Origin of the sequence: Catellatospora bangladeshensis (assembly GCF_016862575.1) — a bacterium.
Classification (GTDB): Bacteria; Actinomycetota; Actinomycetes; order Mycobacteriales; family Micromonosporaceae; genus Catellatospora; species Catellatospora bangladeshensis.
On sequence record NZ_BONF01000023.1, the window covers coordinates 1 to 56,718 of the forward strand.

At 72.5% G+C, this 56,718-nt stretch carries 46 protein-coding genes; 13 read left to right on the forward strand and 33 right to left on the reverse strand.

Annotated elements, in window-relative coordinates:
- Nucleotides 1-22: 22 nt before the first annotated feature.
- From Cba03nite_RS19910 to Cba03nite_RS19930, 5 genes are all read right to left on the reverse strand, one after another.
- On the reverse strand, nucleotides 23-1,486 hold the full coding sequence (locus tag Cba03nite_RS19910) for an alpha-N-arabinofuranosidase (protein WP_203748269.1): 1,464 nt from the start codon (nucleotides 1,484-1,486) through the stop codon (nucleotides 23-25).
- 250 nt (nucleotides 1,487-1,736) lie between these two features.
- A complete protein-coding gene (locus tag Cba03nite_RS19915; protein WP_203748272.1) occupies nucleotides 1,737-2,315 on the reverse strand; it encodes a hypothetical protein in 579 nt (192 codons plus the stop codon).
- Nucleotides 2,312-3,172 carry a carbohydrate ABC transporter permease gene (locus tag Cba03nite_RS19920; protein ID WP_203748275.1) on the reverse strand — a complete coding sequence of 287 codons (861 nt, stop codon included), beginning with the start codon at nucleotides 3,170-3,172 and terminating at the stop codon, nucleotides 2,312-2,314. Before Cba03nite_RS19920 ends, Cba03nite_RS19915 begins: the two co-directional genes overlap by 4 nt.
- A complete protein-coding gene (locus tag Cba03nite_RS19925) occupies nucleotides 3,169-4,119 on the reverse strand; it encodes a carbohydrate ABC transporter permease (RefSeq protein WP_239125892.1) in 951 nt (316 codons plus the stop codon). The genes Cba03nite_RS19920 and Cba03nite_RS19925 overlap by 4 nt, the downstream gene beginning before the upstream one ends.
- Before the next feature lie 39 nt (nucleotides 4,120-4,158).
- Nucleotides 4,159-5,448, reverse strand: coding sequence for an ABC transporter substrate-binding protein (locus tag Cba03nite_RS19930; protein WP_203748277.1), 1,290 nt, complete (start codon nucleotides 5,446-5,448; stop codon nucleotides 4,159-4,161).
- Between the two features lie 363 nt (nucleotides 5,449-5,811).
- Here Cba03nite_RS19930 and Cba03nite_RS19935 point away from each other — a divergent pair, with 363 nt between their 5' ends.
- On the forward strand, nucleotides 5,812-9,045 hold the full coding sequence (locus Cba03nite_RS19935; protein WP_203748279.1) for a CHAP domain-containing protein: 3,234 nt from the start codon (nucleotides 5,812-5,814) through the stop codon (nucleotides 9,043-9,045).
- Nucleotides 9,046-9,109: 64 nt separating this feature from the next.
- Here the strand turns inward: Cba03nite_RS19935 and Cba03nite_RS19940 are convergent, their stop codons facing one another.
- The gene (locus Cba03nite_RS19940) at nucleotides 9,110-9,694 is read right to left on the reverse strand and encodes a hypothetical protein (protein WP_203748281.1); all 585 of its coding nucleotides are present in this window, start codon (nucleotides 9,692-9,694) and stop codon (nucleotides 9,110-9,112) included.
- 118 nt (nucleotides 9,695-9,812) lie between these two features.
- Between Cba03nite_RS19940 and Cba03nite_RS19945 the strand changes: the two genes are divergently transcribed.
- From Cba03nite_RS19945 to Cba03nite_RS19960, 4 genes are all read left to right on the forward strand, one after another.
- A complete protein-coding gene (locus tag Cba03nite_RS19945; protein ID WP_239125893.1) occupies nucleotides 9,813-13,244 on the forward strand; it encodes a ThuA domain-containing protein in 3,432 nt (1,143 codons plus the stop codon).
- Between the two features lie 169 nt (nucleotides 13,245-13,413).
- Nucleotides 13,414-14,658, forward strand: a complete 1,245-nt coding sequence (locus Cba03nite_RS19950; protein WP_203748283.1) for a low temperature requirement protein A — start codon at nucleotides 13,414-13,416, stop codon at nucleotides 14,656-14,658.
- A 29-nt stretch (nucleotides 14,659-14,687) separates the two neighbouring features.
- Nucleotides 14,688-15,593, forward strand: coding sequence for a phosphotransferase family protein (locus Cba03nite_RS19955; RefSeq protein WP_203748285.1), 906 nt, complete (start codon nucleotides 14,688-14,690; stop codon nucleotides 15,591-15,593).
- Nucleotides 15,594-15,707: 114 nt separating this feature from the next.
- Nucleotides 15,708-17,105, forward strand: a complete 1,398-nt coding sequence (locus Cba03nite_RS19960) for an alkaline phosphatase PhoX (RefSeq protein WP_239125894.1) — start codon at nucleotides 15,708-15,710, stop codon at nucleotides 17,103-17,105.
- A gap of 112 nt (nucleotides 17,106-17,217) precedes the next feature.
- Here Cba03nite_RS19960 and Cba03nite_RS19965 read toward each other — a convergent pair whose 3' ends face one another.
- The 3 genes from Cba03nite_RS19965 to Cba03nite_RS19975 form a co-directional block, all read right to left on the reverse strand.
- Entirely contained in the window at nucleotides 17,218-17,967 is a 750-nt protein-coding gene (locus tag Cba03nite_RS19965) for a winged helix-turn-helix transcriptional regulator (protein ID WP_239125895.1), read from the reverse strand.
- A gap of 255 nt (nucleotides 17,968-18,222) precedes the next feature.
- Complete coding sequence (locus tag Cba03nite_RS19970) at nucleotides 18,223-19,101, reverse strand: hypothetical protein (protein WP_203748287.1); 879 nt, start codon at nucleotides 19,099-19,101, stop codon at nucleotides 18,223-18,225.
- A 51-nt stretch (nucleotides 19,102-19,152) separates the two neighbouring features.
- Nucleotides 19,153-20,904, reverse strand: a complete 1,752-nt coding sequence (locus Cba03nite_RS19975; RefSeq protein WP_239125897.1) for an ABC transporter ATP-binding protein — start codon at nucleotides 20,902-20,904, stop codon at nucleotides 19,153-19,155.
- Nucleotides 20,905-21,029: 125 nt separating this feature from the next.
- On the opposite strand from Cba03nite_RS19975, the gene Cba03nite_RS19980 reads away from it, so the two are divergent.
- Complete coding sequence (locus Cba03nite_RS19980) at nucleotides 21,030-21,446, forward strand: MarR family winged helix-turn-helix transcriptional regulator (protein ID WP_203748292.1); 417 nt, start codon at nucleotides 21,030-21,032, stop codon at nucleotides 21,444-21,446.
- Nucleotides 21,447-21,536: 90 nt separating this feature from the next.
- Here Cba03nite_RS19980 and Cba03nite_RS19985 read toward each other — a convergent pair whose 3' ends face one another.
- From Cba03nite_RS19985 to Cba03nite_RS20000, 4 genes are all read right to left on the reverse strand, one after another.
- Nucleotides 21,537-24,167: an MGH1-like glycoside hydrolase domain-containing protein gene (locus Cba03nite_RS19985; protein WP_203748295.1), complete on the reverse strand. Its 2,631-nt coding sequence runs from the start codon at nucleotides 24,165-24,167 to the stop codon at nucleotides 21,537-21,539.
- A 204-nt stretch (nucleotides 24,168-24,371) separates the two neighbouring features.
- Nucleotides 24,372-24,968 carry a hypothetical protein gene (locus Cba03nite_RS19990; protein WP_203748298.1) on the reverse strand — a complete coding sequence of 199 codons (597 nt, stop codon included), beginning with the start codon at nucleotides 24,966-24,968 and terminating at the stop codon, nucleotides 24,372-24,374.
- 101 nt (nucleotides 24,969-25,069) lie between these two features.
- On the reverse strand, nucleotides 25,070-25,825 hold the full coding sequence (locus Cba03nite_RS19995) for a hypothetical protein (protein ID WP_203748301.1): 756 nt from the start codon (nucleotides 25,823-25,825) through the stop codon (nucleotides 25,070-25,072).
- Nucleotides 25,822-26,436: an RNA polymerase sigma factor gene (locus Cba03nite_RS20000; protein WP_203748304.1), complete on the reverse strand. Its 615-nt coding sequence runs from the start codon at nucleotides 26,434-26,436 to the stop codon at nucleotides 25,822-25,824. Before Cba03nite_RS20000 ends, Cba03nite_RS19995 begins: the two co-directional genes overlap by 4 nt.
- A gap of 192 nt (nucleotides 26,437-26,628) precedes the next feature.
- Between Cba03nite_RS20000 and Cba03nite_RS20005 the strand changes: the two genes are divergently transcribed.
- A complete protein-coding gene (locus Cba03nite_RS20005) occupies nucleotides 26,629-30,753 on the forward strand; it encodes a SpoIIE family protein phosphatase (protein WP_203748307.1) in 4,125 nt (1,374 codons plus the stop codon).
- A gap of 13 nt (nucleotides 30,754-30,766) precedes the next feature.
- On the opposite strand, the gene Cba03nite_RS20010 is transcribed toward Cba03nite_RS20005, so the two are convergent.
- The gene (locus tag Cba03nite_RS20010) at nucleotides 30,767-31,972 is read right to left on the reverse strand and encodes an RNA-guided endonuclease InsQ/TnpB family protein (protein ID WP_203748310.1); all 1,206 of its coding nucleotides are present in this window, start codon (nucleotides 31,970-31,972) and stop codon (nucleotides 30,767-30,769) included.
- Nucleotides 31,973-32,127: 155 nt separating this feature from the next.
- On the opposite strand from Cba03nite_RS20010, the gene Cba03nite_RS20015 reads away from it, so the two are divergent.
- Both Cba03nite_RS20015 and Cba03nite_RS20020 read left to right on the forward strand, forming a co-directional pair.
- Nucleotides 32,128-32,436, forward strand: coding sequence for an STAS domain-containing protein (locus Cba03nite_RS20015; protein WP_203748315.1), 309 nt, complete (start codon nucleotides 32,128-32,130; stop codon nucleotides 32,434-32,436).
- A gap of 91 nt (nucleotides 32,437-32,527) precedes the next feature.
- Nucleotides 32,528-32,938 (forward strand): hypothetical protein, encoded by a 411-nt coding sequence (locus tag Cba03nite_RS20020; protein WP_203748318.1) that lies wholly within the window; start codon nucleotides 32,528-32,530, stop codon nucleotides 32,936-32,938.
- 151 nt (nucleotides 32,939-33,089) lie between these two features.
- Here Cba03nite_RS20020 and Cba03nite_RS20025 read toward each other — a convergent pair whose 3' ends face one another.
- The 14 genes from Cba03nite_RS20025 to Cba03nite_RS20090 all read right to left on the reverse strand — a co-directional run bounded on the left by Cba03nite_RS20025 (nucleotide 33,090) and on the right by Cba03nite_RS20090 (nucleotide 47,612).
- Nucleotides 33,090-33,854, reverse strand: a complete 765-nt coding sequence (locus Cba03nite_RS20025) for a hypothetical protein (RefSeq protein WP_203748319.1) — start codon at nucleotides 33,852-33,854, stop codon at nucleotides 33,090-33,092.
- Entirely contained in the window at nucleotides 33,847-34,299 is a 453-nt protein-coding gene (locus tag Cba03nite_RS20030) for a hypothetical protein (RefSeq protein WP_203748321.1), read from the reverse strand. Before Cba03nite_RS20030 ends, Cba03nite_RS20025 begins: the two co-directional genes overlap by 8 nt.
- Nucleotide 34,300: 1 nt before the next feature.
- A complete protein-coding gene (locus Cba03nite_RS20035; RefSeq protein WP_203748323.1) occupies nucleotides 34,301-35,416 on the reverse strand; it encodes a PASTA domain-containing protein in 1,116 nt (371 codons plus the stop codon).
- Entirely contained in the window at nucleotides 35,413-35,874 is a 462-nt protein-coding gene (locus Cba03nite_RS20040; RefSeq protein ID WP_203748325.1) for a phage tail protein, read from the reverse strand. Before Cba03nite_RS20040 ends, Cba03nite_RS20035 begins: the two co-directional genes overlap by 4 nt.
- Nucleotides 35,864-38,398, reverse strand: a complete 2,535-nt coding sequence (locus tag Cba03nite_RS20045) for a putative baseplate assembly protein (RefSeq protein ID WP_203748327.1) — start codon at nucleotides 38,396-38,398, stop codon at nucleotides 35,864-35,866. Before Cba03nite_RS20045 ends, Cba03nite_RS20040 begins: the two co-directional genes overlap by 11 nt.
- Nucleotides 38,395-38,790: a GPW/gp25 family protein gene (locus tag Cba03nite_RS20050; RefSeq protein ID WP_203748329.1), complete on the reverse strand. Its 396-nt coding sequence runs from the start codon at nucleotides 38,788-38,790 to the stop codon at nucleotides 38,395-38,397. Before Cba03nite_RS20050 ends, Cba03nite_RS20045 begins: the two co-directional genes overlap by 4 nt.
- On the reverse strand, nucleotides 38,787-39,125 hold the full coding sequence (locus Cba03nite_RS20055; protein ID WP_203748333.1) for a hypothetical protein: 339 nt from the start codon (nucleotides 39,123-39,125) through the stop codon (nucleotides 38,787-38,789). Before Cba03nite_RS20055 ends, Cba03nite_RS20050 begins: the two co-directional genes overlap by 4 nt.
- The gene (locus Cba03nite_RS20060) at nucleotides 39,122-40,606 is read right to left on the reverse strand and encodes a phage baseplate assembly protein V (protein WP_203748336.1); all 1,485 of its coding nucleotides are present in this window, start codon (nucleotides 40,604-40,606) and stop codon (nucleotides 39,122-39,124) included. Before Cba03nite_RS20060 ends, Cba03nite_RS20055 begins: the two co-directional genes overlap by 4 nt.
- Entirely contained in the window at nucleotides 40,603-41,241 is a 639-nt protein-coding gene (locus Cba03nite_RS20065) for a CIS tube protein (protein WP_203748339.1), read from the reverse strand. Before Cba03nite_RS20065 ends, Cba03nite_RS20060 begins: the two co-directional genes overlap by 4 nt.
- The gene (locus tag Cba03nite_RS20070; RefSeq protein ID WP_203748342.1) at nucleotides 41,229-41,666 is read right to left on the reverse strand and encodes a hypothetical protein; all 438 of its coding nucleotides are present in this window, start codon (nucleotides 41,664-41,666) and stop codon (nucleotides 41,229-41,231) included. Before Cba03nite_RS20070 ends, Cba03nite_RS20065 begins: the two co-directional genes overlap by 13 nt.
- Nucleotides 41,667-42,549: 883 nt before the next feature.
- Entirely contained in the window at nucleotides 42,550-43,038 is a 489-nt protein-coding gene (locus tag Cba03nite_RS20075; protein ID WP_203748345.1) for a phage tail protein, read from the reverse strand.
- A gap of 1 nt (nucleotide 43,039) precedes the next feature.
- Nucleotides 43,040-44,251: a phage tail sheath family protein gene (locus Cba03nite_RS20080; protein WP_203748348.1), complete on the reverse strand. Its 1,212-nt coding sequence runs from the start codon at nucleotides 44,249-44,251 to the stop codon at nucleotides 43,040-43,042.
- A complete protein-coding gene (locus Cba03nite_RS20085) occupies nucleotides 44,251-44,946 on the reverse strand; it encodes a hypothetical protein (protein WP_203748351.1) in 696 nt (231 codons plus the stop codon). The genes Cba03nite_RS20080 and Cba03nite_RS20085 overlap by 1 nt, the downstream gene beginning before the upstream one ends.
- Nucleotides 44,947-45,065: 119 nt before the next feature.
- Nucleotides 45,066-47,612, reverse strand: coding sequence for a CHAT domain-containing protein (locus Cba03nite_RS20090; protein ID WP_203748354.1), 2,547 nt, complete (start codon nucleotides 47,610-47,612; stop codon nucleotides 45,066-45,068).
- Between the two features lie 155 nt (nucleotides 47,613-47,767).
- Here Cba03nite_RS20090 and Cba03nite_RS20095 point away from each other — a divergent pair, with 155 nt between their 5' ends.
- From Cba03nite_RS20095 to Cba03nite_RS20105, 3 genes are read left to right on the forward strand one after another with little or no spacing between them, the layout of a single operon-like run.
- Complete coding sequence (locus Cba03nite_RS20095) at nucleotides 47,768-48,946, forward strand: S8 family peptidase (RefSeq protein WP_203748357.1); 1,179 nt, start codon at nucleotides 47,768-47,770, stop codon at nucleotides 48,944-48,946.
- Entirely contained in the window at nucleotides 48,943-49,512 is a 570-nt protein-coding gene (locus tag Cba03nite_RS20100) for an RNA polymerase sigma factor (protein ID WP_239125896.1), read from the forward strand. Before Cba03nite_RS20095 ends, Cba03nite_RS20100 begins: the two co-directional genes overlap by 4 nt.
- Entirely contained in the window at nucleotides 49,512-49,955 is a 444-nt protein-coding gene (locus Cba03nite_RS20105) for a hypothetical protein (protein WP_203748359.1), read from the forward strand. The genes Cba03nite_RS20100 and Cba03nite_RS20105 overlap by 1 nt, the downstream gene beginning before the upstream one ends.
- Nucleotides 49,956-50,004: 49 nt before the next feature.
- Here Cba03nite_RS20105 and Cba03nite_RS20110 read toward each other — a convergent pair whose 3' ends face one another.
- The 5 genes from Cba03nite_RS20110 to Cba03nite_RS20130 all read right to left on the reverse strand — a co-directional run bounded on the left by Cba03nite_RS20110 (nucleotide 50,005) and on the right by Cba03nite_RS20130 (nucleotide 55,672).
- Nucleotides 50,005-50,916, reverse strand: coding sequence for a hypothetical protein (locus tag Cba03nite_RS20110; protein WP_203748362.1), 912 nt, complete (start codon nucleotides 50,914-50,916; stop codon nucleotides 50,005-50,007).
- A 208-nt stretch (nucleotides 50,917-51,124) separates the two neighbouring features.
- Nucleotides 51,125-52,579 carry an alpha,alpha-trehalose-phosphate synthase (UDP-forming) gene (locus Cba03nite_RS20115; protein WP_203748365.1) on the reverse strand — a complete coding sequence of 485 codons (1,455 nt, stop codon included), beginning with the start codon at nucleotides 52,577-52,579 and terminating at the stop codon, nucleotides 51,125-51,127.
- 118 nt (nucleotides 52,580-52,697) lie between these two features.
- A complete protein-coding gene (locus tag Cba03nite_RS20120; protein ID WP_203748368.1) occupies nucleotides 52,698-52,976 on the reverse strand; it encodes a hypothetical protein in 279 nt (92 codons plus the stop codon).
- A gap of 129 nt (nucleotides 52,977-53,105) precedes the next feature.
- Nucleotides 53,106-54,917 carry a molecular chaperone HtpG gene (gene htpG / locus Cba03nite_RS20125; protein ID WP_239125898.1) on the reverse strand — a complete coding sequence of 604 codons (1,812 nt, stop codon included), beginning with the start codon at nucleotides 54,915-54,917 and terminating at the stop codon, nucleotides 53,106-53,108.
- Nucleotides 54,918-55,033: 116 nt separating this feature from the next.
- Nucleotides 55,034-55,672, reverse strand: a complete 639-nt coding sequence (locus Cba03nite_RS20130) for a DUF998 domain-containing protein (RefSeq protein WP_203748372.1) — start codon at nucleotides 55,670-55,672, stop codon at nucleotides 55,034-55,036.
- A gap of 189 nt (nucleotides 55,673-55,861) precedes the next feature.
- Here Cba03nite_RS20130 and Cba03nite_RS20135 point away from each other — a divergent pair.
- On the forward strand, nucleotides 55,862-56,718 hold an 857-nt coding region (locus tag Cba03nite_RS20135), incomplete at its 3' end, for an ArdC-like ssDNA-binding domain-containing protein (protein WP_203748374.1).

Sequence of the window (56,718 nt, forward strand, 5' to 3'; positions counted from 1 at the left end):
CGGGGTGGGGGCCTGTGCGCCGCTAGCCGACGCGCACGGTGACGATGCTGCGGGCCGGCACGGTGAATCGCAGCCGCGATCCCTCGATCTGGTACCCGTCCAAGTCCACGGGGCGCACCGTGTCCGGCGCGTCGAAGGTGTTGTGGCTGGTGGCGCTGTCCGCAGACAGGATCCGGGCGCGGTGCACGGTGGTGACACGCTGCGGCAGCTCGACGTCGGCTTTGACATCACCGTCCAGACCGGCGTTGGTCACCGAGATGGTGTACGCGTCGTCGCGCCACGACACCGTGTACTCGCCGTGCGTCCCGATCCTGCCGGGCGCGTCGCCAGGAGCAGGGCGGGCGTCGACGAACCAGGCGTCGTGGTGGTCGGTGTAGAGGTCGAACGCCCAGTAGGTCGGGGTCCTGACCAGGCGCGGGCCGTCGGTGAGCAGCATCGCCTGCAGGACGTTGACCATCTGTGCGATGTTCGTCATCCGCACCCGGCCGGCGTGCCGGTGGAACATGTTGAAGTTCAGCGCGGCGACCACCGCGTCGCGGATCGTGTTCTGCTGCTCCAGAAACCCGGGGTTGGTCCCCGGGGTCGGGTCGTACCAGGTCCCCCACTCGTCGACGATCAACCCCACCCGCTTGTCCGGGTCGTGCTTGTCCATGATGGCCGAGTGGCGTTCGAGCAGGGTCGCCATCTTCCTGGTACGCGCGATCGTGGCGTGCCACTCGTCGTCGCCGAAGTCGGTCGCCGAGCCCTTGGCGTCCCAGTTGCCGCTCGGGAGCGTGTAGTAGTGCAGGCTCAGCCCGTCCATGAACCGGGCGGCCGTGGACATCAGCACCTCGGTCCACTCGTAGTCGTCGTCGTTCGGGCCGCACGCGATCTTGTAGATCGGCAGCTCGCCGTACCGGCGGACGTAGGTCTGATACTGCCGGTAGTGGTTGGCGTAGTGCAGCGGGGTCATGTGCCCGCCACAGCCCCAGCTCTCGTTGCCGACGCCGAAGAAAGGCAGCCGCCACGGCTGCTCGCGCCCGTGCCGCTTGCGCAGGTCGGCCATCGGCGAGGTGCCGTCGAGCGTGATGTACTCGACCCAGTCCCGCATCTCCGCAACGGTGCCGCTGCCCACGTTGCCCGAGATGTACGCCTCCGCGTCGAGCTGGTGCAGCAACTCGAAGTACTCGTGGGTGCCGAAGGCGTTGGTCTCCACGACCCCGCCCCAGTGCGTGTTGATCGAGGTGGACCGCTCGGCCTCCGGCCCGATGCCGCGCTGCCAGTGGTACTCGTCGGCGAAGCAGCCGCCCGGCCACCGGACCAGCGGCACTTTGATCGCGCGCAGCGCCGCCACCACGTCGGATCGGATGCCGTGGCGGTTGGCGATGGGTGAGTCCTCGCCGACCCAGAGTCCCTCGTAGACGCACCGGCCCAGGTGCTCGGCGAACTGGCCGTAGATCCGCCGGTCGATGCGGTGCGTCCGGGCGCCCTCCGCAATGGTGATCATGGTGACTCCTCTGGCGGGGACGGCCGGACGAAGGCGAAGCCGTCGGGCTGCAAGACGATCTCGCCGACGGCGGTGTGGGCGAGCAGGTCGGTGCCTCGGATGGTGATCGTAACGGGATCGGCGCCGTGGTTGACGAGCGTGACCAGCTCACCCCGCCGGGCCGCCTCGACGCACGGCGGCAACGTCGGCCGGCCACTGCTCCGGGCTGTAGCCGTAGAGCACGCCGCGCAGCGCCGGTCACGCGGCGCGCTCACGACATCCGGCCACGGGCGCGGCGCCGCACGGCGACGGCGGCGAACGCCAGCACACCCAGGGAAGGCACCAGCAGCAGCGGGGACTGCCAGGTCAGCACGGCCGTGAGCACCACCGCGACGAGCAGGTGCAGCGCCGCGCCCAGGTCGGCGTCGAGCTGGTCGCGCAGCCCGCGGACCGCGGCGAGCCAGCCGCCGTCGCGGGTCCACTCCCCCGCCGCCATCACCACCGCGGTCGCGACGATGCCCAGGACGAGCCAGCCTGCGGCCGCCATCACGGTGCCGGCCGGGGTCGGGTCGGCGCTCGCCAGCCCGATCGCGAACACCGCCGCGGCGGCACCGGCCAGTGCCGCCAGCGCGACCGCCGCCCCGCCCGCCGCGGCGGCCCGCGCGTCGCGCCAGAGCACGGAAAGTGGCGATGCCTGGTCGTCGACGTACCGGCGCAGGTGGCCGATCCCCGCGGCCAGCGCTGCCGGCGCCGTCAGCACCGGCAGGGCGAGCAGCGCGACGGCGACGCCGGTCAGCAGCACCTCGCCGAGCAGCGCGAATCCCCCGGCGTACGCCGTCCGCGCCCTCATCCCTTCAGCCCCTGCGTCGCGACGCCCCGGATCAGCAGCCGCTGGAAGATGAGGAAGAACAGCAGCACCGGGATCAGGGACAGCAGTGAGGCGGCGACCGTGGCGCCGTAGTCGGAGGTGCTCGTCGCGTCGTTGTACAGGCGCAGCGCGACCGGCAGGGTGTAGTTCTCCGGCGAGGTGAGGTAGATCAGCGGTCCGAGGAAGTCGTTCCAGGTCCAGATGAAGCTGAAGATCCCGCCGGTGACCAGTGCAGGGCGCAGCAGCGGCAGGATGATCGACCGGAAGATGCGCGGGTGCCCGGCGCCGTCGATGCGGGCCGCCTCGTCCAGCTCCCGCGGGATGCCCCGGATGAACTGCACCATGAGGAACACGAAGAACGCCTCCGTGCCGAGGTACTTGCCGATCAGCAGCGGAACGTACGTGTCCAGCAGGTCGAGCTGGTTGAAGATGATGTACTGCGGGATGATGATCACGTGGAACGGCAGCAGCAGCGTGCCGATCATCGCCGCGAAGAACAGCCCTGAGCCCTTGAACGGGACCCGCGCGAAGGCGTACGCGGCCAGCGCGCTGGAGCCCAGCGTGCCGACGACCGCGAGCGACGCCACGATCAGCGAGTTGAGGGCGTAGCGCCACAGCGGGATGCCGGCGATGCCGTCCCACACCCGGACGTAGTTGTCCAGGGTCGGCTCCCACGGCAGCAGGCCGCTGTTGCGGCCGAACTCGCTCGACGGCTTGAAGGTGGCCGACAGCAGCCAGACGAGCGGGTAGAGCACGACGGCGGCGAGCAGGAGCAGCGCCAGATACCACACGATGGTGCTCGCCAGGCCGCGCCGCCGGGTGTGCTCGATCGCGGTCATCGCTGGTCTCCCGCGTAGTACACCCACGACCGGGCGCTCCGGAACATGATCGCCGCGATGATCGCGACGGCGACGAGCACGATCCAGGCGATCGCCGCCGCGTAGCCCATCTGCATGTCGGCGAAGCCGCGCTTGTACATGTAGAGCGTGATGAAGTTGAGCTGGCCGCCCGGGGCGCCCGAGCCGTTGGAGATGATGAACGCCGACCCGAACACCTGGAAGGCGTGGATGGTCTCCAGCAGCAGGTTGAAGAAGATGACCGGCGACAGCATCGGCACGGTCACCTTCCAGAACCTGTGGACCGGCCCGGCGCCGTCCACCTCCGCCGCCTCGTAGAGCTCGGTGGGGACCTGCTTGAGTCCCGCCAGGAAGATGACCATCGGGGCGCCGAACTGCCATACCACCAGAATGATCATCATGGGTATGGCCAGGTCGACGTCACCGACCCAGCCGCCCAGGTCGAGACCCAGGGACTTCAGCGAGGTGTCCACCGGGCCGTCACCGGCGAACATCGCCCGCCACACGATCGCGACGGAGACGCTGGCTCCGATGAGGCTCGGCGTGTAGAACGCCGACCGGAAGAACCCCGAGCCGCGCGTGATCGAGTTGAGCAGCAGCGCGACCGCCAGCGCCGCGGCGAGCTTGACCGGCGTGCCGATGAGCACGTACTCCAGGGTCACCTTCGCCGAGCGCAGGAAGATCGGATCGTCGGTGAACATCCGGGTGAAGTTGGCGAACCCGGCCCACTCCGGCGGGGTGAAGATGTCGTAGCGGGTGAACGCCAGATACAGCGAGACGGCCATCGGCCCGACGGTCAGGCCGAAGAACCCCACCAGCCACGGGGCCAGGAAGCCGTACCCGGCCATCGTCTCCCGCCGCCCGGCCGCACGGCGGTCTGCCGTGCGGCCGGGGCCGCGCGCCACCGGCGTCCCCACAGGAGTTGCCACTTGATCTCCACTCGGTCGGGTCCGGCGGGGTGCGCGTGCCTACTTCTTGAGGATCGTGTCCATCTCGCTGAAGAACTGGTCCACCGCCTGCTCGACGGTCACCGTGCCCAGGCCCAGCTCCTCGCCCAGCTGCCGGAACTTCTCCTCGATCGAGCCGTAGCCCACGACGGGGACGGGCGGCGCCTGGCCGAGCCGGTCGTTGATCGACTTCTCGTAGTCGAGGATCTTCTGCGACAGCGGGTCGAGCTTCACCCCGGCCAGGTGCGTCGCCGACGCCGGCAGGCCCCGGTTGGTGCCGAACACGGCACCCGCCTCCTGGCTGTTGACCAGGAAGTCCACCAGCAGCGCCGACGCCTCCGGGTGGTCGGTGTTGGCCGCGATGGCGTGCAGCATCGACGGCTTCAGGTACAGGTCCTTCGCGCCGGCCTTGGTCACCGGCGGGGCGGTCAGCGCCAAGCCGCTCGCGTCGACGCCCAGGTCACCGGCATAGCCGGCGCCGAAGTTGTCCCAGGTCAGCTCGCTGGCCGTCAGGCCCGCACCGAAGCCGGACTTCGGCGCGACCTCCAGCAGGCGCTTGGTCGGGATCGTCGCGCCGGTGGCCCGCAGCTGCGCGCCCCGGTTCCAGAACGCGGCCAGGTCCTCCTTGGTGAACTGCGGCGCGCCCGCGTCGTCGAACAGGCCCTTGCCGTCGGCCCGCAGGGTGATCTCGAAGTTCTGGATGCGGCCGGTCGGGTCGGTGCCGCCCCAGACCTTGCCGCCGCCGCCCTTCGCGACCGAGCCCATCCAAGCCGTGTACTCGTCCCACGACGTGCCGCCCGCGTACGCGGCCTCGCCCGACTTGCCGACCAGGGCGGTGTTGGTGAACATCGCCCACGCGTTGGTGCCGATCGGCAGCGCCGTCGTCACGCCGTTCACGACGCCGATGCCCAGCGTGGACTCGGTGAACCCGTCGGTCTTGAGCTGCTTGCCGAAGTACGGCTTCAGGTCGAGCAGCAGCTTGTTCTGCGAGTATTGGCGCAGGTAGGCGTAGTCGAACTGCATCACGTCCGGCAGGTCACGGCCCGCCGCCTCGATCTGGCGCTTCTCCCAGAACTCCGGGAAGGGCAGGAACGTCGAGTTGACGGTGATGTTCGGGTACTTCTCGTTGAACTTCGCGATCGCGTTCTTGTAGAAGCCCGCGCGCGTGTCGTTGCCCCAGAACGCCAGGTCGAGGGTGACCGGTGCGTTCGGATCGAAGTCGGCGCTGGGCCCCTCCGGGTCACCGCCGCATCCGGCGAGCAGGAGCGCCGCGCTCGCGACGGCAGCCATCGCGACCTTGAATCGTTTCATTAAGAGTGTCCCTTCTGGACGCGCGGCCGCCTAGGCAGCCGCCGAGCCGAACCACTGGCACTCCGCCCGGAAAGCGCTTGCTGGCCCACACTAATGAACACCTATGTGTTACGCAAGAGACTCCGGAAGGGACATAAATCGTTTCAATCAACGACGTCCGACGCGATGACCTGCATCACCGCTCGGCAGCCCGGCCGGCGGCGACCGGACGGCCCGGGTTGCGGCATCGAAGCTCCATCCGCACCGTCCGTCAGCACCGATGTGTCGGCGTGGGCGTCCGGTCCTTCGCCGATCACCGTCGGCTGAAGGAGACGCGATGAGGAAGATGCCCATTTATCGAACATGTCGGCGCAGGACCATCCGATGAGGACCAAGCGGACTACGGCGGCGGCCGCCCGCATCCTGACCTCACTGCTCGGCCTGCTGCTGGCCGCCGGCATCGTGGCCGTCGGGCAGCCGGCCACCGCGGCAGCGCCGACGCCGTCCTGGTGGAGCGGCGACTGCAACGTGAACAACCATCCCGGCTCCTACGCGCTGGGCGCGTCGTACAACGGCGTCAAGGCGTGCGGCACGACCATGAACAACAACGAGCGCCTGGTGCGCTTCTTCCCGGGCGCCTGGGGCGAGTACGAGTGGCAGTGCGTCGAACTCGTGATGCGCTACCTGTACCTCGTCCACGGCATCGCCCCGTACGGCGCCAACGGCAAGGACGTCGTCAACAACTATCCGGGCACCCTGCTCGCCAAGGTGAACAACTCGGGGTCCTCGACTCCGTCGCCCGGCGACATCGTCAGCATGTCCGCCACCGCCACCAACGCCTACGGGCACACCGCGGTGGTCACCGGCACCAGCCTCAACGGGTCCGGCACGGGCACGATCACGGTCATGGAGCAGAACAGCTCGGCGTCGGGTTCGCGCAGCATCACGGTGACCAACCGCGTCGTCGGCGGCAACGTCACCGGCTGGCTGCACGCGAACTCCGGCGGCGGCGGACAGCAGCCCCCGGGTCAGATCTCCTCCGGCATCGACACGCTCATCCATGGCAGCCGTGTCAACCTGCGCTGGGGCTCGGCAGCGGGCGCGACGGAGTACCGCGTCTACCGCGACGGTGTCCAGGTCGCGTCGACCGGCGGCACCACTTTCCTGGACATCGGGGTGTCGGCGGGGCAGGCGTACACGTACACCGTCGTAGCGCGCAACGACTCCGGCCCGTCGTCGCCGGTCACCCGCTACGTGCAGACCACGGCCGAGGCGGCCGACCGGGCGTTCCTGTCGACGAAGGACGGGCCTGCCATGTGCGGACGGGCCGGTGACGAGACCACGAAGCTGCTCGTCTGCAACGTGCGCAAGGCCACCGGCTGGACCGCGTCGTACTCGCCGGCCACGGACTGGGGTTACGCGACCGACCGGTCCTGGCTGGTCAACGCCGACGGCACGGTCTCCTACTGCCGCCGGGTCAACAACGGCAACCAGGCGACATGCGACCGTTTCGACGGCACTGCCTGGACCTCCTCCACTTCCCCGCAGACCGATCTCGGCTACCACGAGAACCGGGCGTACCTGAGCACCAAGGACGGACCTGCGATCTGCGCCCGGGCGGGTGACCAGACTGCCCAGACGCTCGTCTGCACGGTGTGGAAGACGTCCGGATGGTCGACGGTCGCCTCCGCCGCCGGTGACTGGGGCTACGACACCGACCGGTCCTGGCTGACCAACACCGACGGCACCGTGTCCTACTGCCGCCGCGTCAACAACGGCGACCAGGCCAGGTGCGACCGCTTCGACGGCACCGACTGGACCTCGTCCACGTCGCCGCAGACCGACCTCGCCTACCACGACAACCGGGCGTACCTGCCGACCAAGGACGGCCCGGCGGTCTGCGGCCGGGCAGGCGACCAGAACGCGCAGGCCCTGGTCTGCACCGTGTGGAAGCCCTCCGGCTGGGTGACGGCCACCTCTGCGATCGGGGACTGGGGGTACGCGGCGGACCGGGCGTGGCTGACCAACGCCGACGGCACCGTCTCCTACTGCCGCCGCGTCAACAACGGCAACCAGGCCAGGTGCGACCGCTTCGACGGCACCGACTGGAGCTCGTCCACGTCGCCGCAGACGGACCTCGGCTACCCGGACAACCGCGCCTACCTGAGCACCAAGGACGGCCCGGCGGTGTGCGGCAGGGCCGGGGACCAGACGGCACAGTTCCTGACGTGCACGGTCTGGAAGGCCACCGGATGGGTGACGGTGTCCTCGCCGCCCGACGACTGGGGGTACGCGGCAGACCGGGCTTGGCTGACCAACGCCGACGGCACGGTGTCCTACTGCCGCCGCGTCGGTCAGGGCCACCAGGGCCTGTGCGACAGGTTCGACGGCACGCGCTGGGACTCGCCGCTGTCGGGCAACATCGACCTGGGCTACCCCGAGAACCGTGCGTACCTGAGCACCAAGGACGGACCCGCGATCTGCGGCCGGGCAGGGGACCAGAACTGGCAGAGCCTCGTCTGCAACGTGCGGACGACCGGCGGATGGGTGTCGTCGTCCTCGCCCCGCGTCGACTGGGGCTACAGCACCGACCGTGTCTGGCTCACCAACGCCGACGGCACCGTCTCCTACTGCCGCCGGGTCAACAGCGGCAACCAGGCAACGTGCGACCGCTTCGACGGCGCCGCCTGGACCTCGTCCACCTCGCCGCAGACCGACCTCGGCTACCCCGAGAACCGGGCGTATCTGAGCACCAAGGACGGCCCGGCCGTCTGCGCCCGCGCCGGTGACCAAAACTGGCAGACCCTTGTCTGCACCGTACGCACCGCCGGCGGCTGGATCTCGTCATCCTCGCCGCGCACGGACTGGGGATACAGCACCGACCGAGTCTGGCTCACCAACGCCGACGGCACCGTGTCCTACTGCCGCCGCGTCGGCCTCGGCGACCAGGTCCTCTGCGACCGCTTCGACGGCACGCAGTGGACGTCATCCACCTCACCGCGCACCGACCTCGGCTACGCCGAGAACCGTGCCTACCTCAGCACCAAGGACGGACCCGCGATCTGCGGACGGGCAGGCGACCAGGCGTCGCAGTTCCTCGTCTGCAACGTGAAGAAGGCCACCGGCTGGACGATGGCGACCTCGGCGCCCAACGACTGGGGGTACAGCACCGACCGGACCTGGCTCACCAACGCCGACGGCACCGTGTCCTACTGCCGCCGGGTGGGCGCCGGTGACCAGGTCCTCTGCGACAGGTTCGACGGCACGCAGTGGACCTCGACGATGTCGCCGCGGTTCGATCTCGGATACGCCGAGAACCGCGCCTACCTGCCCACCAAGGACGGCACGGCGGTCTGCGGCCGGGCCGGTGACCAGGTGTCCCAGTTCCTGGTGTGCAACGTCGGCAGATCCGGCGGATGGGTGTCGGTGAACTCCCCACCCGACGACTGGGGCATCAGCACCGACCGGGCCTGGCTGGTCAACGCGGACGGCACGACCTCCTACTGCCGCCGGGTGGGCCAGGGCAACCAGGCGCTCTGCGACCGGTTCGACGGCGTGAAGTGGGACTCGCCCGTCTCCGCCAGCCGTGACTACGGGTATCCCGACACGTTCTGGTGACCGGCGCCCGGGTCTCGGCAGCCGACCGCCATACGGCCGGTTCCCGAGACCCGGGCGTTCGCGATCAGCTCGGCCGCAGGGCGGCGAAGACCTCGGGCCAGTTCGCCGGCAGGTTGCCGAAGACGAAGCGCTGGTAGGACGTCATGAGGTGCTTGGCCGCCCGGCTCACCTCGGCGTCGGGCGAGCGCGTGGCGGCGACGCACCGGTCGAGGCAGTCCCACTCGTCGCGCTCCGGCTCGGGCACGCCGATCGTGACCAGCGCGGCCTGCACCGTGTCGTCGGCGAAGAACGAGTCGTCCCAGGCCGTCGCCGCGCCCATCAGATAGATGAGCTGCGTGCCGGGCGTCAGCCGCTCCGCCGCGAGCGTCTCGCTGTCATAGGTCCGGTCCTCGTCCTCACCCACGATGCCGGACAGCTCGAAGGACGAGTCGACCAGGTCGCGCCAGTACGCGACGTCGTGCGCGCCGTCCATCTGCAGCATGTGCTCGCTCGCGAACCGCGCCATCCGCGCCGGGTCGTCGATCAGCGGTGAGACCGCCGTGTCCATGCTGTAGTCGAACCCGAAGAACCACCTGCGCCCGTCGACCACCATGGACTCGATGCCTCCGACGCGGCCCTCACGGTCCTCGATCGGTATGTCGTCTGCCATGAGACGTGAGTCTAGGGCCCTCGTTGACGCATCGGTCATTGCCGATTTACGATGTGGCCCTTCGGCGAACCAGCACGCGTTTTCCCTGCCCGCATGTCCCCCGCCCGGGAGCGCCCGCATGAGCCGCCGCCGAAGCATCCTGCCCGCCATCGTCACCCTCGCCGCCCTGGTGCTGTCCGCATCCGTGGCCGCGCCCGCGTCCGCCGCGCCCCGATTCCGGGTGCTGGTCTTCTCCAAGGTCACGAACTTCTACCACGACTCGATCCCCGCCGGGGTCGCCGCCGTGCAGCAGCTCGGCGCCGCGCACAACTTCGAGGTCGAGGCGACCACCGACGCCGCCGCGTTCACCGACGCCAACCTGGCCCGCTTCGACGCGCTGGTCTTCAACAACACCAACTCCACGCCGGCCTCGGGCGCCCTGCTCAACGCCGCGCAGCGGCTCGCCCTGCAGAACTTCATCCGTAACGGCGGAGGCTGGGCGGGGCTGCACGCCGCGTCGGCCAGCGAGCGCGACTGGACCTGGTACGACGGCCTGGTCGGCACGATCTTCGACTACCACCCGGACTTCACCGCGACCGGCGGGGTGTTCCCCGGGCGGATCAAGGTGCTCGACCGTGCCCACCCGTCCACCCGCAACCTGCCTGAGCTGTGGGAACACAGCGAGGAGTGGTACAACTGGAAGACCAACCCGACCGGCCGGGTGCACACCCTCGCGCAGATCAAGGTCCGCGACGGCATCTCCGGCCTGGACGAGGGCGTCGACCACGCGTACTCGTGGTGCCAGAACTACGACGGCGGCCGGTCCTGGTTCACCGCGGGCGGGCACAGCAGCTCGGCGTTCAGCAACGCGCTGTTCCTGGACCACCTGCGCTGGGGCATCGAGTGGGCGGCGGGTGCGGTCGCCGGTGACTGCAGCGCCACCCAGAACGGGCAGTTCCAGCGCGTCCCGCTGGTCAGCGAGGACCTGGCCGACCCGTTCGAGCTGGCCGTGGCGCCCGACCGGCGCGTGTTCTACATCCAGCGCACCGGTGCCGTGAAGGTCATCGACCAGGCCACGCTGGCGGTCACCACGCTGATCGACTTCGCGTACACGCCCACCCAGACCAGCCAGTCCGACGGGCTGCTGGGGCTGACCCTGGACAACAACTTCGCCACCAACAACTGGCTCTACCTGCTGTGGTCGGACAAGACCCTGAACCAGCTGAACCTGTCCCGGTTCACCGTCAGCGGGAACACCATCGCGCTCAGCTCGGAGAAGCGGCTGCTGACCATCCCGACGCTGCGCGGCGAGGCCCGCGCCAACTCGCACATGGGCGGCTCCATCGCCATGGGCAGGGACGGCAACCTGTACGCCGCGATCGGCGACAACACCGACCCGTTCGAATCCGGCGGGTACACCCCGATCGACGAGCGGGCGGGGCGGCGCGCGTTCGACGCCCAGGGCACCTCCGGCAACACCAACGACCTGCGCGGCAAGATCCTGCGCATCCGCCCGCAGGCCGACGGCACCTACACCGTCCCGGCGGGCAACCTGTTCGCGCCGGGCACGGCCAAGACCAGGCCCGAGGTGTACGCGATGGGCTTCCGCAACCCGTTCCGGATCACCGTCGACCCGCTGTCCAACGCCGTGCTGGTCGCCGACTACGGCCCCGACGCGACAGCCGCCAACGCCAACCGCGGTCCCGAGGGCACGGTCGAGTTCAACCGGCTCACCAGCGCCGGCAACTACGGCTGGCCGTACTGCATCGGCAACAACATCCCCTTCAACGACTACAACTTCGCCACCAGCACCTCCGGGGCGAAGTTCAACTGCGCCGCGCCGGTCAACAACTCCCCCAACAACACCGGCCTGACGAACCTGCCGGCCGCCCGCAGCGCGCTGGTCTGGTACGCCTACTCCGCCTCGGCCCAGTTCCCCGAGGTCGGCACCGGTGGCGGTGGCCCGATGGGCGGCCCCGTCTACGACTACGACCCCGCCAACCCGCGCATCTCGAAGTTCCCGGAGTACTTCGAGGGCAAGTGGATCGTCTACGAGCTGACCCGCCAGTGGTGGAAGACGCTGTCCATCCACCAGACCGGGCAGACGTTCACCGACCCGCGCTTCGGCCCGACCACGCCCGGCGCGCTGCAGTCGATCAACGGCATCTTCGCGGGCATGAGCTGGATCCAGCCGTTCGAGGCCGAGTTCGGGCCCGACGGGTCGCTGTACGTCATCGACTTCGGGGCCGGGTCCGGCAGCGGGCGCGGCGGCTCCAACGAGGGCGCGGGCATCTACCGCATCGACTACGTGGCCAACGGCGTGCCGCCCACCGCGAAGATCACCGCAAGCCGGGACAACGGCCCGGCGCCGCTGGCCGTGACCTTCTCCAGCGCCGGATCGATCGGGGCGAGCAGCTACGCGTGGGACTTCGACGGCAACGGCACCGTCGACTCCACCGCCGCCAACCCGTCGTACACGTACACCGCCAAGGGCCGGTTCAGCGCCCGGCTGACCGTCACCGGCGCGGCCGGGCTGACCGCCGTGGCCAGCACCGAGATCACCGTCGGCAACACCCGCCCGACCGTCACCATCAACGTGCCGCAGGGCGGGTTCTTCGAGTTCGGCGACCGCATCCCGTACACGGTCACCGTCACCGACCCGGAGGACACCGCCATCGACTGCAACCGGGTCGTGGTGCAGACGCTGCTCGGGCACGACTCGCACGCCCACCCGCTGGACAACTACGTCGGCTGCTCCGGCACGCTGGTCACCGAGTCCGGCGGCGGCGACGGGCACGGCCCCGGCACCAACCTGTTCACCCTGATCAGCGCGCAGTACACCGACGGGGGCGCGGCCGGCGCACCGGCCCTGGTCGGCTCGCTGCAGGTCGAGTTGCAGACCCGCAGCATGGAGGCCGAGCACTTCGACGCCCAGTCCGGGGTGACCGTGTTCGACCGGGCGACGGCGCAGGCGGGCAGGCGGCTCGGCGACCTCGACAACGGGGACTGGATCAACATCGGGCCGGTCAACCTGCAGAACATCAGCGGGGTCGTGGTCGGCGCGAGCTCCGCGGGCACCGGCGGCACGATCGAGTTCCGCAACGGCTCCCCCACCGGCCCGCTGCTCGGCACGGCGACGATCCCGGTCACCGGCAGCTACGACTCCGTGGTGTCGCCGACCGTCGCGCTGACCAACCCGGGCGGCACCTTCACGCTGTACCTGAAGTTCGTGAAGTCAGGGCAGACCGGCGACCCCGACATCATGGCCCTGGACTGGCTGCGCTTCAACGGCCGCGGTGTGAAGGCCGAATCCGGCGCGACGCTGACGACCAGCGCCACGCCCACCACCGGCACCGGGCCGCTGACCGTCAACTTCACCAGCACGTCCACGGCCCCGCCAGGGCGCACCATCGTGGACCGCGAGTGGCGCTTCGGCGACAACACCGCCACGGTGCACGCCGCCACGGCCAGCCACGTGTACACCCGCAAGGGCGTCTACACCGCGTGGCTCACTCTGACCGACAGCGCGGGCGCCACCCAGTCCAGCAGCGTGATCATCACCGTGAACTAGACCGGACCGGGCCCGGACCAGACCGGGCCCGGACCAGCGCAACGGGGGTCTGGTAGACGAAGGAGGTGCCGCAGGCGCAGTGACCAAGCTCCGATGTGGTGGGTAACCACTTGTCCGGCGCACCGCGTACACATAGCGTCGGCGAGCAGCCGTCATCACGAGGAGTCACGTGACCCACCCGCCGCTCGCCCCAGCCGCCCCCACCGACACCCCGACCGCACCGGTCGCCCATGAGGAGCAGCGGGTCGCGTGGGCGGAGCTGTTCTTCGACCTGATCTGGGTCTTCGCGATCACCCAGATCACCACGACCCTGGCCGGGGCGCACAGCGCCGGCGAGGCCGCCCGCACGGTGCTGCTGTTCCTGCCGCTGTGGTGGGGCTGGGTCGGCACGACCCTGGTGGCGAACCTGGCCGGCAGCCGGGTCGACCGGGCATCCGGCCGGATGGTGCTGTTCGGCGCCGCCGGCTGCGGCCTGCTGGTGTCGGTGGCGATCGGGCAGGCGTACGGGGACCGCGCGATCCTGTTCGCCGTCGCCTACACCGTGCTGCGGCTGGTGCTCTGGGCCGTGCGCGGCGCGCTGCCCGGCGTGTCACGGCGGCTCGCGCTGGAGCCGTTCGCGGTCGCGCTGTTCGTCAGCGCCCCGCTGTACCTGGCGGGCGCCGTGCTGGGCGGCACGTGGCAGACCGCGCTGTGGGTGACCGCGGCGCTCATCGAGCTGAGCAGCCCGCGGCTGCTGCGGCGGCGGCTGGCCGAGCTGCGGTTCGAGACCGCGCACCTGCCCGAGCGGTTCGGCCTGGTGCTGATCATCGCGCTGGGCGAGACCGTGGTGGCCACCGGCAACCAGGCCGCCGCGGGCCTGCTGGGGACGCCGGAACTGGTGGCGCTGGCGCTCGCGTTCACGCTCATCGTGCTGCTGTGGTGGACGTACTTCCACTTCGGCGCGCCCGCGGTGCGGCACAGCCTGGAGCACACGCCCGCGCAGTCCCGCATCGTCACCGACGTGTTCAGCTACGCGCACCTCGGCTACGTGGTGGCCATCGTGCTGGTCGCGGTCGGGCTGAAGAAGCTGCTCGGCCACCCCTTCGACACGCCGCACAGCCTGCCCGAGCTGCTGCTGGCACCCGGTGTCGCGCTGTACCTGTGGGGGTTCTGCTACGCCCGCTGGCGCATGTTCGGCGCGGCGACCGTGCAGCGGGTGACCGCCGCCGCTGCCTGCTGCGCCGTGGCCGCCGCGGCTGGGCTGCTCCCGATCGCGGTCACCGCCGCCCTGCTGGTCGCGGTGCTGCTCGCGCTCAACGGGTTCGAGATCTGGATCGTGCGTACCGGCCGGCCCCTGCCGCTGCTGCGGCTGCCCCGCGGGCGCGCCGGTGGCCACGATGAACCAGGCCAAGGTCCGGCGGCGGCCGAGGTGTAGTGCTCGCGGCGAGGCGTTAACGTCGGGCCATGACCTACCACGACCGCACAGCCGAGGTCTGCGGCATCGTCACCGAGCAGCTGCCCGGCTACCCGGTCGGCACGGTGGCGCTGCTCGGCGAAGGCGCGGACAACGTCGCGTACGAGGTCAACGGCGAGCTGATCGTAAGGTTCGCCAAGGAGCCGGACCCCGGCGCCCGGATCAAGAGGGTGAACGCCGAAGCCGGGTTGCTCGCCGTCGTCGCGGACGTCTCCCCCGTGCCCGTTCCCACGCCGGCCTTCACGGTCGCCGAGCAGGGCTGCCTGGCGTACCACAAGCTCGACGGCCGGCCCCTGATCGGGCTGCCGATCGCGCAGCGCGTGGCGAGCGGCATCGTTGTCGCCGCCGCGCTCGGGGAGTTCCTGGCCGCGCTGCACAGCGTGCCCACCGACCGGATCGCCGAGCTGGTGGGCGTCGACGACGAGCCGCTGCAACGGTGGCTCGACGAGGCCGCCGAACTGTATGCGGACGTCGCGCCGCTGGTGCCGCCGACTTATCGTCCGGCCGTGGAGGCGTTCCTGGACGCTCCGCCGCCCGCCGACGGAACGCACACTCTCGCCTTCTCCCACAACGACCTGGGCATCGAGCATGTGCTCGTCGATGACACCGGCTCGGCGGTGACCGGTGTCATCGACTGGAGCGATGCCGCGCTCTGCGATCCCGCATACGACTTCGGGCTGCTGTACCGCGATCTCGGCCCCGACGCGCTGCACGCGGCCCTGCGCGGCTATCGCACCGAGGCCGCCACGGCCCGGGACCTCAGCGGCCGCGCCGCCTTCTACGCCAGGTGCAGCGTGCTGGAGGACATGGCGTACGGGATCGAGCAGGGACGCCGCGAGTACCTCGACAAGAGCCTGGCCGCGCTGGTCTGGCTCTTCCCCGGTGCGGAGCCGTGAGGGCGCGCCCGCTCCGGTCGAGGTCCACCTCGGCGTTGCAGGTCAGGGCCGATCGCGGGTAGTCCTGCGGACACGGACTCGCCTCGCGGTGCCGAGCGGTCCATACTTATCGACATGCCTGAATCGATGCCGGAAGCTCTGGACACGCCCCCGCTGTCGCGCCGCGCCCTGCTGCGCGCGGGCGCGCTCGGCATCGTCGTGGCGGGCAGCGCCCAGGTGATCGCCGGACCCGCGTACGCGCGCGCGCCCGGACCCGGCTACGGCCCGCTCGTGCCCGATCCCGCGGGCCTGCTCGCCCTGCCTGCGGGCTTCTCGTACCGGATCGTCGCGGAGTCCGGCCGGACCGTGCTGGCCTCGGGCGAACCCACGCCGAGCGACCCCGACGGCACCGCCTGCTTCCCCGCCCGGCACGGGTTCGCCCTGGTCAACAACCACGAGATCGACGGCGGCGAGCCCTTCGGCGTGCCGCAGCTCAAGGGCCTGACCTTCGATCCGGGCGCGTACGGCGGCACCACCACCATCGACGTCGACCACCGCGGCCGCCGGCTGCGCGAGTACGGGAGCCTGGCCGGCACGCACAACAACTGCGCCGGCGGCGTCACGCCCTGGGGCACCTGGCTGACCTGCGAGGAGACCGAGCAGCGCGCCGAGGGACCGTTCGCGCACGACCACGGCTGGGTCTTCGAGGTCGACCCGTTCGACGCGGGCGCCAACGCCGCCCCGGTGCCGCTGAAATTCCTCGGCCGGTACGCCCACGAAGCCGTCGCCGTCGACCCCCGTACCGGCGCGATCTACCTGACCGAGGACGCCCGCACCCCGAACGGCCTCTTCTTCCGCTGGCTGCCGCCGCAGGGGTACCGGGGCGGCCGGGGCGCGCTGCGCGGGCTGGCGCTGAGCAAGGGCGGCGACACCGCGGGACGCCTGCAGGCGCTGCGCGCGTGGCGCGACGGGGTGCCCGTCGGCGACCTGTCCGAGGCCGCCGCGCCGGGCACCGTCTTCCCGGTGACCTGGGTGGACGTGCCCGACCGGCTCGCGGCCGACACCTCGGTGCGCAGGCAGTTCGCCGACGGTCAGGTCACCCGGGCGCACAAACTGGAGGGTCAGTGGTGGGGCGACGGCGGCGCGTACTTCGTGTCCAGCTACGCCCGCTTCGACGACGGCGCCGCCGCCGAGCACGACGGCCAGGTCTGGTTCCACGACCCACGGCGGCAGACCATCGAGCTCAAGACGGTTTTCGGGGTGAACCCGGATCCGAAGGCCGAGGGCGGCTACGACGGTCCGGACAACATCACCGTGTCGCCGTACGGCGGCGTCATCCTCGCCGAGGACGGCGCGGGACTGTCGCATCTGGTCGGGGTGAACGGCCGCGGCCACACCTACCCGCTGGCCCGCAACGAGACCGGCGAGGGCGAGTTCGCCGGCCCGGTCTTCAGCCAGGACGGCCGCATCCTGTTCGCGGCCATCCAGTCACCGGGTCTGGTGTTCGCGATCACCGGACCGTGGCGGTGCTGATCCGCAAGGCCGGCGGGTGCCGTACTTCGAACTGACTGTCAGACGGGGAGGACGAACAACGGACGGGCCCACCCCCGATGAGGGCGGGCCCGTCAGACGTCCGTACGTCCGGTCAGCCGGCCAGGTTGAGGTCCACCAGCAGCGCGTCGGCGAGGCTGGACTCGGCGGCGTCGTCGGAGTGCTGCGGGCGCGAGGACGGCAGCACGAACTTGTAGCCGACCTGGCGCACCGTGCCGATCATCGCCTCGTACTCCGAGCCGAGCTTGGCGCGCAGGCGCCGCACGTGCACGTCCACGGTGCGGGTGCCGCCGAAGTAGTCGTAACCCCACACCTCGCGCAGCAGCTGGTCGCGGGAGAACACCCGGCCCGGGTGCTGCGCGAGGAACTTCAGCAGCTCGAACTCCTTGTAGGTGAGATCGAGGTGCCGTCCCTTGAGCTTCGCCGCGTAGGTGTCCGGGTCGATGGTCAGCTCGCCACCGCGGATCAGGCCGCCGGCCGCCGCGGCCGCCGAGTTCAGCCGTCCGGTCGCCAGGCGCAGCCGCGCCTCGACCTCGGCCGGTCCGGCACCGGCCAGGATCACGTCGTCCACGCCCCAGTCGGCGTTGACGGCGACCAGACCCGCCTCGGTGACGACCGCGATCAGCGGCACGCCGATCCCGGTGGCGTGCAGCATCCGGCACGTGGCGCGGGCCTCGGACAGCTCCGAACGCGCGTCGACCAGGACCGCGTCGGGGGTGGACGCCGAGACCAGGGTGCGCACGTCGCGGGGGGCGGTGCGCACGGTGTGCGGGAGCAGGTCGATCGCGGGCAGGACGGCCGATGGCTCACCGGCGCGTGCGGTGACCAGGAGCAGGATTTCCATGGCTCGCCTCCGTCGTTCGCGAACGGTGCCGCAGGGCTGCGGTGCCGTGTCGATCCCGGCGTCGCTGACGGGCGATTAGGGCATGAGCATAACCGAATGGCGGGCAAAGACCAGTGATTGATTTCTTCGTCACTCCCGTCTTTACCAGCGCATTCCCGGTTTATTTCCGGCATGTTTCCGCGTTGCTCGGGAGCCTATTGGCGCGCTTCTCGATGCGGGACGGACGGCGGCGCGCACCGCCCGTCCCGGCCTCGGTCAGTAGACGCGTGCCAGCAGCACCTGAGCCGAATGAGGGCCTGGTGAGCTGTAGTGACGCACGGTCAGGTAGAACTCGCGCTCGGCCGCGCCCCCGGAGTTGATGCGCTGGACGTACCAGGTGCGCTCGATGCTGAAGAACGGGATGTCGTCGTCGGGGCGCAGGCTGACGGCGTACACGGCGGTGAGCGGGTTGGCGTTGTTCCAGTGCCAGGTCTTCGTCGAGGCGGGGGCCATGGATCCGGTCGACCAGGTGCTGGACGCGGCGATCGCGTACACCCGCACCTCGGCCTGGCAGGTGATGGAGCCGACGTTGTCGGCGGCGATGCCGTGGCGGCGCTCGCCCTCGTTGTTGGTGATCTGCATGATCCGGCCGACCTCCCACCTGCAGGGCGCGGCGGAGGTCGCGCCGCTCGGGATCAGGGCGACCACCAGGGCCGTCGTCGACGCGTCGCTGTCGTAGTAGTACCACGTCCCGGCGCGCTGCCCGGCCGGGGCCGACGCGGTCGGGCCGAGCTTGGCGGTCGGGCCGATCCAGCTCAGCAGCGCCGTCGCGGAGCAGGCGAGGTCGCCGACGTTGGTGACGGTGAACCAGTACTCCAGCTCGCTGACGCCCGAGTTGAGCCGCTGCTCGTACCACTCGCGGGTGACCTCGAACTCGCAGGTCGAGGTGGGGGTGGCGCCCTGCGGGGAGAGTCCGACCCGGTAGGCCAGGCCCGCGTCGGCGTTGTTCCAGTGCCAGGTCTTGCTCGCGCCCGGCGCCATCGTGCCGGTGCTGAAGGTGTATTGGCCTGCGGCGGCGTGCGCGGGACTGCCGGGCAGGACGATCACGGCGGCCGCCAGGCAGAGCCCGGCGAGCGCGCGGAGGAATCGATACATGCACGTAAGTAAAAGGTAAACAAACCTAACAGTCAATCTCGTGCGCGCCCGTCACGCGGCGAGCGCCGCGTAGCGGCCCCCGTCCTGCACGAGGTCGGCGTGGGTGCCGGATTCGAGGATGCGGCCGTGGTCGACCACGGCGATCTGGTCGGCGTCGCGCACGGTGGACATCCGGTGCGCGATGGTGATCGTGGTGCGCCCGCGGGACAGCTCGTCGAGGGCGCGCTGCACGGCGCGTTCGGTCTCGGTGTCCAGGGCGCTGGTCGCCTCGTCGAGGACCAGGACGCGGGGGTCGCGCAGCAGCGTACGCGCGATGGCGATGCGCTGCTTCTCGCCGCCGGAGAAGCGGTGCCCGCGCGAGCCGACCATGGTGTCGTAGCCGTCGGGCAGCTCGGTGATGAGGTCGTGGATCTGCGCGGCGCGGGCCGCCCGCTCGATCTCGGCGTCGGTCGCGTCGGGCTTCACGTAGCGCAGGTTCTCCCGGATGGTGGTGTGCAGCAGGTACGTCTCCTGGCTGACCACGCCGACGATGCGGGCGAGGTCGGCCAGCCGCAGGTCGCGCAGGTCGACGCCGTCGACGGTGATCCGCCCGGCGGCCGGGTCGTAGAGCCGGGAGACGAGCGCCGCGATGGTGCTCTTGCCGGAGCCGGTCGCGCCGACCAGCGCCAGCGACGTCCCGGCGGGCACGTCGAGGCTGACCCCCGCGACGGCGGCGGTGCCACTGCCGGGGTACGCGAACGTGACGTCCTCCAGGCGCAGGTGCCCCGCGACGCGGGCCGGGTCGATCGTGACCGGACGCGCCGGGTCGTCGACGTCCACGGGCAGGTCGAGATACTCGAAGATGCGCGCGAACAGGGCCAGCGAGCTGGTCAGCGAGACGCCGACGTTGAGCAGCCCCATCAGCGGCCGGAACAGGCTGCCCTGCAGCGCGGTGAACGCGACCAGGGTGCCGATGCTGAGCGCGCCGGCGGTGGCGGGCAGGCCCGCGCTGAGGTAGATGACCGCGGGGATCGCGGCGAAGATGATGCTCATCGAGGCCATCCGCCAGCGCCCGGCCAGCTCCGAGCGCAGCTCCAGGTCGATCAGGCGCGCCGACGACGCGGCGAATCGCTCGACCAGTGCGGGGCCGGTGCCGGTGGTCTTGCTCAGCTGGACGCCGCTGACCGACAGGCCCTCCTCGATGGTGACGTTGAGGTCGGCCAGCTCACGCTGGCGCTGCGCGGTGATGGTGCGGCGCATGCGCGCGACGCGGCGGGTCAGGTACACGGCCGGGGGCATGACCACGAGGGAGACCAGCGACAGCTGCCAGGACAGGGCGGCCATGGCCACGGCGGTCGCGACGGTGGTGGTCAGGTTCGACGCGACGGACGTGGCGGTGGAGGTGACGACGGCCTGCATGCCGCCGATATCGTTGGTGATGCGCGACTGCACCTCGCCCGCGCGGGTGCGGGTGAAGAACGCGATGGACTGGCGGTGCAGGTGGGCGAAGACGTCGGTGCGCAGCCGGTGCATGATCTGCTGCCCGACGTTGGTGGAGATCCAGGTCTGCACGACACCGAGGGCGGCGGTGAGCCCGGCCACCGCGACCATGCCGAGCACGAGCCAGACCAGCAGGGTCAGGTCGGCCTGGGGCAGCGCGACGTCGATGACCTCACGCAGCAGGAACGGCGAGGCCATGCCGATCACCGACGAGGCCACGATGATGGCGGTGACCAGGGCGATCTGCCCGCGATGGGCGCTGAACAGGCCGCCGACGCGGCGCAGCGAGACCTCGCGGGCCTGCGCCTTCTCCTCGGCGGTCACGCTCTTGGGTCCGCCGCGGCGGCCCTGTTCGAAGCTGGGGCTGTCCAAGGGGTGGTTCCTTCCGTCGGATACTGAGGTTACCTCACTATGAGGTAACAACCGCATCCGCTGCTACGCTATTCCGCGTGGATCAGCACGACGAGGGTGCCCTGTCTGAGGCGTTCTGGGCGGTTGCCCGCCACCTGCGCCACCTGACGAAGGCCGCGCTGACCCCGTGGCAGATCAGCCCGTCGCAGTCGCGGGCGCTGCGGGTGCTCGCCCGCCAGGACGCGCTGCGCCTCAACGAGCTGGCCGAGCAGCTGCGCATCGCGCCGCGCTCGGTGACCGAGGTCGTCGACGACCTGGCCGCCCGCGGCCTGGTGGAGCGGCGGCCCGACCCCGCCGACCGCCGGGCGACCCTGGTCGCGCTCACCGGCGAGGGGCGCGCGACCGCACAGGCCATCGCGGACGCCGGGCGCGCCGAGACGGAGCGCTTCTTCAGCACGCTGCCCGACGCCGACCGCGCGCACCTGGTCCGCATCCTGCGCGGGCTCACCCCCTGAGCCGCACCAGCGGGCCACACGGACGAGGCCGCAACTGCTGACAGTTGCGGCCTCGTGGTGGGGCGCGACCTCCGGGCGCCCCGCGGCGGCTCAGTGCGGCTGCCGGTCCGAACGGCCGAGGATCAGGTCGGCCACCAGCGCGGTCCAGCCCGTCTGGTGGGCCGCGCCGAGCCCCGACCCGTCGTCGCCGTGGAAGTACTCCGGGTAGATCAGCCGGTCGCGCCAGTCCGGGTGGGACTGGAACAGCTCGGTCCGCCCGTACACCGGCCGCCGGCCGTCCCCGTCCCGCAGGAAGATGCCCACCAGCCGCTCGGAGAGGCAGGCGGCGATCTCGTTCAGGGTCCGCCGGGTGCCGGAGCCCGTCGGGTACTCGAACGTCGCCGACTCCCCCAGGAAGTCGCCGAACTGCCTGAGCGCACCGATGAGCAGGTAGTTCACCGGCATCCAGACCGGGCCGCGCCAGTTCGAGTTGCCGCCGAACGCCCCGGTCCGGGACTCGCCCGGCTCGTAGCCGACGCTGTGGTCCCAGCCACCGAGGTTGATCACGAACGGCTCACCGGCGTGCACGCGCGAGATGCTGCGCAGGCCGTACGCGCTGAGGAACTCGCCCTCGTCGAGCATCCGGGACACGATCGGCTCCAGCTGATCCATGGTCACCATCGACAGCAGCCGGTGCCGCTCGCCCGACGCACGGGTCCGCTGCTCGCCTACGACCGCCGCGTACTGGGCCTTGTGCTCCAGGAACCAGCCGACCCGCTCGACCAGGTCCTTCAGCCGGCCATACGTGCCCTCGCGCCACGTCACGGTCGCCACCAGCGGGATCAGGCCGACGATCGAGAACACCCGCAGCGGGATCGGCGGCTCGTTGCCGACCCGGAGCGTGTCGCAGTAGAAGCCGTCCTTCTCGCTCCACAGCGACTGCGCCGCCGCGGTGATGTACGCGAAGTGCTCGAAGTACTTCGTCGCCACGTCCTCGTAGCTGGGGTTACGCTCGGCGAGGCGGACGGCGATCTCCAGCAGGTTCGCCGCGTACATCGCCATCCAGCCGGTGCCGTCGGACTGCTCCATCCGGCCCTCGACGGGCAGCGGCGCCGACCGGTCGAACGGGCCGATGTTGTCCAGCCCGAGGAAGCCGCCCTCGAAGACGTTGTTGCCGTCGGCGTCCTTGCGGTTGACCCACCAGTTGAAGTTGAGCATCAGCTTGTGCATGACCCGCTCGAGGAAGTCGAAGTCACCGCCGCCGTCCAGCTCGAACACGCGCAGCGCCGCCCACGCGTGCACCGGCGGGTTGACGTCGCCGAACGCCCACTCGTACGCCGGGACCCGCCCGTCGGGATGCATGTACCAGTCCCGGACCAGCAGGAGCAGCTGCTGCTTGGCGAACGCCGGATCGACGCGCGCGATCGCGACGCAGTGGAACGCGAGGTCCCAGGCCGCGAACCACGGGTACTCCCACGGGTCCGGCATGGAGATGACGTCGGCGGCGGCCATGTGCCACCAGGCGCTGTTGCGCCCGTGCAGGCGGCTGGCCGGCGGGGTGACCGTGGTCCGGTCCCCGATCAGCCACTCGCCGACGTCGTAGCGGTAGAACTGCTTGCCCCACATCAGGCCGGCGATCGCGCCGCGCACCACGCGGGCCTCGTCCTCGGTCGACCCGGCGGGCATCAGGCCGGCGAAGAACGCGTCCGATTCGGCCCGGCGGTCGGCCATGACCCGCGCGAAGCCGTCCCCGAGGTCGGTGGAGCCGTCGGCGGGCGCCGCCAGCCGCAGCCGGATCTGCCGGGACTCCCCCGCCGGCACGTCGAGCACGTAGTGCAGCGCCGCCTTGGTGCCGGTCCGTGCCGGGTTCACGGTGTCGGCGCCGTGCACGACGTGGTCGTTGATGCCGTCCTTCGGGTACGCCGAGCGGCCCGGCGAGCCCCACAGCCGCTCGCTGTTGGTCTCGTTGTCGCAGCACAGCGCGGCGGGCGCGCCGTCACCGACCAGCTCGATCGTGCCCAGCTCCGGGTGCTCGCCGGTGAGGCGGCCGTCATGGCCGGTGATCACCGGCACCGCGTCGTGGCGGGGGCGGCCCCAGGCCCACGTGTTGCGGAACCACAGCGTCGGCAGGACGTGGATCGTCGCGGCCTCCGGCCCCCGGTTGGCGACCGTCACCACGATGCACATGTCAGTCGGGGAGGCCTTCGCGTAGTCGGCGGTGACCGACCAGTAGCGGTCGCCCTCGAAGACCCCCGTGTCGACCAGCTCGAACTCCGGCTCGTCCCGGCTCCGGCGGGCGTTGGTCTCGACCAGCTGCCGGTACGGGAACTCCGCCTGCGGGTAGTGGTAGCGCCAGCTCATGTGGGAATGGGTCGGGGTCGAGTCCTCGTACCACCAGTACTCCTTGACGTCCTCGCCGTGGTTGCCCTCGGGGCCGGTGAGGCCGAACATGCGCTCCTTGAGGATCGGGTCCCGGCCGTTCCAGAGGGCGAGCGCGAAGCAGAAGCGCTGCCGGTCGTCGCAGACGCCGCCCATGCCGTCCTCGTTCCAGCGGTAGGTCCGCGAACGCGCGTGGTCGTGCGGGAAGTAGCTCCAGGCCTCGCCGGTCGCGCTGTAGTCCTCACGCACCGTGCCCCAGGCGCGTTCGGACAGGTACGGCCCCCAGGCTCGCCAGGGCACCGTGCCCGCGTCGGCCTGGGCCAGGCGGTCCTTTTCGGGGCTTGCATCAGTGTTCGTAGTCATTTGCTCATCATCGACACTGGCGGGCCGCCCGCAGACCGATTCCGCACTTTCGGCCACTCCACCCTGGCGCGAAGATCACGCTCTCATGTCGAAACCTGCGGCTCAGCCTCACGTCCCGACACGAGTCGCTGATCATGGGAGGGGACGGCGGGGGCCGAGCGGGTGGCCTCCGGGGCCGGCGGCGCGGCACCGGAGGCCGGTTCCCTACTCGACCTGGGCCGCGACGGCGCGCAGCTGGCCGAGGGTGGTGCGGAAGCCCTTACCCGCGGCCGCCGGGTCCTCCGCGAGCAGGCCGCTCACGGCCATCGCCTGCGAGCGGGTCGTCGCGGCGGCCTGGTCCTCCGCGCCGGTCACGTCGAAGATCCCGAAGTCGCCGGTGAGCGTGCTGTACGCGCCCGACGCGGCATCGCGCGACAGGTAGAGCACCACCGTCTGGCCCGGCTCCAGCTTCGACATGTGCACCATGTCGACGACCTTGCCGTTCAGCCCGGTCAGGGTGAGCCGGTCACCGGCCTTGGCCGTGGCCCCGTTCGCGGCGCGCAGGACCTCGTCGACCCGGAACCCGGCGGCCTCGACCTGGCCACGGGCGACCAGGTCGGCGGTCTCGGTGAGCTCGCGGACCGTGGCGTACCCCCGCAGCTTGCCCAGCGCGGGCGGCGCGGCCTCGCTCGGCGCGGCCGCCGCCGTGGTGGGCGCGGCGGCGGGGGTGGCCTGCTCGGCGCTGCCGCAGGCGGCCAGGGCCGCGGCCGCGAGCAGGGCCGCGGCGGCCGCCGCGACGCGGTGGGGGTGCGTGCTTGCCATGGAGCGCTCCTAGCGTGTCGGTGCCGGCCGGACGGTCGCCCGGTTACGGCGGTCCTCTCACCAGGTATCTGTGCGGCGCGGGCGCCGGGTTCCCGAAATCTTCAGCCGCGTGCGCGGGCGAGGGCGCGCAGCTCGGCCAGCGGCGCGGCGAACCGGCCTCGCACGGTGGCGTCCTCCGCGCGCAGCCCCGTCACGGTCATCGTCTCGGAGCGCGCGGTGGCCGTCTCCCCGCTGACGTCGAAGATCCCGAAGTCGCCGCTCAGCGTCGTGTACGCGCCGGCGGCCGGGTCGGCGGCGGCCAGGTAGAGCACGGTGTGCTGGCCGGGCGCGAGCGCGGACATGCCCGCGATCGGCGTCGCCCGCACCGTGATCTCGGCGGTGCCGGGCAGGCCCGGCGCGCGGTAGAGCACCTCCGCGACCCGCACCACCACGTCGCCGCCGGAGCCTTCGGCGCGTACGACCTCGCCACGTACCACCAGGTCCGCGGTCTCGGTGAGCTGGCTGACGGTGCCGTATGCGCGGATCTTCGCGACCGGGCCGCCGCCCGTGGGCTCGGCGGCGGGTGTGGTCGCTCCGGGCGTGGGCAGGGTGACGACGCTCCCCCGGTCTCCAGCATTGATCATCACGGCGGCCGTACCGGCGAGCGCGGCCGCGGCCGCCAGGGCCAGCACCGGCCGCAGCAGGGTCCGGCGCGGCGCGGCCACCGGGCGCGGGTCGCGGATCGCGTGCAGCAGACGGGTGCGGTGCCACTCGTGGCGGCCCGGTGGCAGGTCGCGGTGGCCGGGGTCGGGCAGCAGCTCGGCCAGGTCGGCGAGATCGGCCGCTGTGGGCCGGTCGTGCGGCGGGTACGCCTTCATCGGTTGCCCTCCTTGGCGAGTCGGACGACGCCGTCCGGTATCTGTCCGGCCGGCCCGGCCGGGTTCCGGGGCACCCGGTCGACGAGGGCGCGCAGCCTGGTCCGGGCCCGGGACAGGCGCGAGCGCACCGTGCCGACCGGCACGCCCAGCGCCCGCGCCGCCGACTCGTAGTCCAGGCCCTCCCACAGGCACAGGGTCACGACCTCGCGTTCCTGGCGGCGCAGCTTGGCGAGGGCGGCGATCGCGGCGGTCAGGCGGGCGCCGTCGTCGATGCGCCCGGCGACCCGGTCGGCGTGGTCGGGTTCGCTGAAGTCCTCGGCGTGCAGGGCCGCGGCGGCGGCGCGGTAGCGGCGGTTGCTGCGGGTGTGGTTGCGGGCCTCGTTGGTGGCGATGCCGAGCAGCCACGGCCGCAGCGACCCGCCGTCCTCGCCGATCCGCTCCCGGGAGCGCCAGGCCTGCAGGTACGTGGCGGCCATGACGTCCTCGGCGACGGACCAGTCGGCGGTGAGCCGGAACGCGTGGTTGTACACCGACCGCGCGTACTGGTCGAACAGCTCGGCGAACGCCGTGGCGTCACCCGCCCGGATCCGGGCGCGCAGACTCGACTCCATGACCACTTCTCTGTCCGTTGCCCGCCGGGAGTTCCGTGATCCGGGTCACCCCGCACCCCCGGCCTGCCTGCGGCGACAGTAGCCCGCACGGGCGAGGTTTCGGGAACCGTACATCCGGTATCCAGACTCAGGAGCCGCTGGCGGGACTCCAGGTACGGATGGCAGGGTGGGATTCATGTGGGCGGGTGTGGGGTGACGGATTCCGGCGACGGCCTGACGGACGAGGTGTTCTCCGCGGATCCCGAGGTCGCCGCGGATCTGCGCGCGGTGGACTGGGCCGCGACACCGCTGGGCCCCGTGCCCGGATGGCCGCAGAGCCTGCGCACCGCGGTCAGCATTCTGCTGTCGTCGAAGTTCCCCATGTGGATGGCCTGGGGCCCCGAGCTGACCTTCCTCTGCAACGCGGCGTACCGGCGCGACACGCTCGGGCACAAGTACCCGTGGGCGCTGGGCCGGCCCGCCAGCCAGGTGTGGGCCGAGATCTGGGACGACATCGGCCCCCGCATCGACCGCGTGCTGGCCACCGGGCAGGCGAGCTGGGACGAGGCGCTGCTGCTGTTCCTGGAGCGGTCCGGTTACCAGGAGGAGACCTACCACACCTTCTCCTACAGCCCGCTACGGGACGAGTCGGGCGCCGCGGTCGGCATGCTCTGCGTCGTCAGCGAGGACACCACGCGGGTCATCAGCGAGCGCCGCATGGCCACCCTGCGCGATCTCGGCTCCGACCTCAGCGTCGTACGCACGCAGCAGGAGACGCTCGCCTTCGCGAGCCGGCAGCTGGAGCGCAACCAGCGCGACCTGCCGTTCACCCTGATCTACCTCAGCGACGGCGCGACCGCCCGGCTGGCCGAGACAACCGGCCTGCCCGACGGGCATCCCGTCGCCGTCTCCCCGCTGCCGGTGGACGGGCCGGCGCCGACGTGGCCGGTGATCACGACCGGCACCGAGCCGCAGCTCGTCGAGCTGGACGGGCCCGGCTTCGCCACGCTGCCGACCGGGGGCTGGCCGCTGCCGCCCGTGCAGGCGCTGGTCGTCCCGCTGCTACGGCAGGGCGGCGACCCCGCCGGATTCCTCGTCGCGGGGCTCAACCGCTACCGCCCCCTCGACGACGGTTACCGCTCCTTCCTGGAGCTGGTGGCCGGGCACGTCGCGACCGGCATCGCCAGCGCGCGCAGCTACCAGGAGCAGCAGCGCCGCGCCGAGGAGCTCGCGGAGCTCGACCGCGCCAAGACGGTGTTCTTCTCCAACATCAGCCACGAGTTCCGCACCCCGCTGACCCTGATCATGGGGCCGGTCGACGACCTGCGCCGCCGCCCGGACACCGACCCGGCGACGCGGGAGGAACTGGACGTCATCCACCGCAACGGCCTGCGGCTGGGCAAGCTGGTCAACAGCCTGCTCGACTTCTCCCGCCTGGAGGCCGGGCGGATGCAGGCCCGGTACGAACCGGTCGACCTCGCCGCCGTCACCGCCGAGCTGGCCAGCGTGTTCCGGTCCGCCGTGGAGAAGGCGGGCCTGCGCCTCACCGTGGACTGCCCGCCGCTGGACCGGCCGGTGTACCTCGACCGCGGCATGTGGGAGAAGGTCGTCCTCAACCTGCTGAGCAACGCCCTGAAGTTCACCTTCGACGGCTCGGTCGAGGTCAGCGTCCGCAGCGACGGCCCGCACGCGATCGTCAGCGTGACGGACACGGGCATCGGCATCGCCGCCGACGAGATCCCCCGGCTGTTCGAGCGCTTCCACCGCATCGAGAACGCCCGCTCCCGCTCCAACGAGGGCAGCGGCATCGGCCTGGCCCTGGTGCAGGAGCTGGTCAGCCTGCACCGCGGGACCATCACCGCGCACAGCACCGAGGGCGAGGGCACCCGCTTCACCATCCGGCTCCCCTTCGGCCACCAGCACCTGCCCGACGGCGCCATCGTCGCGCCGACGAGCAGCGCGGCGCTGTCGGCCGCCGCCGAGCCGTACGTGCAGGAGGCCCTGCGCTGGGTGCCCGACCAGCCCGCAGCAGAGTCGGTCAGCCCGGCCGACCAGGGCACGCCGCTGTACGGCCCGAGCCTGGACAGACCGGCCAGCGTGCTCGTCGCCGACGACAACGCCGACATGCGGGCCTACCTCGCCCGGCTGCTGACCGGCGCCGGTTACCAGGTGAGCACCGTGCAGGACGGCCGGCAGGCGCTCGACGAGGCCCGTGCCCGTACCCCCGAACTGGTCATCAGCGACGTCATGATGCCCCGCCTGGACGGCCTGCAGCTGCTCATGGCGCTGCGGGCCGATCCGCGCACCGAGGCGATCCCCGTCATCCTCCTGTCCGCCCGCGCGGGCCAGGAGGCCTCCATCGAGGGGCTGCAGGCGGGAGCCGACGACTACCTCGTCAAACCCTTCGCCGCCGCCGAGCTGCTCGCCCGGGTCCGGGCCAACGTGGAGCTCGCCCGGATCCGCAACCACCACTCCCGGTGGCGCACCGCCCTGATCAACTCGCTGCAGGAGGCGTTCTTCGTCTGCGACGAGGACGGCGCCGTCGTCGAGATCAACACCGCGTTCACCGACATCCTCGGCTACGGCCCCGAGGGCCTGCCCTACCTGCCGCAGCACCCCTGGTGGCCCGACGCCGCCGACGCCGACGCGCACCAGCAGGTCGCCGCCGCCTTCGACACGCTGCTGCGCAACGCCCAGGGCAGCTACACGATCCCCGTCGTGCACCGCAGCGGCCGTCGCGTATGGGCCAACGCCACCTTCAACAAGGCGCAGGACCCCGACACCGGGCGCACCGTCACCGTCGGCACCTTCCGCGACGTCAGCGCCGAGCACTACGCCATCCAGCGCGACAACGCCCTCGCCACCCTCAACATGCGCCTGTCGCAGGCGCCGGACCTCGCCCACGCCGCCGTCGAGGCACTGGCGGAGCTGCAGCGGCTCTGGCACGCCGCGCAGGTCTGGGGCGTCGTCTTCCGCCCCGGCGCCCCGCCCGCCGTCACCACCGCGCAGGGCACCGCCGCCACCTGGGAGCACCTGGCCGAGCAGCACCGCGACGCCATCACCGCCCTGCGCGACGGCCCGAACCTCACCCCGGCGCCCGGCGACAGCGCCGGCATCCGGCTCGAACACCCCCACGGCACCATGGTGATCTGGCTGAACCTCGGCCCGAACCGGCCCTTCACCGACCACGACCGGCTGCTGCTGTCCCTGCTCGGCGGCAGCCTCGCCCAGGGACTCACCCGCGCCCACCAGATCGACCAGCAGCGCGAGACCGCCCTGGCGCTGCAGCGCGCCCTGCTCGGCCCCGCGCAGCTGCCGCACGGATTCGCGGTCCGCTACGAGCCGGCGGCCACCCCGCTGGAGATCGGCGGCGACTGGTACGACACCATCGCCCTGCCCGACGGCCGCATCGGCATCGTCGTCGGCGACTGCGTCGGCCGCGGCCTGACCGCCGCCGCCGTCATGGGACAGCTGCGCAGCGCCTGCCGTGCCCTGCTGCTGCAGGACCCCAGCCCCGCCCGCGCCCTGATGACCATGGACCACTTCGCCGCGGCCACCCCGGGCGCCGCCTGCACCACCGTCTTCTGCGGCGTGCTCGACCCCCGGACCGGCCGGCTCACCTACGCCAGCGCCGGGCATCCCCCCGGTGTCGTCGCCCACCACGACGGCGGCACCAGCATCCTCGACAAGGGCCGGTCGCTGCCGCTGGCGGTGCGCCCCGGGAGCGCTCGCGGCCAGGCCGAGCACACCGTGCCGCCGCGGGCGACGATGATCCTCTACACCGACGGCCTCATCGAACGGCGGCGCCAATCCCTGGACGAGGGCATCGAAAGCGCCGCGACGACCCTGCACCAGGGCCGTGACATCGACGTCGACCAGCTCGCGGCGTACGTCATGGACCAGCTCACCCCCGCCGGCGGGTTCGACGACGACGTCGCGTTCCTGCTCTACCGCCAGCCCGGGCCGCTGCAGCTCACCTTCCCGGCCGACGCCGGGCAGCTCGCCCCGGTCCGCAGCGCGCTGCGCGACTGGCTGCAGCGCTGCGGCCTGCCGATGGACCTCGCGCAGGGTGCGCTCATCGCCGCGGGCGAGGCCTGCGCGAACGCCATCGAGCACGGGCACCGTGCCAATCCGGGTGAGCCGATCCAGCTGCGCGCCGTCGCGTACGCCGACCGGCTCCGGCTCGTCGTCACCGACACGGGCCGGTGGAAGATCCCGACGGTCAACACCGACCGCGGCCGGGGCGTGGGCCTGATGCGCGCCATGATGTCCGAGGTCAACATCAACTCGACCAGTGCCGGAACCATCGTCGACATGCACGCGAGGATTCCCCGTTGACATCCTCCCCGTCCTAAAGGACAAGGATTCCCTTGGTCGCCCTCGGGTTTTCCTGTTTCGCCGACGAATGCCCCGTCCGAGAGGACTCTCGTTGAGGTCTTACACCGTCTCCGCAGGCTGTCACCGCCAGTCCGACGGCCAGGATGTTGCGGGCCGCGTTGACGTCGCGGTCGTGGGTGCTACCGCACCGGCAGGTCCACCACCGCACGTGCAGCGGCGTCCGCTCTGCGAGTGCGCCACACACCGAGCACAGTCTGGTCGACGGGAACCAGCGGTCGACGACTATCAGGTCCCGGCCGTGCCAGGCGGCCTTGTACTCGAGCATGGTGCGCAGCTGCCGCCAGGCCGCGTCGCTGATCGCGCAGGCCAGACGGTGGTTCTTGACCATGTTACGGACGGCCAGGTCCTCGATCACGATCGTTTGGTTCTCACGAACGAGCCGAGTGCTCAGCTTGTGCAGGTGGTCACGCCTGCGGTCGGCGATACGGGCGTGGATGCGGGCGACCTTGATCCGGGCCTTGTCCCGGTTGGCCGAACTCTTCTGCTTGCGGGCCAGGTCGCGTTGCGCGCGGGCCAGCCGCTGCCGGTCGACGCGCTCATGCCTGGGATTAGTGATCTTCTCCCCGGTGGACAGGGTGAGGAGACTGTCCAGCCCGGCGTCGATCCCGACCCGGCCGGTGGCGGGGGTCTGGGTGATGGTGTCGTCACAGAGCAGGGACACGAACCAGCGTCCGGCCGCGTCGCACGACACGGTCACCGTCGACGGTGCGCAGCCCTCGGGCAGCGGCCGCGACCACACGATGTCGAGGGGTTCGGTCATCTTGGCCAGGGTCAGCGTGCCGTCGCGCCAGCGGAAGGCGCTAGCGGTGTACTCGGCCGAGCGGCGCGAGCGCTTCTTGCTCTTGAAGCTAGGGTAGTTGGCGCGTTTGGCCCAGAAGTTGCCGAACGCGGTCTGCAGGTGCCGCAGTGCCTGCTGCAGCGGCACGGACGAGACCTCGTTGAGAAACGCCAGGTCCCCGGTCTTCTTCCATCCGGTGAGCAGTGCCGAGGTGGCGTTGTAGCCGACCCGCTCCCGACGCTGGGTCCACGCCTCGGTGCGGGCTTGCAGGGCCAGGTTGTAGACCAGCCGGACGCACCCGAACGTCCGCGAAAGCTGCGCTGCCTGCACGTCGGTCGGGTAGAAGCGGAACTTGAACGCCCGCTTCACCGTCCTGGTCACGGCTTACATCCTAACCGGGCATTCGATGAACTGCGGGCCGTGATACAGGTGGACGCCGGTCCGCCTTGGCGGCGGATCGGCTCTGCCCGTCTTGATCCGCAGGGGTTCTGTTTCCTCTCCGGCCTGAAGGCCGGAGTATCCGCGGAAGGAATCTGATGACCACGACACCGCTGCACATCAGCTCGGCCCGGCAGGCTGACGGCACGACCGCACTGCTGGTCCGCGGTGAGATCGACATGAGCAACACCGCCTGCCTCGCCGACGCCATCGACGGCGCGTCCGGGCGGCTGCTGCTCGACTTCTCCGCGGTGGAGTATCTGGACAGCGCCGGGCTGGCGGTCCTGTTCGCCCACGCCGACCGCATCGAGCTCGTCGCCAACCGGCTGATCGATCCCGTGCTGCGCGTCTCCGGCCTCACCGACCTCGTCACCGTGCACGAGCCGCCGCAGCACACCGGAACCTGACCGGGCCGAACGGCTGGGCGCCGGCCTCGGCGATAAAGGGGCAACGTGGTGTCGCGCACGCGTGCTAGAAAGTGCCGTGTCCCCTATCGACGTGCATCAGCAGTTGTGGCTCCTCGCGTGCCGCCGCGTGCGGCAGTACCAGACGACGGCCAACATCATCGCGGGAGCAGCCCTCGGCATCACCGTTCTGCTGCTGTGGCCTGCGGCGGTGGTGGGCGTCGCCGGTATCGTCTGGACGCTGACGCTGGTGGCGCTGATCAACGGCGCCGCCGCCGGTATGACGGCCGCCTGCCGCCGCTGGGCGCGCTTCTACCACGCCGAATCCGAGCACTGGCTGGACCGGCTGGTCCCGGCGGAGGAGCGGGACGTCTTCACCCAGGGCTTCGCCGCCACGAGTCCCCTGCCCACCGCGCTCAGCACGGTGTGGACCCGCGTTCTCGCCGGCACGGCGATCGCCTCGGCCGCAGCGGCTTTCTGCGTGGGGCTGATCAACCGGGCCTGAGGTCCGATGCCGACGGCGGTTCGCCGTGTGCCGTCTAGGCTGACGCCCTGGTGTGGGCCAGGGGCCGGCAGCTGAACCGGACGCCGGGGGACGCGCGGAGCGGGGTCGGCCCGATCGTCGGCCGGCCCTGCTCCGCGCGGACGTTGCCGGCTCAGGTGGCGGGGACCGCCTTGAGCTGTTTGGCGCTCTCGACCGTGACCTGGACCGCGCGGATGATCGCCGGGATCGACCCGACGATCAGGATGATCGCCCAGACGATGCCGACGATCGCGAAGACGATCCCGGCGATCGCGTCGGTGATGCTGACCAGGATTCCGGGCACCAGCCCGTGCAGGAACACCGCCACCACGTTGCCGAGCAGAGACGTGATCATCATCGCGACCAGCCCCTTGTTCTGCAGGAACCGCTGCTGGGCGATGATCAGGCAGGCGATCGCGACCACCTTCAGGAACATGATCAGCGACAGCACGACCGCCGCCTCGCCGCGCGGGAACGAGCCGAACAGGATCAGGTACACGATCGTGCCGAACGGGAACGCCATCAGCAGCGTGACCATGAGGATAAGCTTCGCGATCGCGACGAACAGCAGCACCAGCGCCGTGATGATCAGGATGATCGCCCCGACGAGCGTGGCCACGCCCTGGGCGCGGGCGTGCACCCGTTTGGACGCCAGGATCGCCACGCCCATCAGCACCGCCGTGCCGAGCAGCACCACGTCGATGAGCGACAGGTAGCTGATCGCGAGGCCGCCGGGCCGCTCCGCCACCCCCGGCGGCACGTCCGCGCCGAGCTGCGCGGCCGTGCCCACCGCCGGGGTGGTCAGCCCCAGCAGGAATGAGCTGCCGGTCTCGACCGCCACGATCAGGCCCATCGCGACGAGCGCGACGAAGAAGAACGGCGTACGCAGCCTATCCATCGCTGCCTCCCAGGGTGATGGCGCAGTTGTCGCAGGTGAGGGTGATGTCGACGCCCTGGTCGTCGACGGCGACGCGCACGGATTCACCCGCCGCGAGGTCCCGATCGAGGACCGTGTCGTCGTGCGGGGCGCGGGTGCTCAGGTGCAGCGCCCCGTCCGGGGTCAGCTCGACCTCGCGCAGGTCGCTGTCGGCCGCCGCGACGGTGAGCACGCAGCTCGTCTCGACGACGAGCACGCCGTCGGCCAGGCACGGCGCGGCCAGGTCGGCGGGGTCGACCGGGTCGGGGTCGCCGAACCAGCCGTCGAGCATGCGTACCAGGGCGTTGTCCCTCGGGTCGGCCATGGTCACCTCGCCGTCCTGCGTCACCACGCCGGTGACGAACAGGGCGACGATCAGCACCGCGACGGCGGCGAGGATCTTCTGGGCTCGGGTCAGCGCGGGCATGTCAGTGCTCCAGGTAGACCCGCACCGAGCCGGCCTCGGTGGCGTTGCCGTAGTCGTCGAGCACGTGCACGTTGACGGTGACCCAGCCGTTGTCGCGGACGTTGTTGACGGTGGCGTAGTTGAGGGTCGGCATGGCCGGGGTGAACTCGCGCGCGGTGGCGACCTGGCTGGACACCGCCGGGGTGAGCTGGCAGACCTCGCCGAACGCGGACTTGGTGCAGCGTTCGATCTGGACGGTCAGCAGCCAGCGGACCGGCCACGAGTCGGGCTGGGTCCAGACGACGACCGGCATGCGGCCCGGCGGGACGCTGGAGTTGGTGACCGGCTGCGAGATGACCGGCTTGGCGGCCGCGGCGGAGACGCCGAGGTCGACGGTGCTGCCCTTGGCCGCGGACGCGCCGCCGGGCAGCGACTGCCGGGTGACCGCGCCGGGGCCGCGGGTGTTGTCCCAGCCGAACTGGACGGTGCCCGCGACGAGCCCGGCCTTGGCGAGGGCGGCCTTGGCGTCGGCGGGCGGCAGGCCGATCAGCTTCGGCACGGCCACCATCACCACCGGCACCGGGCTGGCCGACACCTCGGGCGTGGCCGACACGGACGGCTGCGGGGTGGTGGCCGCCTCCGGCTCGCCCTCCGGCCAGACGATCCAGGTGACGACGCCGATGACGAGCACGGCCAGCGCGGCCGCCACGACGATCCACCACGGGAACGGCTTCTTCTCCGGCGCGGGCGGGGCGGGCACGACGACGGCGACGCGGCGGCTGAGCACCGACGTCTCCTCGGGGGCGTCGGACAGCTCGGCGTCTCGCTGCGCGCCCAGGCCCAGCGGCGGGGTGAGCCGGGCCTGGAACTCGTAGCGCCCGGCCGGGGCCGTCTGCGGCACGTTGATCTTCACGACCAGGGGTGCGGTCGCGCCGGGCTTCGGTCGCGGGTATTCCTCCACCGAGAACCACGCCGCGTCCGTCTCCGGGCCGGTGTGGAAGTCGATGCCGGGGCGGCCGGTGCGCCGGGACTGGTTGGTGATGGTGAAGGTGACCTCGGCCGCGCGGTCCTGGCCCAGGGTCACCTCCGGCGTCGCGGTCGTGATGACCCACTTCTCGTTCTTGCCGTTCTCGGTCATTCCAGGACTCCCATTTCGAAGGTGGTGGCGGCCGGCTTGTCCAGCTCGACGATGTGCCGGACCCGTTCGGCCAGGCCGGATCCGGCGGGGATGCGCACGATCAGGTGGAACGGGCGCTCGGCCGACTCCTCGATCTCGATCTCGGTGAGGCCGGTGGCGAGGGCGACCGCGTCGCGCAGCCCTTCGCGGGTGCCGCGCGACTGCGCGAGTGCGGTTCCGTGGGCGACCAGGTCGCGGTTGGCGCCCAGGTGGTCGACCGCGACCCAGCGGGCCAGGAAAGGCACCAGGCGGTCCGGGCAGCGGTACGGGTGGAACAGGTCCTCGACCGAGTCCAGGCGCTGTTCGCCGGACTCGTGCAGGGCCTCCATCACGTCCAGCAGCGCCCACAGCACCCCGGACGGGTGCATCGCCCGCTGGTAGGCGGCGGGGAGCAGCGCGGCGATCGCGTCACGGTGCATCGTCGATCACCACCTCGATGTCGTGCTCGCCCGAGACGAGCAGCCAGGTCGGCGGGATGGTGACGAGCTGGCGCAGCTCCGTGTCGGCCGCCGACGCCCACAGCGCCGGGCCGGTGCGCACGTGCGTGCCGCGGTTGCCGCCCGCGAACACGCGGCTGCCTGCGGCGAGGGTCCGCACCGGCTCGAACCGGGTCCGGTCGCGCAGCGGCAGGCCGCAGTTGACCGACGGCGACTCCCACTGCGGCGTCGCGGCGGCCGTGTCGAGCTGCAGGACTCCGCCGCTCTGGCTGGCGGCGTACGCGATGGTGTCGGTGAAGTCGAGGCCCCAGCAGGTGCCGCCGGTCCACCCGGCGGCCAGCGGCTGCCAGCGCACGTCGGCCTCGAACAGCCGGGCCCGGTAGCAGCCCGCGCCGGGCTTGCGCGGGTCGGTGGTGCCGGTGCCGACCCACAGCACCGTGTCCGGGCCGTCGAGCTGCACGGCCAGCGCCCGGGTGTCGACGCCGTTCAGGCCGACGTGCTGGAACGTGCCCGGCCGGCCCCCGGCGGTGGACAGGTACACGCCGTACGTGGTCTCGGCGGCCAGGGCCACGCCCCACACGCCGCGCTCGGACACGAACGCGCGCACCGAGTTGAAGCCCCGGTCCTGGTCCTTGGCGTCCACGATGATCTGCAGCGGCACCGCGCCGTCCAGCAGCGACATCTCGTACAGGCCGACGTCGGTGGCCAGCAGCAGCGACACCGCCTCCTCGCGGTCGATCCACGCCGCCTCCAGCACCACGGCGTCGATCTCGGTCAGCTGCCGCCACGTCTCGCCCAGGTCGGCCGACACGTGTACGCAGGAGCCGCCCTCCTCCAGGTTCGTCACCACCGCGACCCAGCCGGGGCGGGCGACCACGCCCGGCCGGTCGGACACCGGCGCGGGGAGCACCTGCCGCACGGACTGGCCGGGGAACGCGGTGACCAGCTCCCAGCCGACGCCGTCGTTGGTGGACCGGAAGACCTGCTCGCCGCCGCCCGCGTACCAGGTGCCGGGCTGGTAGCCGTCGGCGGCGATGGAGCTGACGTCGCGGCTGGGCGCGTGCTCCAGCACGAACCGCACGTCGTCGACGTAGCGCACGCCGGGCTCGGCCTGCTCCAGGATCCGGTACACGTTCGACGCGCGCAGCGGCTCGCCGAACGTCCAGCCCTCGACGGTCGCGGGCGCGGGCAGCGGGCTGATCGTCTGGTGCAGCCGGTCGTGGATACGGCGGCGCACCGCGTCGACGTCCTCCTGGCGGCCGACGACGACCCGGCCCTTGACCGCGACCGACTTGTAGCGGGCCCAGGTCGTGGTGACCGAGGTGCCCAGCGCGCGGCGGCGGTCCAGGTCGGCCTGGGTGTGCAGGCGTACCTCGTCGAGCTGTCGTTCCAGCAGCGCGGACACGGGCAGCCGCCAGCCGGGGCGGGACGCCTCGGGCACGTACGGCACCAGCGTCACCTCGACCTCGCCCGGCCGGGCGAACGACCACATCGACGCCCGGGTGAACGCCCGCGCCCGCGCCACGGCCGGGGAACCGGCGGTGGCCAGCAGCTCGAAGTCGCGGGCGGTGACGGCGCGGTGCAGGCTGAACAGCTCGTACGGGCCGCGCCGGGCGGCGGCGTCGACCTGCTCGATGTCGCGCCCGCCGCGCGCCGCCTCGGCGTTGGTGACGCGTACGCCCGCGATCGGGTCGCGCAGGGCGGTCAGCGTCCCGGCGGCCACGTTGCCGTGCGCGCCGCCGCCGACGCGATACCAGAGCCGGATCTCGCGGTGGGCGGCCGGGACCGCGCCGGGCACCGTGCCGCCGTCCAGCGCCGGGGCGAAGGTGACCACCCCGGCGGCCGGGTCGAGCAGGTAGGCGCGGTCGTCGGGGCCGAGCCCCGCGAACGTCTCGACCCGCTGCCAGATCTCGAAGGTACGGCCCTCGAAGTCGCGCGCCGCGCCTGTCGCCGGGCCGGACGCCTGCACGCCGAGCATCACCTCCAGCGGCTCGCCGGTCGTCGCCAGCGGCGCGCGCGCCACCCGCAGGACCTGGCCGGGCAGCCCCGTACCCAGGCCCAGCAGCTCGCCGTCGACCAGCTCGCAGTGGTAGGCGCGCACCCGCGCCTCGGTCTCGCCTTCGGCGAGCACGGCAGGGGCGGTGGTGGTGAACACGACCGGCTGCGGGTCGGCGCCGCGGGCGGCCACGACCCGGGTGCCCGCCGGGATGGCGATGCGCCCGGTCTCGGCACCGGACCGGGTGAACGTCAGCTCGGCCCAGGCCGCCGCGGGCGGGCGGCGGGTGACCCCGAGCAGGTTCAGGAACTCCAGGTACGCCTTCTCCGGCAGCCGGTTGAGCCGGTACAGCATCACCTCGGTCAGGTAGGCGAACGCCTCCAGCAGCGCCATGCCCGGGTCGTGCACGGACAGATCGGTCCAGTCCGGGCACGAGCGCCGCACCCGGTCGCGGGCCTCGGCGACGAGGTCGGGAAACGTGCGGTCGTCCAGGTTCGGCACGGGGATCATGACTGTTCTCCGAGGTCGATGGGGTAGTCGAGGGCGCCTTCGGCCAGCGTCTGCCGGACCCGGTAGCGCAGGTGCACGTTGAGCCGCGAGGCGATGTCGGGATCAGGGTCGGCGTCGACCTGCTCGATCTCGATGCGCGGCTCCCAGCGCTCCAGCGCGTGGCGCACGTAGTGGATGGCCAGGCCGGCGGTGGTCTGGTCGTTCGGCGCGAACAGCAGCCGGTGCAGGTGGGAGCCGTAGTCGGGGCGCATCAGCCGCTCCCCCGGCACGGTGCCGAGCAGCAGGATGATGGCCTGGCGGATCGCGTCGTCGCCGTGGACGAACGCGACCCGGCCGGCGGCCGAGGTGACGAGCCCTTCGCCCTCGGCGAAGCGCAGGGAGGTGATGCTCATGCGGATGCCTCCACGAAGGACTGGCCGGGGATGCGGACGCGGTAGTGGACGGTGCCCGGGACCGTGCCGTCGGTGAGGCCGTCGAGGCTGTCCAGCACGACGGCGTCGCCGTCGATGCGGATCCACTCGCTGTAGCCGGTGAACACGCGCAGCGTCTTCACGCAGGGCTTCATGGTCGCGCCGATGTTCGGGCAGCGGGCGATGGCACGGCCCTGCGGGTCGTCGTCGACGAGCACCGGGTGCCCGGCGATCTCGACCCAGTGCTGCGACGGGTTGTTCTCGACCTTGCCGTCGTGGTCGCAGCGCACGTCGAAGGAGGTGTCGACGAGTCTCATCCCGGGATCACCCCGGTGGGCAGGCCCGGCACGAGCGCCCGCTCGAAGTCGACGTTGGCGGCGCGGATGGTCATCCGGTGGCCGGGAGCCTCGATGACCAGGTCGGTGCGCGCCAGCAGGCGGACCTTGCCGGGGGCGAGTTCGAGCGTGCTGCCGTCGTCGTTGGACAACTTGATCGACTTCTCGGTGTCGTCGACGACCACCCGCTGGCCGCCGGGGCTGTGCAGGCTCCACCGGCGTACGCGCCCGCCGCTGACCCCGCTGTCGGGCGGCGACTGGGCGCCGAAGACCGCGCCGAGCACGATCGCCTCGGCCGGGTCCTCGTGCGGCAGGGCCAGCACGACCAGGTCACCGGGGTCGGGCAGCGCGACGACGCCCTTGCCCGGCCCCGCGCCGGGACACAGCACCGCCAGCCAGCCCAGATCCAGCTCGCCGTGTCCGGGCAGGACCACCCGCACCCGGCCGTAGCCGTCGGGGTCGTCCACGTCGGTCACCCGCCCCAGCGCGACGGCGGCGGCCGTGGGCTGCGCCAGGCCCTCCGGTGGCTCGGTCGAGAACACCGTGCGGTACCCGTCGGCGTCGATCGTGTGCACGGCCGTGCACACCGGGTACGTCCCGTCGACGGCCTCGCCGACGCCCGCGATCTCGACCGCCCGGCCGGGCCGCAGGTCCGGATCGCCCTGGGCGGTGCCGCTGACGCACAGCACCCGCGCCGCGGCCCGGTCCAGCGCCGCCTGCGCCGCCTCGGCCTGCTGCCCGGCGGGCTGGTCGATGAGCGCCCGGTCCGTGCCGTCCAGCCCCGGCACCGGCGCCGCCGGTCCGGGACGGTAGCCCGGGGCACCGGCCCGGCCCGTGGTGAACTCGCCCTTGCCCGGATGCCAGCCATACGTCGCGACGGCGGCGACGGCCCGGTCGGCATGCCCCTCCACCCGGCACTGCCACAGCGTGTCGCCGAACTTCAGCGGCACGGCGGCCCCGCGCGGGCGCAGCGTGTCCAGGACCAGCGCCGAGCCGTCGAGCACCGGGTAGCGGCCCAGGCGCCCGGCGGCGCGGGCGAGCAGGTCCCAGTCGGTGGCCCGGTGCTGGAGCAGCCGCTCCAGCGGCGGCCCCGGGTCGGGGCAGCGCACCGTCAGGCCGAGGTCGGCGGTCAGCTCGCGGGCCAGGTCGGCCAGGGTCACGCCGGTGAACACGCGGGGACGCTGGCGGGCGCGCAGCCGGTGCAGCAGGTCGTGGGCCACGACCGTCCAGCCCGTCTCCGAACCCGGCCCGCGCACCAGCTCCACCGTGCTGACCTCGCCGTCGAACAGCTCCCGGTCGCCGACGTCGAGCCGCAGCCGCGCCCCGAACGGCCAGCCGGCCGCGGTGTGCATGGTCAGCTCGGCCTGCGCGGGCAGCCCGATCCGGCGGGTGACCCGCACCGACAGGACCCGGCCGGGCACGGGCGCGCCGTCGAGGCGCACCGAGACAACAGGAATGATCATGACGGGACTCCGAGGACGGACCCGGCCCGCAAGGCCAGGGGGTTGTCGATGCCGTTGTGCTCAGCCAGCTCCCGCCACCGCGTCGGGTCGCCCAGCGCCTCCGCCGCCAGCAGGTCGAACCTGGCCCCGCCGCCGCCCGACCCGTCCCCGGTGGCCTGCACGGCCGCCGCGGCGGTCGGCGCCGGGGGCGCGGCGGGCTCGCCCTCGCTACGCACCAGCTTGAGCCGCAGCCAGGAGCGGCGCGGCGTGCCGGAGGCGTCGATCGCGTCCAGGCGCTCGGCCACGTTCACCACGACCCCGGGCAGGTTCCAGGTCTTGCCCCACACGAGCCGGACCAGCGGCGGCCTGCCCTCACCGTTCTCGGCGAGGTGCCACAGCCGCCCGGTGAGCCGGCGTACGTCGTCGGGCCGGTGCGCGGGCTCGACCAGGTCCACGTCGAACAGCAGGTCGAGCACCAGCTCGGTGCGGCCGCCGCCGGTGAACAGCAGCGCGTCGTCGACACCCGTGCCGACCACCGCGCCGGGCAGCGCCGCCGGGCGCACGCCGGCGATTCTGCGTACCACCAGGGTCTCGGGGTTGACCAGGCAGTCGATGCGCTCGCCCGTGGCGTCGACGAGAAAGGCTATGCGTTCCACGACGAGCCCTCCTGTTGGCGTTGCCGCAGCTTGGTGCGGTCGGGATCGGTTCCGGGCGGCACGGTGACCGCCCACAGCGCGGTGTCGTCGAGCAGCCGGGGCCACCGCTCCTGCTCCCCCGCCGCGTCCTCCCCCGCGAGCGCGGGCCAAGGCGCGGCCACGACCGCCGCCGCCTCGGCTCCGGAGGACTCCGGCAGGACGGCCCGCGTGCGCAGCTCCGCACGGCCCGTCGGCTGCTGCGGCCCGAGCCGGCCCGGCGCGGTGTCCACGTGGGCCGCCGCCGCCCGAGCGATGCCGGGACCAAGGTCGGCGGACCTGACCGCGAAGGGCCGGGAGTCGGCGGGACGGCCCGGCGTCGGGATCCGGGCCGGGCCGGTCACGCGCGGCTCCGCCTCGGGCCGGGTGTGGTCGTCCGCGGCCCACAACTCCTGAGTTGTATCCACAACACAGGAGTTGTGGCCCCGCGCAGCAGTTGCCGCCTCCCCGGCAGCCGGCCCGTGCGCGGGCGGCCGTGCCGATTCGCCACCCGGCCGCCCCGCAAAAGGAACCGGCCGGCCTGCCGTCTCCGAAGGAGTGGTGAGGTCCGCGGGCGGCAACTCCTGGGTTGCCTCCGCATCACCGGTGTTGCCGGACCGGGACGTGGTTGGTGCCGCGGTGGCACCGGCCTCGGTCCGCCCGGCGCCCGCGCCGACGTCGAGCGTCCGCCCGACGGCCGGCGACTCCACGTCCTGCGCACCGGTCGAGGTCACGGCATGACCAGGCTGCGCCGCCACGAAAGGTGTCGTGGCAGGCGGGTAGCCCTCCGCCGCGATCCGCGCCGGGGCAGGTCCGGGCAGCGCTGCCGGGGCAGTTCCGGGATCTGCCTCGCTCGACGCCGTGGTGGGCGCCGGTCTCGCTTGCGTCGGGAGGGAGGGTGCCGTGGGCGGTGCCGTCCAAGCCGGTCGCGGCCCGGCCACGCCGGACCACGACGAGTCTGGCGCACTGGCGGCGCCGGGGCCCTGGTCCGGCCAGCGGACCGCCTCGACACGATCGCCGGTCCGGCCGTCGAGCCATCGCCCGGCGCCGAACTGTGCGAGCGCCGCCGGAGCACTGACCGTGGGCGGGCCGTCGGGCGACCCCACCCATGGTGCGGCGGGGCCGTCCAGCGCGGGGTAGGCCGGGGCGGCCGGGCGGAGGACGGGGGTGGGCGGGGCGTCCGGGGCGGGCGTGCGCCCACCGAGCCGGATCGCCCCGTCCGTGGATGCGGGCGTCCCCGGCTGGGGAGCGGCGCCCCTCAGGCCGAGGAGGCGCCGCAGCCAGCCGAGCACGTCACGCAGCCGCGCCGACACCGCTGGTCTCCCGCTGGAGGCCGTCGTGGGCCAGCACCAGCGTCTCCACGGCGAGCTCGCGGCTCATCGCGTCCAGGGGCGAGCCGTACCACTCCTGCGGCCAGGCGTTGACCAGGTTCCAGCGCAGCGCCTCGGCCGAGCCCGAGCTGTCGAGCATGACGATCGAGACGTTGCGGCGGCTGACGCGGCCCTCGACCGCGGTCATCAGCCACTCCCACAGCTCCAGCGACGAGGTGAGGCCGAAGCGCAGGGTCACCGGGGCGTACGTGACGCGGCCGGGGATGGCCCGCACCACGGAGTTGTTGCCCGCCTCGCGGTAGGCGATGGTCTCGACCTTGATGCCGAGCCCGCCGACCTCGGTGAAGTGGCCCTCGGTCACGTTGTTGATGAGCAGCTTGAAGTTGTACGCGCGGTACGGGTCCACCAGGTTGCCGGGCTGCGCGGCGGGGGTGGCGGTCACCTCGGGCATGTCAGGCTCCTGCCTGGTCGCCGCCGGCACCGGCGGACTGGCTGATCTTGAAGATGACGAACTCGGCGGGCTTGACCGGCGCGATGCCGATCAGGGTCACGACCTGGCCCGCGTCGCGGACCTCGGCGGGGTTGGTCTCCTCGTCGCACTTGACGAAGAACGCCTCCTGCGGCGTACGGCCCTGCAGCGCGCCGTCGCGCCACACGCGGGTGAGGAACGCGCTGACGTCGCGGCGGATCGACTTCCACAGCAGGTTGTCGTTCGGCTCGAACACGATCCAGCGGGTGCCGTCGCCGATGGACTCCTTGAGCATGTTGAACAGGCGCCGGACGTTCAGGTAGCGCCACTCGCTGCCGGAGGCGGCCAGGGTGCGGGCGCCCCAGATGCGGATGCCCTCGGCCGGGAAGTGCCGGATGCAGTTGACCCCGGCCGGGTTGAGGACGTCCTGCTCGACCTTGGTGACCCGGTAGGACAGGTCGACCGCGCCGCGCACCGGCTCGTTGGCCGGCGCCTTGTGCACGCCGCGCAGGCTGTCGCTGCGCGCCCACACCCCGGCGACGTGGCCGCTGGGCGGGGTGTTGACGACCTCGCCGGTCAGCGGGTCGCGCACGACCAGCCACGGCACGTAGAAGGTGCCGTAGTCCGACTGGCGCGGGCGCAGGCCGCTGTTGTCCTCGGCGGGGGCGGCCTCGGCCTCGGGGCCCTTCTTGCCCGGCTTGGGCAGGGTGACCCCGCCGACCCGGGTCAGCCGCTCGACGTCGCCGGTGTGCTCCGGCCCGTCGAGGATGGCCATCCGGTCGCCCATCAGCTCGCAGTGCGCGAGCAGGTCCTCGTAGGACAGCGGGTCGGTGTAGCCGGGCGCGGCGACGATGGCGACCTCGTCGATCGCCTCCAGCAGCCGCAGCCCGCTGCGCTGGCGGCCCTTGCCGGCCAGCGGCTCGCCCTGCGGGATGTTGACGACGTAGCAGCGGCCGCCGCCGTTGTCGAAGAAGCCGTACACCGCCCGCGACAGCGGGGTGCTGTCGGTGCGGTCGCCGACGAAGACGCGGACGAACTCCGACCAGCTGTTGACGGCGACCGCCTCGTTGCGGCGCGCGGTCGCGTCCGGCGCGGTGCCGACGAATCCGGCGGTGCTGGTGCCGACCGATTCGATCGGCCTGCTGCCGCCGGACACCTCCTCGACGTAGATGCCGGGTGAGGAGTACACGGGCATTACTGGACCTCCTGGATCTCGCAGGTGATGACGACGGGCTCGGCCGACGCGGCCGGGACCTCGGCGGTGAGCAGCAGCCCCCGGCCGCTGACGGCCAGGCGCACCGGCCTGCCGTCGACCACGGGCAGCTCGAAGCGGCCGCGGGTGTCGGTGTAGGCGGCGGCCGTGCCGTCCTCGGCGGCGACACGCATGCCGACCAGGGCGATCCCGGCCGGGGTCTGCACCCGGCCGGCCAGGCGCCGCAGCGACACGGCGTCCAGCCGGGCCGGCTGGGTGACCCGCGGTGCGGCCGGCGCGGGGTTGGTTACCTGCACCGCGACCTCGCAGAGCAGGGCTGCCCGCAGGCGCGCGCCCAGGGCCGGCCACAGCGTGTCCGGCACGGGCTCGGCCAGCAGGTACGGCACTCCTGCCATGAGCACCCGGTCGAGCGCCTCGATCGCCGTGGCGTCGGGGCCGTCCGCGTGCAGCAGGAACCGCACCCGCAGCCGCAGCGGGTCACCGGGCCGGACCGGCAGCGCCTCCGGCAGCACCGCGTACGGCCACACGGCCAGCCACGGCCCGCCGAACGCGCCGGACTGCACGCCCACCGCCGCGGCCGGGTGCTCGACCCGCACCGGCACGCCGGCCCCGGCCAGGCCGCCCAGCAGCAGCGCGCACGCTCGGGCCAGGGGCCCGTGGTCCTCGTGGTTGCGCATCCGAACCTCCGCCTCGTCTCGTGCCGGGCGGCACGATCGCAAGACAGAGCGGGCGGTCACGGGCGGTGATACAGGTGCGCCTGTCAGCTACGTGACGTGACGGGCGCCGATTTCCGACGTCAGGCGGCCCCTGACCCGAAGCAGCTGAAGCCGTACGCCGTCGCCCACTTCTCCGGTGGGGCCGCCGCCTGTGCCGCGGCCAGCGCGGCGGCCGGGTCCGACCCGGTGCGCAGCCGCTGGTGCAGGCCGAGCATCAGCTCGCGGGTGGCCTCGTCGTCGACCGGGCCGGTGCTGGCGACCAGGGTGCGGGCGCCCGCGCCGAGCAGCGCCGCGGTCAGGCCCATCAGCTCGTCGCCGGGATGCACCGCGGACAGGCCGGTGTCGCATGCGGACAGCACGACCAGGTCCGGGGCCCGGCGCAGCGTGGTCAGATCGTGCACGGTCAGCGGCCCGTCGGCGAGGTCCAGGTGGGAGAACAGCGGATTGTCGGCGCGGAACTCCCCGTGCGCGGCCAGGTGCACCCGCCGGGCCCCGTCGATCGCGGCCAGCGTCGCCCCGACCGTGGCCCGCGCGCCGGTGAGCAGCTGCGCGGCCGGGTCCAGCCGGGCCAGTGCCTCGGCCTCGCCGATGGCGTGGTCGGGCCGGGCCGCGGCGACCAGCACGAACCGCTCGTCGAGGTCGGTGCGCCGGGCCGTGGTGCCCCTCGCCCACGCGGTGGCCGACGGCGCGACGGTGACCGGCCGCCCGAGGCAGGTGGGCAGGGCCGCCCACGGCAGCGCCTGCAACGCGCCCGTGGGCACGACGACCAGCTCCCGTCCCCCGATCGCGCGGGCCAGGGGGCGCAGCAGCCATTCGTCGAGCTGGCGCAGGCCGTGCCGGGCGGCGGCTTCGGCGGCGGCCAGGGACGCGGTGGAGCCGTAGCGCAGCACGAGGCGGCGCATCGCGAACCGCAGCGCGGCGGTCTCCAGCCCGAGCGCGGCGGTGTCGGCGAGCGGGTGCAGCCGGACACGGCCGCCCGCGGCGACGACGCCGAGCAGGCGGCCGTCCTGCTCGATCAGCTCGACCAGAGCGCGCTCCCCCAGCGCGGCGAGGATCTCGTCGACGGAGCCGGGCACGTCCACGGTCGGCGCGGTCGCGGCGGTGCGCCAGGTGCGGCGGCGGATGGCGTCCTCTAGGGCGCGCTGGCGCTGCAGCGGGCGGGCCCGGCGGACCGCGTCGAGGCTGTCGCCGGCCAGCTCGGCGGTGACCCGGCGCAGCCGGGCGAGTTCGCGTACCAGCTCGGGGTCGTCGTGGGGGGTGCTCGGGGGCAGCCGCAGCGTGGCCGCGCGCCACCGCTCGGCCCAGGCCAGCACCTGCCGCGCGGAGCGTTCGGACACCGCCAGCCGCACCCCCAGCTCGGCCAGGTCCTCGCCCTCGGCGGAGCTGAGCACACGCAGCTCGATCGCCCCGAGCGCGGCCCGGTACTGGTCGAGCAGCCGCAGCCCGGCCCGCAGCGCCCGCCGTGCCCCGGCGAGGTCGCCGTGGTGCAGGCGGCTGAGCGCCTGGGCGTGGCAGGCGCGGATGCGCAACCGGGCTGGTCCGCGTCCGGGGTCGGCCGTGGCCAGCTCGTCGAGCGCCGCGGTGTCACCGGCGCCCGCCGCGTACAGCCGCGCCTCCAGTGCCTGCTCGGGCCAGCCCGCCTCGTCCAGGGCGGCGGCCAGCGCCCGCAGCCTGCCCGGCCGCTGCCGTGCCCCGGCCCGTGCCTGCAGGTAGCGGGCCAGCACGGCCCACCGCTCGCGCTGCTGCCGGGCGAACGCGCGCCCCGCGAGCAGCGCGGGCTCCCGGGCGGCTGCGGCGTCCCCGGCGGCCAGCGCCGCACGGGCCTGGAGCAGCCGGGCCTGCGGCAGCAGCGTGCCCAGCCGGGCCGCCGCGGCGATCTCGACGGCCTCCTGCGCGGCCTGCTGCGCCTCGGGCAGCAGGCGGGCCGCCAGCAGCAGCTCCGCGCGGTCGATCAGCGCCTCGGCCGGGCGGGAGCCGCTGCGGCGGAAGTACTCGTCGGCGCGGTCGTACCAGGTGAGCGCGGTGACGATGTCCCCGCTGCACGCGGCGGCGAAGCCGAGGTTGTGCTGCGCCTGCGCGGCCGCGGCGGGCAGCGACAGCTCCCGGTACAGCTGCTCGGCCCGGCCCAGGTCGGCCCGCGCCGCCGCGAACCCGCCCCGGTACGCCTGCAGCACCCCCCGGTTCGTCAGCGCGCGGGCCTGCCACAGCCGGTCGTCGTGACGGCGGAACGCGGCCAGCGCCGACGTGTACGCCTCCAGCGCCTGCTCGTCGCGGCCCAGCCGGCGCAGCAGGATCCCGTGCTGCATCCGCGCCCTGGCCAGCGGCAGCCCGTCCAGCGCGGACAGCGCCCGGTCGATCTCGCGCAGCGCGGCGCGCGGCCGGCCGAGGTCGTTGAGCACCAGCGCCAGGCTCATCCGCGACTGCGCCGCCAGGTCTTCCCGCCGGGCCCGGACCGCCACCGCCACCGAGCGCCGCAGCCGCGCCGCGGCCAGCGCCGGATCCTGCAGCTCGCGCGCGGCCAGCCCGAGGATGCGCAGGCTGGCGGCGACGTTCCCGGGATCGCGGTCGCGTTCGGCGCGGGCCAGCAGTTTCGCGCCGAGCGCCGCCGCGCGGCGGGGATCGGCCATGACCATCGCTAGGACGCGCTCATGCTGGACAACTTTTCCACACGGGTCCCCTTAGGACGGAACCTTGCTGTCGCCGTTGCGACACATCTGGATGTATCAGCAGGCCGCCGCCCGCACTCTGTTGCTGGACGCAACACCGAATCGGAGGAACGACGATGGCTATGCCGCAGGATCGCCTGCATCGATGGCAGGATCGCCGCGCCCGGCGCATGGCGGGGCTGCCCTGGCTGCGCCAGGAGGCCCGGGCGGGCCGCAAGCCGGTCTGGTTCACGGGTGACGAGCTGCTGGTGCTGTCCGAGCACCGGGGCGCCGCCGAGCGCGTCCTGGACGGGCTCGGCCACACCGAGGTCGACGAGGCCGAGCTCGCGCCGGGCCTGCTGCGCCTGCGCGCCGACGGCCTGGACGTGCCCGCCGCCACCCGCAGGGTGCGCCAGGCCGCCGCGGCCGACGGCGACACCCGCACCGTGGTCAGCCCCAACCACGTGTTCACGTCCACCCCGTTCGAGCACGGCGGCCCGTTCGGCCCGCCGCAGCCCGCGCCGAAGCCCGGCGACAAACCGCGCCCTGGGCGGCCGGCCGGCCAGGTCCCCGTCATGGTGATCGACACGGGGGTATGGCGCGACAGCCCGCTGCCCGCGCACGCCTACACCTGCTCCCCGGCCGACTACGAGGTCGACACCGACGTGGACGACGACGGTGTGATGGACGGCGACGTCGGGCACGCCAACTTCATCATCGGCGTCATCGGCGCCCGCACCGGCAAGGCCGACGTCCGGGCCGTACGCGTGCTCGACACGTTCGGGCTCTGCACCGAGGCCGACCTGATCACCTCGTTCGCCCGCATCACCGACGAGAAGCTGATCAACCTGTCGCTCGGCGGGTACACCCTCGACGACCAGCCGCCGCTGGCCCTGGCCACCGCGCTGTCGGCGCTGCTGACCGGCCGCGACCGGCTCGTCGTGGCCGCCGCGGGCAACGACGGCCTGCGCGACCGGCCGTTCTGGCCGGCGGCGTTCGCGGGGACCGGCCTGCCGTGGGCGGGCCAGGTCGTCGCCGTCGCCGCCCACGACGGCAGCGGGCTGTGCGACTGGAGCAACGCCGGGGACTGGGTCACCGTGACCGCGCCGGGCGCCGACATCACCAGCACCTTCGTCAAGCACGACCAGTTCCCTACCGGCTGGGCGCTGTGGAGCGGCACCTCGTTCGCGACGCCGCACGTCGTGGCGCTGCTGGCCGAGCAGGCGGCGAAGTCCGGCTCGACCGACGTCGCGCTCAAGGCGGTGCTGGCCGCCGCGGCGGGGCGGGACTTCGGCGGATACCCGGGGCTCCCGTGAACCAGACGCCCCCCGACACGCTGCCCGAATCGGACACCGGCGCGCTGCTGAAGCGCGCCGCCGACGGCGACCAGCAGGCCTGGAACGCCATCGTCGAGCGGTACTCGGGCCTGGTCTGGTCGGTGGCGCGCAGCCACCGGCTGGGCTCGGCCGACGCCGCCGACGTCTTCCAGGCCACCTGGCTGCGCCTGGTCGAGCACCTCGGCGCGATCCGCGAGCCCGACCGGCTCGGCTCCTGGCTGGCCACCACCGCGCGGCGCGAGTCGCTGGCGGTGCTGCGCCGCGCCGGGCGCGACCTGCCCGTCGGCGACCTGCTCACGCTGGAGCCGGCCGACCGCACCGCGCCCGACCTGGACAGCGACCTGCTGCGCCGCGAGCGTGACAGCGTCCTGTGGCAGGCCTTCGGCGGGCTGCCCGGCCAGTGCCAGTCGGTGCTGCGGCTGCTGCTGATGGACCCGCCGCCCAGTTACGCCGAGGTCAGCGCGGCCTTGGACATCCCCGTCGGCAGCATCGGCCCGACCCGTGCGCGCTGCCTCGACCAGTTACGCAGGAGGTTGAGCCTCTGATGGCTCCGTATGACGACGACATCCCCGCCGAGCTGCGGGGCCTGACCACCCGGATGGACCCGGTGCCCGCGCACCTGGTCGCCCTGGCCAAGGAGAGCCTGGCCTGGCGCGACACCGACGCCGCCCTGGCGGAGCTGGTCGGCCAGCTCGACCTGGCCGCCGTACGCGGCGAGGACCTGCCCGACCTGTTCACGTTCACCGCCGGGGACCTGACCATCGAGGTGGAGGTGGCGGTGTCCGGCCTGACCGCGGCGCTGACCGGCCAGCTCGTCCCGCCGCAGCCGGCCAGGATCCGGGTCGACCACGCCGACGGCCCGACCTGGGTCGAGGCCGACGCGCTGGGCCGCTTCGCCGCGGCCTGCATCACCCGGGGCCACCTGCGCCTGTGCTGCTACCCGGCGGGCGACGGCGGCCCCGTGCAGACGTCCTGGACGCTGATCTGAGCCGCCCGGTGGGGCGGGCCGCCGATATCGGCCCGCCCCACCGGCGTGCTCAGCCCAGGATCGTGGCCAGGGCCGACTTCTTGGCGCCGGACGGGAAGAACGGGCGCATCTTGACCTCCTCCTCGCCGGCCATCGCCTGGAACTGCGCCACGGTGACCACGAACAGCACGTTGCCGAAGTTCGGGTCCTTGAAGGTGACCCGGCCCTCGGTCGCGCTCGTGGCGGTGAAGCCCTCCAGCAGCAGCGCGTGCGCCGTGTCGGCCAGCTCGCTCAGCTTGCGGCCGGTCAGGTCGACGATGCCCGAGGCCCGCTGCTCGGCGGTGGTCTTGAAGCGCTTGCGCACGCTGATGTAGCTCGGCACGGCCTGCACGCCCAGCGACAGCACCGCGTCCGAGGGCTCCTGCGCACTGTCGATGACCTGGTAGCCGGTGTTGAGCAGCAGCCCGACCACGTTCGTGTTGTCGCCCGCGCCGATGGCCAGCTTGTGCAGGCCGTCGGCGCACTTCGCCCCCGCCTGGAAAGCGGTGATCAGGCCGGTGACGTCGGTGGTGGGGTCGTCCTCGCCGTCGCCGTCGAAGAACACGCCCAGCGCCGGGTCCTGCCACGCGGAGCGGGACACGTGGTGCCGCCGGGCGAACTCCTGCACCCGCGACAGCGGGATGTCGTCGGTGCCCGAGGTCAGCGCCCAGTTCTGCAGTGAGGTGACCATGCCGGCGATGTTGGCCGCCATCAGCTCCAGGGCGATGGTCCGCCGCGGCCGCTTGGGGGCGTGCTTCTGCGCGGCGTGCGCCTCGCCGACGCTGTCGCTGTCGGGGTAGCAGCGCATCGCCATGCGCAGGTGGGTCGTGCTCAACTCGGTCTTGGCGGTGCTCGCCGCGGCGATCGCCTCCACCACGTACAGCCAGCAGGACGGTCCCTGCTGGACGAGCAGGTCGGTCGGGGTCTTGTCGGGCTGGGTCATGCGGTCCTCCTGTGCTCGGCCGGAACTGTGCCCGACAAGAGCGCAGGCCAGGACGCCGTGATACGCCCCGCGCCGTCGCAACCGCGACTGACAGCCCAGCCCCGCTTGGGCGACAATCCCGCACTGCGGCGTGCGGTTTCGGGGAAAGTGCAGGCAGGAATCCACTCATTCCTGCACCTTCCCCGAAACTGCGCGCCGGTCGGGCCCGTCAGGCGGCGGCGGACCTGGGCCAGCGGCGGGAGAGGCGGTCGAGGCGGCCCATGAAGCCGGTGGCCCAGCGGTTCACGTCGTGGGCGTGCAGGTGGGCGCGCATCGGGTCCATGCGGCGGCGCTGCTCCGCCACGTCCGCCTCCGCGGCGTCGGCGATCCCGTCCTTGAGGCCGTCGATGTCGTGCGGGTTGACCTGCCACGCCTCCTCCAGCTCGGCGGCGGCGCCCGCGAACTCGCTGAGCACCAGCGCGCCGGTGCCGTCGGTGCGGGTGGCGACGTACTCCTTGGCGACCAGGTTCATGCCGTCGCGCAGCGGGGTGACGGCCATGACGTCGGCGGCCAGGTACAGCGCGGCCAGCTCCGCCCGGTCGAAGGACTGGTGCACGTAGTGCACGCTCAGCCGCCCGATCCCGGCGTACTCGCCGTTGATCCGGCTGACCGCGCGCTCCACCCGCTCCCGCAGCGCCTGATACTGGTCGATCTGCTGCCGGGTCGGCACGGCGACCTGCACCAGCACGGTCTGCGCCGGGTCGAGCCGCCGCTCGGACAGCAGCTCCTCGTACGCCCGCAGCCGGCACTCGATGCCCTTGGTGTAGTCGAGCCGGTCCACCGCCAGCACGATGGTCCGGGGATCGCCCAGCTCGCGGCGGATCTCGGCGGCACGCGCCCGGACGGCGGGGTCGAGGGCCAGGCGCTGCTGCTCGGCGACGTCGATCGAGATCGGGAACGTGTCGGCGGCGACGTCACGGCCGTCGTACCAGATCCCCCGGTCGGTGACCTTCGCGCCGAGCAGGTCGGCGGCGAGGGTACGGAAGTTACGGGTCGCCTGCGGGTGCTGGAAGCCGACCAGGTCGGCGCCGAGCAACCCGCGCATGATCTCCTCCCGCATCGGCATCTGGCAGAACAGCTCGACCGGCGGGAACGGGATGTGCAGGAAGAACCCGATGCGCAGGTCCGGCCGCAGCTCGCGGAGCATCCCGGGGACCAGCTGCAGGTGGTAGTCGTGCACCCACACCAGCGCGCCGGGCGCGGCAACCCGCGCGGCGGCCTCGGCGAAGCGCCGGTTGACCGCCCGGTAGCGGTCCTGCCAGACCCGGTGGAACTGCGGCTGCTCTACGGCGTCGTGGTAGAGCGGCCAGATGGTCCCGTTGGACTGCCCCTCGTAGTAGCCGTCCACCTCGTCACCGGTGAGCGCGATCGGGTGCAGGTGGATGCCGTCGTGGACGAACGGCGCCGGGGCGGGTCCGGGGCGGCCGTGCCAGCCGATCCAGGCACCGGAACGGCGCTTCATGATCGGATGAAGCGCCGTGACGAGCCCGCCGGGACTGCGCCGCCGGCATGGTCGCCCGTTCTCGTCTACGGCGTGATCCACGGGCAGCCGGTTGGCGAGCACGATCAGGTCGTAAGTGCCGCCGGGGACCTGGGTGAGGGCGGTGTGGGATACCTCTGCCATGACGTCCTCCTCGGGAGTGCGGGCCCTGCTCACACTGGGCGCGCAGGCAGGCGATACCCGGGGTGGACGCGGAGGTTAACCACGCGCCGGAGCGTAATTGATCACACTTGGCGATGTCCTAGGTGATCGGCTCGCCGTCGATGACGGCACGGGCCACCAGGCGCAGGCGCTCCTCGTCGGGCTCGAAGCCCTCGGCGATGTCCGGGTGGAGGGCGTCGCGCGTCTCCTGGAGCAGCCAGTGCAGGACCTCGTCCTCGCTCTGGCCGTCGTAGCGCTGCGCGACCTGTGCGGCGGCGTGCTTGAGCGCCGAGGTCAGCTGCTCCTCCAGCGGCTCCCGCAGCTTGCGCTCCACCGGGTTGAGCTGTTCGCCGTCGAGCGAGACGTGCAGGTCGGCCATCGGGTGCCCTTCGCATCTGGACCGTGAGCATACCCAGCGGCGAAGGCTTTACCCGGGAACGCCGCCGCCGTTTCAGGCGTGAGGACGGGCGGCCCGTCCTCACGCCTGCCGCTCCCGTGTGGAAACAGCTCAGATCGTGCGCGACAGCCGGTCGGCCAGCCGCCGGGTGAACCCGGCCGGGTCGTCCAGTTCGCCGCCTTCGGCGAGGACCGCCATCGCGTATAGGAACTCGGCGGTCTCGCCGAGCGTGTCGTCGTCGCCGCGCTCGGCGTGGGCGGCACGCAGCTTCTCGACCAGCGGGTGCTGCGGGTTCAGCTCCAGGATGCGCTTGACCTTGGGCAGGTCCTGCCCCATGGCCCGGTAGAGCCGCTCCAGCGACGGCGAGGCGTCGAACGCATCGGTGACCAGGCAGGCCGCCGAGGTGGTGAGCCGGGTGCTGAGCCGCACCTCCTTGACCTTCTCGGTCAGGCGGGTGCCCATCCAGCCCAGCAGGCCGGTGTACTCGGCCGCGTCGGGCGCGTCGGCAGTCTCGGTCTTGAGGTCGACCTCGCCGCGGCTGGCGGAGCTGAACGGCCTGCCGTCGTACTCGGTGACCATGTCGACCCACATCGCGTCGACGGGGTCGTGCAGCAGCAGCACCTCGACGCCGTTGGCCGTGAACGCCTCCAGGTGGGGCGAGTTCTCCAGGGTGGCCCGCTGCTCGCCGACCAGGTAGAAGATCTCGGTCTGGCCGTCCTTCATGCGCTCGGCGTACTCGCGCAGGGTGGTGGGCTTGGCGGGGTCGTGGGTGGAGGCGAACTGGACGACGTCGAGGATCGCGGCCTGGTTGTCCTGGTCGTTGAGCAGGCCCTCCTTGACCGCCTGGCCGAACTCGCGCCAGAAGCCCGCGTACTTCTCGGGGTCCTTGGCCAGCATGTCCTTGAGCGTGCCGAGCACCTTCTTGACCAGGCGGCGGCGGATGGTCTGGATCTGCCGGTCCTGCTGCAGAATCTCGCGGGACACGTTGAGCGACAGGTCGGCGGAGTCGACGACGCCCTTGACGAAGCGCAGGTACTCCGGTAGCAGCGCCTCGCAGTCGTCCATGATGAACACGCGCTTGATGTAGAGCTGCACGCCGCGCCGGGCGCCGCGGGAGAACAGGTCGTACGGCGCGTGCGCGGGCAGGAACAGCAGCGCGTCGAAGGACAGCGTGCCCTCGGTGCGCAGGTGGATCGTCTCCAGCGGGTCGGTCCAGTCGTGGCTGACGTGCCGGTAGAACTCGGTGTACTCCTCGGGCTTGATCTCGGCGGCGGGCCGCGACCACAGGGCCTTCATCGAGTTGAGGGTCTCCGCCTCGGCCCCCTCCTCGGCGGCGGGCGTCCGGATCGGCCAGGCGATGAAGTCGGAGTAGCGCTTGACGATGCGCCGCAGCACCGCCGGGTCGGTGTAGTCGAACAGGTGGTTGTCCTCGTCGGCCGGCTTGAGGTGCAGGGTCACGGCCGTGCCGGGGGCGGCGTCGGCGACGGTGGAGATCTCGTACGTGTCGGCGCCGGCCGACTCCCAGCGGGTGCCCTCGGTCTCGCCCGCGCGGCGGGTCACCAGGACGACCCGGTCGGCGACCATGAAGCTGGAGTAGAAGCCGATGCCGAACCGGCCGATCAGCTCGGCGGTGCCGTCGTGCTTGGCCTGCTGCCACTTGCTGACGAACTCGGCGGTGCCGGACCGGGCGATCGTGCCGATCAGCTCCACGACCTGCTCGCGAGTCATGCCGATGCCGTTGTCGCGGATGGTCAGGGTGCGCTGCTCGCGGTCGGCGACCAGCTCGATGTGCAGGTCGCCGGTGTCGGCGTCCAGCTCCTTGTCGATGAGCGACTCCAGGCGCAGCTTGTCCAGTGCGTCGGAGGCATTGGACACCAGCTCGCGCAGGAACACGTCCTTGTTCGAATAGATGGAGTGGATCATCAGCTGGAGCAGCTGCTGCGCCTCCGCCTGGAACTCGAACGTCTCGGTCTGGCTCACCCGGCATCCTCCTTCTGCGTTGTCACTCGTCGTGTCTGAGTGCCAACGCAGATTTAGCATCAGCGGGGGCGGCGGAGCAAACCGGGACGCCCGTGGCGTGCTCCCGCCACCGGGACCGCCCAGGCGGGGCCCTCGTCCGTGGACCGCTCCGCGGCGAGCACGCGCAGGCACAGCAGCGCCAGCAGCAGCACCTCGGCCAGCAGCAGGTAGCGCTCCGCGGCGCCGATGAACCGCCGGTCGGCCAGCGTCGCGCTGGCGAGCATGAGCAGCGCGAAACCGCTGGCGGCCAGAGCGGTGGCGCGGACCGCGCGGGTCACCGGCCGCAGCGTCAGCGCAGCCACCGGTAGCGCTGTGAAGGCCAGCAGGGAGGCGTACCGGTGGACGTAGCCGGTCGCGGTCAGCGGGCCGAGATCGGTCGGGGCGATCGCCGCCGCCAGCATCGCGGCCCCGAACAGGGCGAGCAGGGCCCGGGGCAGCCGCGCGCCGCGCAGCGCGGGCAGCAGGCACCACGCCGACAGCCCGTAGACGATCATGGCCACGTCGGTGGCCCCGCCGCGGTCGTGCACCGCGAAGTCGCTGACGGTCAGCGCGGCGTGGTCGAGGCCGGGGTCCGGGTCCACCTGGCCGATGGCGGCCAGCAGCGCGGTCAGCGCGCAGCCGAACAGGCCGAGCCGGGCGAGCGTACGACTGTCGATCACGACCTCGACGCTACGGACACCGCCCGTCCCGCGCCTCCGGCGTTCTCCCGCAGCCGACCCTGAGCCGTGCGGCCGGGGTGATCCCTGAGGCGCTCACGTCGTGATTCGCGTCGATGTCATAGGGACGCCCGATGATGGGTAACGGAATGTCGGCGTCCGCGCACCGCAGGTATCGGCAGGCAGGTGATCATGACCGTACGCGCACAACCGGCGAGCCGCGCCATGCGCCACACGGCCATGCTCACGCTGCGGCTGGCGATCGCCGACCTGACCAGCGCGCAGGCCTGGGCCCGGCTGCTCGACGTGGCCGCCCGGCACCCGGGCCGCGGCGTGCACGACGTGCTGCTGATCGCGCGGCAGCGTCCGGACGCGACCGAGCTGGGCACCTACGAGCAGTGGCGGGCGCGGGGCGCCCACGTGCGCCGGGGCGAGCGCGGCATCACCCTGCTGCAGGCGCGCGAGAGCGGTGAGGGCTCCGACGCGGTCACCGCGTTCGACGTCGCCCAGACCGACGCGGTGCCCGCGCCGCGCGAGCCGGTGCCCGACCTGGTGCCGGTGGTGTCCGCGCTGGCGGCGATGGCCGACGCGGCCGGGCTGAGCGTACGGCTGGGCCAGGGCCTCGACGCCGCGGTGCACGCCGAGGGCGATCATCTCGATCTGGCCGCCGAGCAGCCGCTGTCCGCGTCGGCCGGTCACCTGGTCCACCATCTCGCCCGGCGGCTGCTGCCTCCGGGCCCGGCCCGCGAGCTGCAGGCCGCCGGGGCGGCCCGGGTCGTCGCCCGCAGGTTCGGCCTGCGGCCGCCGGAGATCCCGGCGGCAGGATGGACCGCCGCACTGGGCCAGGCGCCCACCGACCGGGCGGTCGTCGAGACGACCGAGCGGGCGCTGCGCGCCGCCGGAGCGCTCACCGCCCGGCTGCTGCGCACGCTGGACCGGCGCGCGCTGGACCGGCCCACGACGCCGCCGCCCGTGCCACGCCACGAGGGCACCGCGACGGCCGCTGCGGGCCCGGCGGCGCGCCGTGGCACGGAAACCATCCCCGCACC

Excerpts from the sequence above, each read along its gene's own strand:
- Cba03nite_RS20110 (WP_203748362.1), bottom strand. The coding sequence starts at position 50,916 with ATGACCCAGCCCGACAAGACCCCGACCGACCTGCTCGTCCAGCAGGGA.
- Cba03nite_RS20085 (WP_203748351.1), bottom strand. The coding sequence starts at position 44,946 with ATGCGCAACCACGAGGACCACGGGCCCCTGGCCCGAGCGTGCGCGCTG.
- Cba03nite_RS19960 (WP_239125894.1), top strand. The coding sequence starts at position 15,708 with ATGCCTGAATCGATGCCGGAAGCTCTGGACACGCCCCCGCTGTCGCGC.
- Cba03nite_RS20015 (WP_203748315.1), top strand. The coding sequence starts at position 32,128 with ATGACCACGACACCGCTGCACATCAGCTCGGCCCGGCAGGCTGACGGC.
- Cba03nite_RS19910 (WP_203748269.1), bottom strand. The coding sequence starts at position 1,486 with ATGATCACCATTGCGGAGGGCGCCCGGACGCACCGCATCGACCGGCGG.
- Cba03nite_RS19920 (WP_203748275.1), bottom strand. The coding sequence starts at position 3,172 with ATGACCGCGATCGAGCACACCCGGCGGCGCGGCCTGGCGAGCACCATC.
- Cba03nite_RS20040 (WP_203748325.1), bottom strand. The coding sequence starts at position 35,874 with ATGCACCGTGACGCGATCGCCGCGCTGCTCCCCGCCGCCTACCAGCGG.
- Cba03nite_RS19970 (WP_203748287.1), bottom strand. The coding sequence starts at position 19,101 with ATGTATCGATTCCTCCGCGCGCTCGCCGGGCTCTGCCTGGCGGCCGCC.
- Cba03nite_RS20115 (WP_203748365.1), bottom strand. The coding sequence starts at position 52,579 with ATGGCAGAGGTATCCCACACCGCCCTCACCCAGGTCCCCGGCGGCACT.
- Cba03nite_RS19930 (WP_203748277.1), bottom strand. The coding sequence starts at position 5,448 with ATGAAACGATTCAAGGTCGCGATGGCTGCCGTCGCGAGCGCGGCGCTC.
- Cba03nite_RS20035 (WP_203748323.1), bottom strand. The coding sequence starts at position 35,416 with ATGACCGAGAACGGCAAGAACGAGAAGTGGGTCATCACGACCGCGACG.
- Cba03nite_RS19940 (WP_203748281.1), bottom strand. The coding sequence starts at position 9,694 with ATGGCAGACGACATACCGATCGAGGACCGTGAGGGCCGCGTCGGAGGC.
- Cba03nite_RS19955 (WP_203748285.1), top strand. The coding sequence starts at position 14,688 with ATGACCTACCACGACCGCACAGCCGAGGTCTGCGGCATCGTCACCGAG.
- Cba03nite_RS20055 (WP_203748333.1), bottom strand. The coding sequence starts at position 39,125 with ATGAGACTCGTCGACACCTCCTTCGACGTGCGCTGCGACCACGACGGC.
- Cba03nite_RS19990 (WP_203748298.1), bottom strand. The coding sequence starts at position 24,968 with ATGGCAAGCACGCACCCCCACCGCGTCGCGGCGGCCGCCGCGGCCCTG.
- Cba03nite_RS20090 (WP_203748354.1), bottom strand. The coding sequence starts at position 47,612 with ATGGCCGATCCCCGCCGCGCGGCGGCGCTCGGCGCGAAACTGCTGGCC.
- Cba03nite_RS20075 (WP_203748345.1), bottom strand. The coding sequence starts at position 43,038 with ATGCCCGAGGTGACCGCCACCCCCGCCGCGCAGCCCGGCAACCTGGTG.
- Cba03nite_RS19965 (WP_239125895.1), bottom strand. The coding sequence starts at position 17,967 with ATGGAAATCCTGCTCCTGGTCACCGCACGCGCCGGTGAGCCATCGGCC.
- htpG (WP_239125898.1), bottom strand. The coding sequence starts at position 54,917 with ATGATCCACTCCATCTATTCGAACAAGGACGTGTTCCTGCGCGAGCTG.
- Cba03nite_RS19915 (WP_203748272.1), bottom strand. The coding sequence starts at position 2,315 with ATGAGGGCGCGGACGGCGTACGCCGGGGGATTCGCGCTGCTCGGCGAG.
- Cba03nite_RS19995 (WP_203748301.1), bottom strand. The coding sequence starts at position 25,825 with ATGAAGGCGTACCCGCCGCACGACCGGCCCACAGCGGCCGATCTCGCC.
- Cba03nite_RS20045 (WP_203748327.1), bottom strand. The coding sequence starts at position 38,398 with ATGATCCCCGTGCCGAACCTGGACGACCGCACGTTTCCCGACCTCGTC.
- Cba03nite_RS20050 (WP_203748329.1), bottom strand. The coding sequence starts at position 38,790 with ATGAGCATCACCTCCCTGCGCTTCGCCGAGGGCGAAGGGCTCGTCACC.
- Cba03nite_RS19945 (WP_239125893.1), top strand. The coding sequence starts at position 9,813 with ATGAGCCGCCGCCGAAGCATCCTGCCCGCCATCGTCACCCTCGCCGCC.
- Cba03nite_RS20025 (WP_203748319.1), bottom strand. The coding sequence starts at position 33,854 with ATGGATAGGCTGCGTACGCCGTTCTTCTTCGTCGCGCTCGTCGCGATG.
- Cba03nite_RS20120 (WP_203748368.1), bottom strand. The coding sequence starts at position 52,976 with ATGGCCGACCTGCACGTCTCGCTCGACGGCGAACAGCTCAACCCGGTG.
- Cba03nite_RS20080 (WP_203748348.1), bottom strand. The coding sequence starts at position 44,251 with ATGCCCGTGTACTCCTCACCCGGCATCTACGTCGAGGAGGTGTCCGGC.
- Cba03nite_RS20105 (WP_203748359.1), top strand. The coding sequence starts at position 49,512 with ATGGCTCCGTATGACGACGACATCCCCGCCGAGCTGCGGGGCCTGACC.
- Cba03nite_RS20030 (WP_203748321.1), bottom strand. The coding sequence starts at position 34,299 with ATGCCCGCGCTGACCCGAGCCCAGAAGATCCTCGCCGCCGTCGCGGTG.
- Cba03nite_RS19935 (WP_203748279.1), top strand. The coding sequence starts at position 5,812 with ATGAGGACCAAGCGGACTACGGCGGCGGCCGCCCGCATCCTGACCTCA.
- Cba03nite_RS20000 (WP_203748304.1), bottom strand. The coding sequence starts at position 26,436 with ATGGAGTCGAGTCTGCGCGCCCGGATCCGGGCGGGTGACGCCACGGCG.
- Cba03nite_RS20095 (WP_203748357.1), top strand. The coding sequence starts at position 47,768 with ATGGCTATGCCGCAGGATCGCCTGCATCGATGGCAGGATCGCCGCGCC.
- Cba03nite_RS20060 (WP_203748336.1), bottom strand. The coding sequence starts at position 40,606 with ATGATCATTCCTGTTGTCTCGGTGCGCCTCGACGGCGCGCCCGTGCCC.
- Cba03nite_RS19985 (WP_203748295.1), bottom strand. The coding sequence starts at position 24,167 with ATGACTACGAACACTGATGCAAGCCCCGAAAAGGACCGCCTGGCCCAG.